The following is a 57,336-nucleotide window of genomic DNA, read 5'->3' as shown; positions in this document are numbered from 1 at the left end:
TTGCTGAGGCAATATTTGATCTCCGCAGAAGTAAATACCGTCTCTAAAAACTGCCGGTCATCGAGTCTACGAGCCAAACGTGCCGTCTCTACGAGATCTGTACCTATGCCTAGGATCATTCGCTGAGAAGTTTGATTTGTTCGATCATGTAGTCTCGGTCTTCGGTGTAGGCGATGTCCTTGGCGAGCCCTTGCTTGTAGTAGTCGATGGCCAATTGGCTTTTGTTTTGTACGGCAAAGTAGTTGCCTAGGAGTCGGTAGGTCTCATAGTATTGAGGATTGCTCGCGACGAACTCTTCCACGAGTTTGGGAGTAAGTGGCAACTCTTGATTGGTGGCATGGATGACTTGTTCTTTGAGCTGCTTGAATCTCTTGAAAGTTTGGAACCCTTCACTGAGGTAGAAGGGGTCCGGTGCGATCTCTAGCGAGTCAATGGTCACCGACACATCGTCCTGTGTCCATCGTTCAAAATGACTCAAGTCATAAGCATCAAAGGTGTTTTCTTGGAAAGGGTAGTTGGAAACCCATACGCGGCGCTGGACATTGTCAAAGATGACGGCATGGTGTGCGAGTAGTTGGTTGATGGCTTTGGGGTTGCCTAGTCCGAGGTCTTTGTCATGGATGCCCGCTTGGTTGCGAAGGAGGGCAGCAAGAGGGACGGGAGCACAGCTTTCCATTCGGGAGGAGAGCTCTTGAGCACGGGTATACCGGTCGACGGATTCCGAAGCATTCATATGTTCGAGGTTGAGAGGGAGGTTCTTGAGTTCGGGGCTTTGGTAGTGATTGGTGACGATGAGGGTGTCACTAGGAGGGACGTATAGCCCTGTACGCTCAGGGGATTTTTCGATGACAGCCATTTGGCGGTCTTGGAGAGAGGAGATCGTGAAGAGTTCTGAAACAAAACTGTCGTAGCGGTCGGCGATGGCTTGTGCCTCAGCGATTGTTTGGGCATATTGAAGGATGTCTCTGGCGATGATGGATACAGGCGTGCCGGATTGGGTAGGGATCTCAGAGATAGCGGAGTTGAGGGTGATACTGAGTCCATGCTCATTCATCCCTGATACCACTCCACAGAAGCCTCCCCACGTGACCGAGAGGTACTTGTACCCCTCGTCAGGGTTGCAGAAGAGTACAATCTTGTTTTTGGCAAACTCATCTCCAAAGTAGAAGTCAAAGTTGCGCCCAGAACGCATGAATTGTGCCGTGTCACTGAAGTGCCACATGCCAACCGAAGTGCAACCGACAAGGTGCATGTTTTGGACGGCATGACCTATGTCATGTGCAGCGTGGTAGTTGATGATGCGGTTGTATTTGGGGCCGATGTAGTCATACTCGTCGGCAAAATACTCCGAAACACCATAAATCTCTTGTCGGTATTCGAGTGGGATGTACTGGTCTAGGTCCCGGTTGAACCATGCGATCCCCATCATGAGAGTCTTGCGGAGAAACCATGAGCTAACGTTATTGTTGATCTCGTCGACGAAGACTTGCTCTTGGTCCTGGATGAGTTGCTGGTGGAGAATACCGATGGTTTTGCCACGGTCATAGGCACTGCCTTCGATGTAGCTCTCCCAGTTGCCGTGTTTGCTTTTTTTGAGCCAACTGTTGCCGAGTCGGTAGTGATTGTCCGAGACGACCTCTAGTTGGTTGGGGGCTACGGAGGAGGGAGGCAGAGGTGGAGCCGCATAGACGACTCGTACGACAAAGCCAATTGCCCCGATCACAAGAATAATCAACAAGATGCCAGAAACTAGGTAACGCTTTTTCAATTCTATTTGATAATTTTGACCTCTAAAATCTAAACCAATAGGCAAGTGCTTCAAGCTGCAATTTTAGTGATTTCGTGTGTAACGCCACACTAGACTATCTAATATGCTTGCCATCAGACAAACTTTTCGACAGAATCATGACAGACGTATTGATAATCGGGGCAGGACCCGCAGGAAGTGTGGCCGCATCGTACTTGGTCAACCAAGGCTATAGTGTGACGGTAGTGGAGAAATCCAAGTTCCCGCGGTTTACGATAGGAGAGAGCTTGCTGCCTGTCAGCATGGGGCACTTCGAGGAGGTAGGGCTACTCAAGGTGTTGGAAGATGCGAAATTTGAAGTGAAATCAGGGGCCTTGTTTATCCGAAAGGATGATGAGATAGATATTTCGTTTGCCGAAAATTTCACACCAGGCTGGACGTGGACTTGGCAAGTGCCAAGAGACGAGTTTGACGATATCTTGGCAAAGGAGGCTGAGAAAAAGGGTGCACGCTTTGATTACGAGTCTGTGATCAAGACGATTGATTTTCAAGATGACAAGGTCGTGGCGCAAATAGCTGGGAAAGAAAAGACTCGTACCGAGGAGTTTCGCTATGTTCTGGATTCTAGTGGCAATGCGGGGGTGCTTTCCAAGATGCTCAACCTAGAGGTACAGTACATGGGGACTGGTCGTCGATCGTTGTTTACGCAAGTCAAAGAAACCAACCGTGAGGCGTTCAAGCGTCCGTTGCGTATTACTTTTGAAGTACTGGAACAGGACTTGTGGTACTGGGTGATTCCTTTTTCAAATGGCAACACCTCGTTGGGTTTTGTAGGGAACAAAAAATGGTTTGATCTGCCTGCCAAAGATCAGAATGATTTGTTTCGGAAAATGATGGCTCAATCTGATCATTTTGTGGAGCGTTTTGAGGGCAAAGAATTCCTCTTTGATGTACGTGGAGCGGATGATTACACGAATTCGGCAGAGACCCTGTACGGACATCGGTTTGCTTTGGCAGGGAATACGACAGGGTTTATCGATCCGGTTTTTTCGTCTGGTGTGGCGATTGCAACCGAATCTGCACTGCTCAGTGCCAAGCTTATCGATCGCGAACTGCAGGGGGATAAACCCGATTGGGACAAAGAATATGTCGATCATATGAAACAAGCCAGCAAGGTCTTTCATGCTGTAGTGGATACATGGTACAATGGGGATTTACAACGTATCTTTTTCAACGGCAACATCCAAATGGAGATCAAAAGGCAGATCACTTCTATACTAGCTGGCTATGTGTGGGATATGAAAAACCCTTTTGTCAAAAGACACAAAAAGCTCATCACAACTGTAGCTCATGTTGTCAAGATGGAGCAAGAAGCTGCTGAAGAGGCAAATAGGTAGTTTCTTTTTTGGGTGAGAGAAGTGATTTTTCTTCCTTATTCGGACCAATATATACATAAGTCAATTTTTTTATTTATTTGGAAGTCAATCGATTGATATTCGGGTCTTTATGCGCTACCTTTAATAGAGAGTCGAAAGGACGCCTAGTCCTTGCTGTATCTTTTGGGTGTTTCTGATTTTTCAGAGGTGTCAAGTGCCAGATCTTCTGGATAATTGTAGAATTGAACTGTAGGGAAGCATGATCCCTAGAAAGACTAAACCCGTATTGAAATGAATAAGCCAAGTGAAATTACCCTGGATGTGTTTGGGAAAATATTGTACGCCTTAGCCATGGCGGATGGTAAAGTACAGGATGCAGAAATCAAAGTCCTCCAACAAATCGTACGAGAAGATGAATGGGCTGACCGTATCAAATTGTCGTTTGATACAGCCATGGATTTGGAAATGGACCCAAAGATGGTTTTTTATAAGAACATTCGTATTCTAAAGACGCTTCGGTCTGTGGAATACATGCCTTATTTCATCCATTTGATGAATCGGGTTGCGCAAGCCCACGGAGGAGTTGTCCCTGCCGAGAAGGAAATGATCCTTGATTTGGCGGAGCAGTTCAAAGGCGAGGAAATTCTCGCCTAAGAAGGCTTATTTGAGTGAGCATTTGAGGATGGTGTGGTAGCTATCCCCTATCAACTCAAATGTTTCGTCCACTTTCATTCCAGCTTTGTCTACCAACTCTTTGAATGTTGACATTTTGTACATTTTGCTGTTTCCGTTGGCGATGCATGTGAAGTACAACGATGTAGCGACGAGTGAGTAAGTGGCAGCATCATAAGGTTGGTTGTCGATGAAGGGTTCCATGATGAATACCGTCGTATTGTCTGAGGCCGCTTGTGCACAGTTGAGGAGGATCGCTAGAATTTCCTCTTCCGAAAAACAATCCAAAAACTGACTCATCCATATCACATCCGCACCCTGTGGTACTTTTTGCGCAGTGTCCAGGAGATTGATTGGGTGAAACTCTATTCGATCTTGAAGTTGGTGATCGGCGATGTTTTGCTTAGCCATTTCGATCTGACCAGGTAGATCCAATATCTTGATGTTCACATCTGGATCGTATCCACAGCATTTGATGGACCATTTGCCTGTATTACCCCCTATGTCAAACAGTTTCTTTGGCTTGTCAGCAAAGACAATTTTGAGTGCCGAATCAAAGGCATCCTGGGAGTAGAAGTGATCAAACTCCAACCACGATTTGCGTACAGGTTTTTCGAGTTTAGACAGCCCCTCATATACAGTGTCCCACTCCCCGAATACCTTGAGTCCAGCAGGTTTGTTGGTTTCGAGAGATTCTTCGAGATACTTCGATCCTTCGTAGCATACGTCATTGACAAAATTCATATTGACACGCGTGAGCTCGTCTCGGAGCAAAAAGAAGCCGATCTTGGAAAGAGAAATCTTGTCTTCCTCAAGAGTAATAATGTCCATCACTTCTGCGGTTTCGAGCATTACTTCGATAGAGTATTTGGAGAGCCCTAGGTCATTGACAAGACCTTGAGTAGTAGCTTTGCCTCTTTTGTTGTAGATGTACTCCATCACACCGAGATTTTTCATGGCCATAATGGCTTGAAACGTGATAGGAGCAAACGCTATTTTTTGTGCTTCGAATTTTGCGTCTATGGCGGATATTTTCATGAGATGTGCTTCTTGTATTATTTTGTCAAATATGTGGATATTTTTAGAAATAGGGAGATATTATTTTTTAATTATACGGTTTCTAATCTCCTTCTAATCTCTAGCATTGGATCGTTTTCAATTGGTTTCTTTGTATTGTGCAACTCAGGTCTTTCGGAGTATGAATAGCATGTTGGAAGACTTTTGGGATTGTGCGTCTACAGTGAGCGAGTAGTGATGCTTACGGGCCCAGTCTTCGATGAACTGTCGACTAAAAAAGTGTAAGTCGCCGTTGGTTTTGTTGAACTTGATGAGTCGAGTAGACCATTTTTCAGATTTCTCCGTCCATTTGTGTTTTTTGTCGTGACCAGCTATTCCGTCACGAATCAAAAGTAGCCCCCCAGCGTTCAGCCCTTGGTCACAATTGGCGAGGACTTTTCGTTGTTTGTCCTCAGAGAGGTAGTGTAGGACATCGGCCAAAATAATAGCGTCTGCTGCGTGGATTTCTACTTGGTCGACTTGTCCCGTAGCGAATTCGATGTGGTTGTTTTTGAGATAGCTGTTTTGTGCTAGGTCGACTTTTTCATCGTCATAGTCTATGCCTATGATCTGTCTGTCCTGATCCCTGAGCCAGAGAAAGTAGCTCAAGTAGCCATAGCCACAGCCCAAGTCATAGATCTTTTGGATCCCTGGACCGATGAGTTGATGGTAATTTTCGTAGTTGTGTTTCTCATACCTCCATTTGACACGAAAGTACCATGGCAAAATAGGACTTTTGTAGTAGTAACTGTACATGAGAGGAGCGAAAGCATGCTCAAGACAGTAATCACTTTCTTGATACTTTTTGAACTCCGACTTGTAGTAGGCGGAGATTTTTTTGGTACGGGAGCGGTAGCCTTCGCCATAGTTAGTATCATCCCATGCGATGCGAGGTAGTACGACGGTATCACACGGGGAGTCTTTGAAGTAGTACTCGTGCTTGGGCATGACATATCCGTGTCCATAGAGGAAGATTGGGGTGATGTCCAGTTGGAGTTCTTCGGCGAGGTAAAATGCCCCTTTGTGAAAACGTCCCATGGTTCCGTCTTCGGAGCGTTTGCCTTCTGGGAATATGGCGATTGAGTATCCGTCCGCTACCAATTCCTTGATTTTGGGGAGTTGATCCTCCATGTTTTTGTAGGCAGGTATATAGTCTGCATAGCGTATCGCTGGTCCGAAGAGCGGAGAATTGTAGACCCACTCATTGACGAGTAGGACGAGTTTTGGGTGTAGCCTCACCAAAGCTAGAATGTCAAAGAAAGACGTGTGGTTGGCGATAAGGATAGAAGGTGTGGAGAAATCCAAGTTATCCATGCCCACGTAGCGCTTTTTGGTTTTCCAAAGTATGTCAAGTTGAAACCCAGAAATTTTTTGCAAGAGGCGGTGAGTTCCTGCTTTTTTTGTTTTTTCCCTCAAGGGCAATGCTCGCAAAAGGAATGAAGCTCCTACACAGAAAAAACTACCTGCAATGAATACACCGTATCCCCACACACTGAATAGGATGTTGGCGATGGAGAAAGGAGGTTTCTTTTGTTCGGTTCTGTTGCTGATCAAGAAGCGGAATAGGACGGGCTGTACAAAGAATGTGATCGGAACGATGATAGCGATACCAAGGACACTCAGCATAGCAATGGATTGTAGTGCAGGGTGTTTGGCAAAAATCAATACCCCGGTCCCGATGATGGTGGTGATGGACGAGAGGATGATGCCTGTTTTGTATTGTCCGATGACTTCTTTTTTGTACTTGTAGCGATGCAGCAGACCGTCTGTGACGAATATACTGAAGTCATCACCAAGGCCAAAGATAAAGGTCGTGAGGATGATGTTGATGAAATTGAACTTGATGTCCAGTAGTGCGGCCATGCCTAGGACCCAAACCCAGCTGAGCAGCATAGGGATAAAGGAGATTAAAGTCAATTCGATATTGCCATAGATGAGCAAAAAAGCTACGAAAACAGCCAGTCCCGCATAGATAAGTAAGAAGTTGAAGTCGGCTTTGACACTCTCGATGATGCGTGCGACGATGCTTGAACTGTCGATTACTAATGTGCCAGGGATTGTGGAGAGCTGAGTTTTGATCTGTTCTACCTGATTTTTGGGGCAGATGAGTGTCGTGATGATTTCTGAGGACTCAGGCTGGGTGATGACTAGGTCGCTGAGGTTTTGGCTTGACGCAATGAAAGAAGAGAAGTTTTGAGGGGCAAATTCATGATTGAGCAGATTGTAGAACGGGGTGAAATACTGAGGCTTCCAATTTTGGGCGAGAGCTTCGGTCTCGAAATTGCCGAGTAGAGTTTCTTTCTTGTCCGCCCAAAAGTCGTTCCATCGATGGATACGTAGGGTTTGCTCTTCCTTTGAAATCAATATCGGAGCGAGTGAAAAGAACTCCTTGACGCCCCCGTCTTGCTGGAGGGTGCTGAGTTTTGCGAATAGCTCTTGGTTGTTCCATGCAGCGGTGTGATCTGCGGTCTGTTGAGACAGTATGGTGATTCGCTTTTCTGTGTCTGGGTTGATATTTTGGATGGCTTCTTCCTGTTGTTGGAGCTCGAGGGGGTAGTAGTTGATTTTGTGTAGGTTGTCTTCGAACTGTACATCTTGTCCGAGATAGAGCATCAGCCCCGAGAGTATGACGAAGATGAGCATGGCCCATTTGCTTGGTTTGCTTTCTCCTATTTTTATTTTGTCAAAGAGTGCATCCAAAGGATTGGCTGCTGGAAATTTGATTTTCTTCTCAAAGGACCTCAAGATCAAGGGGAGGCCCGTCAAAATGAAAAATAGGGTGCCTGCCAAACTGATGGATGTAAATAGTCCGAAATCCTTGAGTGCTTTGGAGTCCGCGAAGAGTAGCGATAGGAAAGCTACGATGGTCGTACCTCCACTGACCAACAAAGGGAACATGATGTCATTTCGCGAACCGATGGCATCTCTTGTGTCTTTGAAGTGGGTGAAAAAGTGGAATGAATAATCCGCCACAATCCCAAAAACGATGGCGCTGGCTGCCAGTGCCAAGCCTGAAATTTGACCATGCAATCCATAGATGATTGCTGCGGCAGACAGTACGCCAAATAGCCCGGGTACCAAGAAGAATACTAAGATGACGGCCTTTCGGTAATAGTAGATCAGTAGGAGTACAATGGATACGAGTGTGATGGTGACTGTCAGTTTGACGTCTTTTTTGATTTGTGTTGCATTGATGTCTGCTACGAGGAAAGTGCCAAAATAACTGAGAGAGTGGTCTGGGTAGGTGAGGTTCCAGGATTGGCTGAGGGAGTCCAGTAGGAGTCTCGCCCTATGATTGTCTTCGCTCTGAGCGATGTCTGTGGTCAAGCGGCCTTTGAGGAGGAGTTGATTTTGGTCTTTGGAGAGGAAGTAGCCACCATTGTTTATGATCTCTTGAGCCATCTGCATCTTGCCAAAACTGTCAAAAGCCAATGTAGAGAAACCCAAAGGGTCAGATAGGATGCGTGATCGCTGCCCGATACCTTCCGGAGACATTAGTGTTTTTTTACTTTGTATCAAGGCAGATTGAATTCGCTTGGGTTGGAGGAGTTTTTCCAATTGGACATAGTCCGATGCTTCGAGATAGATGGGTAGGTTTTCGGTGATCAACGAGACGAAGACATCTGGGTCTATGTCGTTTTTGTATTGGATGTCTTCGACAAGACCAGTAGCGGTCAGGTTTTGCGAAAGCGTCACGGCTAGCTCGTCGATTTCATCTAGGGACAGATGCGGTTCATCCACGTCTAGTGAGAAGACGACCAAATCCTTTTGTTTGTCCATCCATGATTGTACACTAGAGAAATCACGTTGGCCTGGCAAGGTTTCATTGAGGTTTTCGCTGATCTCCAAATGAAACACCCCATAGAGTCCAGAGGATATTACAAATAGTATGAAAGCAAAAAGAAAGAAGTGATTGAAACGCATGGAGTTTAAGTGTCAATTCATTAGTTGATTCGGCAATATTAAAGGATAGTTTTTGAAAAAATTATAATAGCGTAGACTAAACTAGGAGCTGCCAATTAATTAATTAGTTTTGTGAATTGGCGATATATTGATGTCGTTTTGTTAGGAATAAACATATGTTAGTTGGGACGTCTTACAATTGAAAAAATAGAAGAGATATTTGATAGATCAGGAAGCTATCAAATGGACGAAGATCAAAAGGCGAGAGTTGAAAAATCGTACCTTTTTTTAAAGGACTTTTCAAAGGATAAGGTGATCTACGGGATCAATACTGGATTTGGGCCGATGGCACAATACCGCATATCCGATGACAAACTGGAGCAATTGCAGTATAATTTGATTCACAGCCATAGCAATGGCGCAGGTCAATACATCGAGGAAGAGTACGCACGAATCATCATGATTTGTCGACTCAATACGCTGGCACTTGGATTTTCTGGAGTGAGCCTTCAGTATCTAGAGACTTTGGAGCGGTTCATCGAAAACGACATAATCTCTTGCATCCCCGTACACGGTGGGGTGGGAGCCAGTGGTGATTTAGTTCAGTTGGCACACGTAGCTCATACGCTCATCGGTCATGGGCAAGTCTATTTCAAAGGAGAAGTGGTCGATACGGCAGTGGCTCTAGAGTCTACAGGGGTCGAGCCAGCAGCACTTATGCTCAGAGACGGATTGGGAGCTATCAATGGCACTTCTTGTATGTCAGGGATTGCAGCGGTCAATTTGATCAAAGCCAAAAAACTGATTGGGTGGGCGATTCATACATCGTCGATCATGAATGAACTGACCTCATCGTATGATGATTCGTTTTCTTCGGAGCTCAATGCATCCAAACTGCACAAGGGGCAGCAGAAGGTGGCTGGTATCATGCGTGATTTACTCAAGGATGGCAGTGTGTTGAAAGAAAGGAATGCGCACTTGTTCAATGAAGAACACATCAAGGGTCAGGAGTATTTTTCTGAGAAAGTACAAGAGTATTACTCTTTGCGATGCGTGCCACAGATCATAGGTCCGGTCTTGGAGACTTGGGAGAGTTGCAAAAGAATTGTGGAAGATGAGGTGAACTCTGCCAATGATAATCCTATCATTTGTACGGATACTCAAAATGTCTATCATGGAGGGAATTTTCATGGCGACTATATTGCTCTAGAGATGGACAAACTCAAAATCGCCATTACCAAATTGACTATGCTTATGGAGCGTCAGGTCAACTTCTTGATGAATTCTAAGTTGAATCAGATATTTCCTCCTTTCTTGAACATGGAGAAGCTAGGGTTCAATTTTGGGCTACAAGGGATGCAGTTTACGGCGGTATCTACGACAGCTGAAAACCAGACTTTGTCCAACCCTGTCTATGTACATAGTATCCCCAACAATGGAGACAACCAAGATATCGTGAGCATGGGGACAAATGCGGCGGTCATGACACAAAAAGTGATCGACAATTCGTTCGAAGTGTTGACGATTTTGATGATATCGATTGCTCAGGCGTTGGATTTGACCAATAAAATTGATCTAAAGTCTTCTGCGACTAGAAGTTTTTACAATTTTGTACGTGAGGAAGTTCCTACGTTGAAGGAGGATATCTCATTGAAGACTCATCAAGAGGAACTCAAGAAGAAATTATTAAATACAGAAAAGGACTTATTTTGAGAAAGTGCGCATTAGTGACTGGTGCATCCAGAGGTATAGGTAGTGCTGTCGCAGTGACTTTGGCGGCAGACTTGGGGGTACATGTGATTATCAACTACGCCTCAAATGATGCAGCGGCCAACGAAACCAAAAGAAAGATTGAAGAGAATGGCGGGACAGCTGAACTCTTGAAGTTTCAGGTGCAGAACCACGATGAAGTGGAGAAGTGCTTGAGCAAGTGGCTTGCGGACAATAAGGAATCGAAAATCGAAATTTTGGTCAACAATGCTGGGATCACCAGAGATAATCTCATGGTGTTTATGGAAGAGCAGGATTTTGATGACGTAGTACAGACCAGTCTCAAAGGGATGTACAACGTGACAAGACATTTGTTGCAGCACTTCGTGCGAAACAGATCAGGACGTATCATCAATATGGCATCTCTGTCAGGGTTGAAAGGTGTGCCTGGGCAGGTGAACTATTCAGCAGCCAAAGGGGGTATGATTGCCGCAACCAAAGCACTGGCACAAGAGGTCGCCAAGAGAAAAATAACCGTCAATGCAGTAGCGCCAGGATTCATCACTAGCGACATGACTCAAGATCTCAATGAGGACGAGATGAAGCAAATGGTGCCGATGAATCGATTTGGCAAAGCACAAGAAGTGGCCGATTTGGTGTCGTTTTTGGCTTCAGACAAGGCAGCATACATCACAGGTGAAGTAATCAATATAAACGGAGGGATTTATTCATAGAGAGATGAGAGTGGTGATCAGTGGATATGGAATTTATTCTTGTATAGGAAAAAACGTAGCGGAGGTGACCGAATCTCTTAAGGAAGGGAGAAGTGGGATTGGGTTGGATATGGAACGAAAGCCGTTTGGTTATCGGTCTTGCTTGACAGGAATCATAGAGGAGCCTGACCTGAAAAAGGACTTGTCCCGTAGAGCGAGGCTGGGGATGTCCGAAGAAGCTAGATACGCTTATGTTTCTACCAAAGAAGCATTGGAAATGGCAGGCATTACCCAAGACTATTTAGACAACAATCGAGCAGGGATTTTGTTTGGTAATGACTCGACTGCTGGGGCAGTGACAGAGGCTGTGGATACGATTCGTGCCAAGAAAGACACCATGCTTGTGGGGTCTGGATCGATCTTTCAGTCGATGAATAGTACAGTTAATATGAACCTGGCGACTATTTTTAAGTTGAGAGGAGTCAACTTTACCATCAGTGCGGCCTGCGCTTCGGGTTCGCATGCGATTGGCGTGGGGTATCACCTGATCAAGTCGGGTCTTGAGGACATGATTATTTGTGGAGGAGCTCAAGAGGTTAATTTGTACGCTTTTGGGAGTTTTGATGGCTTGGGCGTTTTTTCGATGCGCGAAGATGAACCCGCCAAGTCCTCACGACCATTTGATAAAGACCGTGATGGATTGATCACAAGTGGAGGTGCTGCGACCGTGGTGCTTGAGTCTTTGGAATCAGCACAGCGTAGAGGAGCGACGATTTTGGGAGAGGTGACGGGGTACGGCTTCTCTTCCAACGGGGATCATATCTCCAACCCAAATACGGAGGGACAGGTAGACTCCATATCGCGAGCACTCAAGATGGCCGATATTAGCGCCAAAGAAATCGACTATGTCAATGCACATGCCACCTCGACACCAAAAGGAGATATGTTTGAGGCACAGGCTATTTTTGATGTGTTTGGAGGGAAGACTCCGGTGAGCTCTACCAAATCTATGACAGGACATGAGTGCTGGATGGCAGGAGCTAGTGAGATCGTTTATTGTATGATTATGATGCGCAACGGGTTCATAGCTCCAAATATCAATTTTGAGAATCCCGATGAAGTTTCCCGAAATCTTAATATTATTGCAGAATCAAAAAATGCTAACTTAAACACAATTGCCTCTAATTCCTTTGGTTTTGGAGGGACGAATTCAACCCTTATTATTAAGAAGTATGAGTAGAGAAGAAGTAGTAGAAACTGTAAATGGTTTTTTGGCGGAGGAGTTTGAAGTGGAGGTTGATACTCTTGATCCTAACGGTGTTTTGCACGAAACCCTCGATTTGGATAGCTTAGACTATGTCGATTTGGTCGTGGTGATCGAAAGTCACTTCGGATTCAAAGTGACAGGTGAGGATTTTAAATCTATCAGTACGCTCAACGATTTTTACGACTTTATAGTCAACAAGCACGAGCATGCCTAATGACGAAATGGACTGGACGTACGAAGGGTAGCCTACTGGGTTATCAAATCATTGTATGGACACTTAAATTTTCGAATATTCATGCGGCTTACTTGTTGTTGAAAGTCGTTTCTTATTATTATTTCTTGTTTTCTGCAGGGCCCAAAGAGGCCCTTGTTGATTTCTACGCTAAGACACTGAAGCTTTCGCGAAAAGAGTCCTTGCCAGTCATTCGTAGAAATTTCTCCGAACTTGCCCACTCACTTCTTGACAAAATTGCTTTTGCCGCAGGCAAAAAGAAGCTATTTAGCTATACTCAGCAGGGTGAAGAAGACTTGCTCAGTATGGCCAACGAAGGAAAGGGGCTCATCCTCATTTCGGGGCATTATGGCAATTGGGATATCGCTGGCCAATTGCTCAATTCATTTGATCGTAAGATCAACATACTTATGTATGACAATGAGCACGAAAAAATCAAAGAGTTTTTGTCTAGACAAGGAGCGCAGAGTTATGAGGTGATTGTGCAAGGAGAAGGGCTTGGCCACTTGATAAAGATTTATGAAGTGTTGAAGCGAGGAGAGATCTTGTGTATGCATGCTGATCGATTCATGACTGGTGCGCCGACTTATGATCTTGATTTTTTTGACCAAAAAGCATTGTTTCCTTCGGGACCTTTTCAGCTTGTCTCCAAATTAAAAGCTCCTTTCGCCTTTGTATTTGCTCACAAACAAAGCAAATTTAATTATCATTTCACTGCACATGTGCCAGAAGTCGACCGAAAGAAACCTGAAGAAATTGCACAGCATTTTGCAGCTGCTTTGGAGCAGAAGGTAAGGGAGATTCCTGACCATTGGTTCAATTATTATAACTTTTTTCATCATTCATGAAAGCACTAATCAACCGAGACCGAATCACTGAATATATCCCTCAGAAAGCTCCTATCGTCATGATCGATGAACTCTTGACGTGTACAGATGTGGAAGTGATCTCTCAGCTAGAGGTGAGGGAGGACAATATGTTTGTGTATGAGGGAGAGATGACTGAATCCGGGTTGATTGAGAATATTGCTCAGACAGTAGCTGCCAAAGCTGGGTATGAGTGTCACCAGCAGCAAATACCAGTTCCTTTGGGATTTATCGGTGCGGTCAGCAAAGTCTCAATAGTACAGCGCCCCAAGGTGGGTAGTAAAATTCGTACTACCGTGACGATCAAAAATGACGTGATGGGGATCATGATCATCTCAGGCAGTAGTGAGGAGGATGGTCAGCCTTTGGCCCACTGTGAAATGAAAATTATGATCCAACAAGGGTGATGGAATATATCGAAGAGAGTATATCGGTGAGAGCAAGGTTTTCGGAAGTGGACGCGATGGGTGTCGTTTGGCACGGCAACTATCTCAAGTATTTTGAAGACGGCCGTGAGAGACTTGGAGAGTGCTGCGGCATGTCCTATATGAATATTGCGTCGCACGGATTTTTTGTGCCGATCGTCAAAGTAGCGATTGACTACAAGTCTCCGATCACTTTTGGGGAGAACATTCGAATCACCTGCCGCTTGATTAAAAGCAGATCCGCCAAACTCATCCATGAGTACGAGGTATGGAACCTGGAAACAGATCGAATTAGTTGCAAAGGGCGTACTGAACAGGTGTTTTTGCATGCGGAAAACAAAGAATTAGAATTGTCCTATCCGGAGTTTTATACCGAGTGGATGAACCAGGTTGATTGGATAGAGGGATGAGTTACATAGGAGCTGCAAATATCATTTCTCCACTTGGAGACACAGTCGCCAAGAATTTTGAGGCGATGCACAAGGGAGAATCTTCTCTGAAGGTTCACAGCGAGGTGAGTTTTGCTCCTTTGAATGTCCCTGTGGGAGTCATGACGGATATCATGCATAGGGATGGGCTTACGAAGTTGGAGTCTTTGGCCGTGCAAACTTGCCAGCAAAGTATGTCTCAAATCAAAGAGATGACTGGGAAATGGCTTTTGATCTTTTGTACGACCAAAGGTGATATCGATCGTTTGGCAACTGGGCTGAGCAAAGAGGTGCGACCACAGCATGTTGCTGAAGTGGTGGCCCAGCATCTGTCAGTACCTCTGGATGTAGAGGTCGTATCCAATGCTTGTATTTCGGGTTTGCTCGGTGTAGTGATGGCACATGATTATGTGGAGACGGAGACTTATGACCATGTGCTGGTGCTAGGAGGCGATGTATTTTCGGAGTTCACCTGCAAAGGTTTTGAATCTTTCATGGCATTGAGTGATGAGGCTTGCAAGCCTTTTGATGCCCATCGAACGGGGCTTTCATTGGGAGAGGCTGTAGTGAGTGCTGTAGTGTCTAGGCAATCGACTCTTTTTGCAGGACAACCAAAAAGAGTTTTGGGTGGAGCGACGGCCAATGATGCCAATCATATATCGGGCCCATCACGAACGGGTGAAGGTTTGTATCGCGCAATCCAAAAGGCATGCAAACAGTCGGGAGTGATGCCAGAAGAAATCGATGCAGTTTCTGCTCATGGAACTGCTACTCGCTACAACGATGACATGGAATCCATCGCTTTCCACAGAAGTGGCTTGGCCAACAAACCTGTACAGAGTATGAAGGGGTACTTTGGACATACACTAGGGGCAGCGGGTCTTCTTGAATTGGTAGTGTCTATGCATGCAATGGATGTGGGGGTGATGCTGAAAAGTTTGGGTTGTGAAGAGCCAGGTACGACAGAAAAAATCAATGTGGTACTAGATCATACGGAAATGGCCATAGATATGCTGCTCAAGACAACTTCGGGATTTGGAGGGTGCAATGCTGCAGCGATCATTCAAAAAATGTGATGGGAGTACAGAAAATATACATCAGTTGGACCAAGGACGATTGGCAAATCGACGGTCAATCACAGCCTGAACCTGCACATGACGGTACCCTGAAGGGACGGCTATCGGCGATGTACAAATGGCTGAAATTAGATTATCCTAAATTTCACAAAATGGACAACCTGTCCAAAATGGGTGTGTTAGGAGTAGAGATGGTTCGCTCTAAAATGGATTTGTCCCGCTTTGGCGAAGACGACTTGGCATTGCATTTTCAAAATGCATCTGCGAGCCTTGATACTGACTGGGCACATCAGCAAAATATCAATGAAGGAAAAGCCGCTAGCCCCGCCAATTTTGTATATACATTGCCTAATATTGTGTTGGGCGAAATAGCCATTCGCAACAAATGGTACGGGGAAAACCTGTTTTTGTTGAAGGATTGTTTTGACCTAGAGCAGTGGATGAAAACCAATCAAGTGTGGTTTGCCCAAAACAAAGCCAAGGCTGTAATCGGTGGCTGGGTGGAAGTCCTGCAGGAGGAGTTTGAGTTACAATTGTACCTTGTAGAAAAGGAATAATATTTTAGCATATGGATTTAAAATTAGAACTGAAAGAAAAGTTAATAGAGCAGTTGAATCTGGAAGAGGTGACTCCTGAGGAGATCAAAGACGATGCCCCTTTGTTTGGAGAAGGGTTAGGGTTGGATTCGATTGATGCTCTCGAAATCATTGTGATTCTGGACAATAGTTATAATCTCAAAGTAGGCAACCCAGAGGAAGCCAAGGAGATTTTTCATTCTATCAATAGCCTAGCCAAATACATCGAAGAGAATCAAGCCTGATGAATGTATACGTGACAGGGATCGGTGTAGTGTCAGCCTTGGGCATAGGTGTGGAGGCAAACCTCCGTGCCCTGCAGACAGGTACTACAGGTATCGAGAGTTGTGAGACCCGCAAGGGGTCTGCGCTCAAAGGCCGTCTCAAAAAGTCAGATGTAGAACTTAAGAATATTTTGGGGCTTGAGCTGGAGTCTCAAGTGCCTCGTACGGCATTGCTGGCCATGCTAGCGAGTCGCGAAGCTTGGGGAGACTCAGTGGTCGATTCTATGTTGAAAACAGGGCTCATCAACGGCACTACGACAGGAGGAATGGATCTGAGTGAGCGATATTTTGCTTCGCTATATTTGGAAGACGATGCGTCACAAATTCAGCAGTTGATGACCCATGACTTGGGGACTGTCACACACCTAGTCAACAGTCAGTTTGGTATCAAAGAATACGTCAATACTATCTCTACGGCATGCTCTTCGGCAGCCAATGCCATCATGCTAGGTGCACGGATGATTCAGGCTGGCATACTAGATCGTGTGCTGGTAGGTGGTACAGATGCACTGACGGATTTTACTGTGGATGGATTTGGCTCATTGATGATTTATGACAAGGAGCACTGTCGTCCATTTGACGAAGGTCGCGTCGGATTGAATCTCGGTGAAGGAGCAGGGTTTCTGCTGTTGGAAAACGAAAAAAGTATAAAAGTATCCGGGCATAAGAAATTGGGATTATGCCAAGGTTGGGCCAATACCAATGATGCCTACCACCAGACAGGGACTTCTCCTGCTGGGGATGGAGCTGCATTGGCGATGCTGGAAGCACTCGAATTGGCAGATTTGCGCCCCCAGGATATCGACTATCTCAATGCTCATGGCACAGCGACACGCAACAACGACGATTCGGAATTGAGTGCTATTGATCGTGTGTTCGAAGGGGTAGAGTTGGATTTTAGTTCGACCAAAGCTCATACAGGGCATACCCTAGCAGCGGCTGGTGGGATCGAAGCGGTCTATTCGATATTGAGCCTCATGCACGGCTGTGTGTTCCCAACGCTCAATTGGAAGAACAAGATGGTCGCGAGTGAGCGAACTCCAGTTGTTGCATACCGCAAAAAGGAGATACAGACGGTCATGTCTAATTCTTTTGGGTTTGGAGGCAACAGTACCTCATTGATATTTTCTAAAGTATGAAAAAAGTATTTGTCAAGTCAGCAGTGTCGATTTCTTGCTTGGATGGATTTTTGGGTGAAAACCTAAACGATCAACTCTCAGAAGGGGTCATTGAAAGATCGCTGATCGAGCCGAGCTACCGAGAATACATCACTCCTGCGATGATACGCCGGGCATCCAAATTGATGAAAATGTCTTTGGCGAGTAGTCAAGCTGCCATGACCAAAGCCAATCTGGAAAAGACGAGTTCGATCATCGTAGGGTCAGGACTAGGTTGTCTAGCAGATACAGAAAAATTCCTCAAAACTTCGATCCTCGCAGAAGAAGATAGTTTGATTCCTCCAACGGCATTTATCCAGTCCGGACACAATGCAGTCTCAGGTCAAATAGCCTTGCTTCATAAAAATCAGAGCTATAACATGACGCACATCCAAAAGGGCTTGTCGTTTGAGTATGCATTGATGGACGCCAAGCTGCGTCTGCACGAGGGAGATACATCGGTACTACTCGGAGCTGTCGACGAGAAAATAGATACCGTAGAAGAACTGGCAGATCGGATGCTGTGGCCCAAAGAAATTAAGTCTCAATTGTCCGAGGGATGTTCATTCTTTGTGTTGACTGAGGAGAAAACGGATGTTGAAATCGTGAGTGTCCGTATGGTAGACACAGGTGAGTTGGAATCTCAGTATCGTGCCGTCCTCGAGGAATATGGGCTTCATGAATCTGTGGCAATAGAAAGATACGTAGGCTACAATGAAACTTTGAATCAGGAATTGTCATGGTCGCATGTCGTATATACCGATGTGGTGGGTAGGTATTTTAGTAGTTCTGCATTGGGTTTTCATTTGGCGTATGATGCCCTACGGGCACAAGCGTCGGTTGGGGATTATGCTGCAGTGATCAACGTGAGCGATAGGGAATTTAGCAGTATCATGATCTTGAGGCGTGTCTAAGTTTGGGCTCACATTGTTGGTGTTTGTATGTGTAGAGATCAGTCTGCCTTTTTGGTTGAGTACTGAGTATGTCTTGCTTGCGATGTGTGTGTTGTTGGGAATGTTTATGTCCTTGATGTTTGGGATGTCGATGATGATTCGAGCCGATTTTTTCGTGTCTGCCATACATCGCTTGCCGAATGATGCAGTCATGCTGACTTTTGATGATGGCCCACATCCTGCCAATACCCCCCTTGTACTAGACGTACTGCAAGAAAAAGGAGTGAAGGCGATGTTCTTTCTAATAGGGAAAAACATCCAGGCATATCCCGAAATCACACAGCGCATCATCGATGAAGGGCATGCGATAGGCGGGCACACGTATGCACACAACCATGGTTTTGGCTTTAAACTAGGGAAAAATCTGTCTCGTGATATTATGAAAGCACAGCGCTATTTGTCGGACCTGACAGGGGAAGAGGAGTTGTATTTTAGACCTCCATTTGGAGTGACCAATCCCAGTATAGCACAAGTAATCAACGAAAATAAATTGAAAACGGTCGGTTGGTCTGTGCGAACCTATGATACGGCGGTGGCTTTGAATGACGACAGGGTCAAACAGCTTGTAGGCCGTATCGATAACGGTGCGATTGTACTGCTGCATGAGCGAGTAGATGCTACGTGTGAGGCTTTGCCACTGTTGATTGATGGGGTGCGCGAAAAGGGTATGAAATTTGGACTGTTGCCCAAAAATAAAAAGGAATAGAATGTATAGATTGATGATAGTATGGGCCTGTCTGTGGAGCACCGCAGTAGTAGGGCAGGAGGAGAGTGTCGAGCAGTTTTTGCAACGGTTGGAGGAGTTCAATGCGGAGACTACTTCCATAGTGAGCTCTTTTGATCAGGTGCAGGTACTTTCCTTTCTCGATGAAGAAATGAAGGCCAGTGGTAGTTTTTATTTCATGAAACCTAGTGCCATGAAATGGGAGCAGGTAGTTCCTGAGGCCTATTCTTTTGTGATTACAGAGGATGAAGCTTACAAGTCCGATGTACATGGGACGAAAAAAATACCGAGCAACAGCCCTCAGATCATTGGGTTTAAGAAGTTTTTACTCGAAACAATGGATGGTTCTATTTTGAAGAGTGATGATTTTGAGAATGAAATTGAACTTGTCGATGGAGATGCTAAGATTACGCTGCTTCCCAAGCAGAAGGCAATGAAACGAATGTTCAGAGAGGTACGTTTGGTTTTTGATGTCCAATCGTTGCTTTTGAAGGAATTGGTGTTTCAAGAAACACCAGAAGATTACCGTTCTATTTATTTTAGCAATCACAAACTCAATACACTGACCGATAGGACTCAGTTTACCCGATAGCCTATGAATAATTTCCATGACCTTATCACCTTTGGGGACCTTCGACGTGAGGAGGACGAATATGTAGTGCCATTGACGATCGATGCGACGCATGATGTGTTCGATGGGCATTTTCCTCAGCATCCTGTGTTGCCTGGTGTAGTGACGATGGAGGTGTTGAGGAGGGCATTGGAATTGGCCACCCAACAGAAATTGCGCTTGAGCACTGCAGCTAATATTAAGTTTTTGGGGATGATCGACCCACGGGCTACTCCCGAGATGGTGATGCGTTTCAGTGTGACGGACTCAGATGATGGGTTGAAAGTAAAGGCCAGTTTGCGAGCAGCAGGGGACGATTCCATTGTGTTCAAACAACAAGCGACGTTTCATGTCTATTGAGAAATCTCAGCTCCACTATTGCGTATTGATACCTACGTACAACAATGGAGCGAAAATACGTGCGGTTTTAGAAAAAGTAGCTAGATATACGACGAACGTCATCGTCATCAATGACGGTGCAACGGATGATACCGTTTCTGTACTCAAGGATTTTCCAAACTATGAAGTCTATACTCATGTCGTCAATCAGGGCAAAGGGGTAGCACTGCGGCATGGCTTTGAGCGAGCCATCGAGCTAGGCTATGAGTATGCGATCACGATAGATTCAGACGGACAGCATGATGCAGATGATATCCCTGCGCTACTAGAGGCTATCGAAGCAAACCCTGGGGCGGTAGTCATGGGGTCTCGCAATATGGAGCAAGAGGGAGTGCCTGGCAAAAGTAGCTTTGGCAACAAATTCTCCAATTTTTGGTTTTGGGCTGAGACGGGTATATCCTTGCCTGATACTCAGACAGGATTCCGAGCATATCCGCTCGGACCAATTAGTCGAAAGCGCTGGATTACTTCTAAGTTTGAATTTGAAATAGAAGTCATCGTCCGACTGGCCTGGTCCAATGTGCCCTTTGTATCTGTGCCGATTCATGTGACTTATGATGAAGACCGGATTACACATTTTAGAATGGTGAGAGATTTTGCGCGCATCAGTGTATTGAATACCTTCTTGGTGACGTTGGCCTTGTTGTTTTTTCTTCCGAGGCTTATAGTGATGCGTTTCTCTTTCAAAAAATCATGGGAAAAAATCAAGCAGGAGTTTAGAAAGAATAAGGATAATCCGGGTAAGATGGCTTTTTCGGTGGGCTTGGGGCTGTTTTTTGGGATTTTTCCTGTGTGGGGTTTTCAGATGCTGATTGCTTTTGGGATTGCGAGTCTTTTCAAACTCAACCGCCTTGTGGTATTGTTTTTTTCCAATATCAGCATTCCGCCATTTTTACCTTTTCTGATTTTTATCAGTTTTCTCTGTGGAGCGCCTTTTGTATCTGATCCTGTACAGTTTTCGGATTTTACCCGCTTGACATTGGATTCAGTGTACGATCAGTTGCAGCAGTATGTGATCGGTTCGGTATTGTTTTCGGTAGGAGCAGGGGCTATTGGTACTTTGATCGCTTATGTCATTTTATTGATGATTCGGAGATCGTCTTGATCTTAGTAGTTTAAGTCATGTGTTATTTAATGTTATCAAATAACACATGACGAAGGGTTTTGTTTAATACGGGCGTCAGGGTATTAATACAAAAATAATTGTAGGAAAACCACCTAGTAATATCCATGCAGCACTTTTGTAAAAAACAAGCATGGAATCATACCGTTCAGATCGCCCCATCCGAGATAGACATACTTATTCTAAGAGAAGCAGGTTTATCCATATTATTCGAGCCATTCAGCAAGTTTTGTTTTCATTGGTCGCACAGTTTATCGGACCACTCCGTTCGCCTCTAAAGTCCAACTAGATGAAAAAGGGGGATAAAAGGAGTGTCGATATATTGGTCTTGTCAGACATTCATTTAGGGACCTATGGGTGTCGAGCGAAAGAACTCCTTGCTTATCTGAAAAGTGTAGCACCCAAAGAGGTGATTCTCAATGGGGATATTATCGATATATGGCAGTTTAGCAAACGGTATTGGCCAAAGAGCCATATGAAGGTCGTGAGTCAGATATTCAAGTGGATCACCAAGGGGATCAAGGTGACCTATATCACAGGCAATCACGACGAGATGTTGCGCAAGTTTGAGGGGTTTTCGGTAGGGACTTTTGAGCTGCAAAATAAGATGGTTTTAGAATTGGAGGGGCAGAAAGCGTGGGTCTTTCATGGGGATGTGTTTGATGTGACCATGCAGCATTCGCGATGGGTGGCACAACTCGGTGCGATTGGGTACGATTCACTCATTATGATCAATCAAGTATTTAATTTCTTCAGCGAACTGGTCGGTAGAGGTCGAATCTCTCTGTCCAAGAAGGTTAAAAATAGTGTCAAGAGTGCTGTGAAGTATATCAATCAATTTGAGCAGACCGCTACTGAGATCGCTGCAGACAATGGATACAAGTATGTGGTATGTGGACACATCCATCATCCAGAGATGAAAGAATATGTATCCGCTCATGGGTCTGTGACCTACCTCAACTCGGGAGATTGGATTGAAAACCTGACCGCACTAGAATACAACAACAAGGAGTGGTCGATTTTTCACTTCAAGGACGAGGATTTTCCGGATCTGAAAAGCAAAGACAAAGGAGAGGTAGAAGAGGATGACGAGCATACTGACTTGTCAGGGCGTACTCCGAAAGAACTCTACGGCAAAATGCTCCAAGAAATGTTGAAAAATTAAGCAGAACGATACCTAGGATGAAAATATTGTACGCCATACAAGGAACAGGAAACGGACACCTCAGTAGAGCAATGGATGTGATCCCTGCATTGAGCAAACGGGTGACCGTAGATGTACTGATCAGCGGAATACAGGCTGATTTGAAGTTGCCTTTCCCTGTCAAGTACAGATACGATGGTTTGAGTTTCATCTTTGGTGAAAAGGGTGGAGTGGACATCATCGAGACATTCAAAAAAGCCAGTGTGCGTCGATTGATGAAGGACATTAAGTCTTGTCCGGTACAGGATTATGATCTGGTGATCAATGATTTTGAGCCTGTGTCGGCATGGGCCTGTCGGGTCAAAGGTGTGAAATGCATTGCGCTCAGCCATCAAAGTGCCTTGAGATCTAAACTTGTCCCTAAACCTGATCATGCAGATTGGTTTGGCTCTCAGATATTGAAAAACTATGCGCCGGCGGACGATTATTACAGTTTTCATTTTAGAAAGTACGACAACAAGATTTTTACCCCCATCATTCGAAACGACATCAGGAATCAGGAGATCACAGACAGTGGACATTATACAGTGTATTTGCCAGCTTATGGAGACAAGAAGCTGATCAAGGTGCTGTCGAAAGTCAAGAATGTTCAGTGGGAGGTATTTTCGAAGCACACGATATCGAGCTATACCAAGGACAATGTGAGTATTCAACCCATCGATGGGATCAAGTTCGTACAGAGCATGGCAGCCAGTGCAGGTGTACTGTGTGGAGCAGGGTTCGAAACTCCAGCAGAGGCTTTGTACTTGACCAAAAAGCTACTGGTCGTCCCTATGCGTAGACAGTATGAGCAGCATTTCAATGCAGAAAGTCTCAAAGAGCTGGGAGTGCCTGTGCTCAAAAAATTGAGCAAAAAGAAAATCAAACTCGTACAAGAATGGGTAGACTATGGCAAAGAAGTGCCGGTGTATTTTCCAGAGCAGACGCAGTTTATCATAGACAAGGTGCTCCAAGAGCATATTTCAGCTCCAGAAGTTGAGTTGAAGAAGAAGACTTTCATTTCCTTTCCAAGATTAAAATTCCTTTCATAAATGATTTTTACTAAAGACGATTTTGGCCCTGATTTTCATTGGGGAGTGAGCACTGCGGCCTATCAAATCGAGGGAGCACACGATGTAGATGGCAAGGGCCCGTCAGTATGGGATCATTTTGTGTCGCAAAAGGGAAAGATACAAGATCACACGACCGGGAACCATGCTTGCAATCACTACCACAACTATAGTGAAGATGTGGGGTTGATACAGTCGCTGAATATTCCCAATTATCGATTTTCGATCGCTTGGTCGCGGATCATGCCAGATGGAATTGGGTATATCAATCAAGACGGAGTGGACTACTACAATCGTCTCATTGACGAATGTCTGGACAAGGAGATCACACCTTGGGTGACCTTGTATCATTGGGATTTGCCGTTGGCCTTGCAAAAGAAAGGTGGCTGGGTCAACCGCGAGGTGTTGGGGTGGTTTGAAGACTATGTTTCGACTTGTGTCAAATTGTTTGGGGATCGGGTCAAAAACTGGATGGTACTCAACGAACCGATGGTATTTACGGGTGCGGGATACTTTTTGGGCTATCATGCTCCAGGGATCAAGGGGATTAAGAATTTTGTACCAGCCATGCACCACGCTACATTGTGTCAGAGTCTTGGGGGGCGTATTATTCGTGATTTGCAGCCTGAGGCCAATATTGGGACGACTTTCTCTTGCTCGCATATCGATCCAGCGAGTCCTGAGCCTAAGGATGTCAAGGCTGCCAAGCGCTTTGATGCATTGCTCAACCGTCTATTCATAGAGCCAGCGCTGGGCTTAGGCTATCCGGTCGAGGATTTGCCGATTGCACGCCGTGTAGAGGATTACCTCAAAGCAGACGATGAACAGAATATGGTCTTTGATTTTGATTTTGTGGGGTTACAAAATTATACCCGAGAGGTCGTACGGCACAATTGGTACATGCCGTATCTACAAGGGCAGATTGTCAAAGCCGAAGAGCGCGATGTGGAATTGACGACTATGGGGTGGGAAGTTTACCCAAAGGGAATATACAAAATGCTCAAAAAGTTCAATGCCTATGACAAGGTCAAGTCCATCCTTGTGACTGAAAATGGGGTGGCGTTTGATGATCAACTAGAAAATGGACATGTCAAAGATCCTAAGCGAGTCAAATTCCTTCAGTCCTACATCTGCGAAGTGCTCAAGGCCAAAAGAAGTGGGGTGAAAGTTGATGGCTATTTTATTTGGTCATTGATGGACAACTTCGAGTGGGCCGAAGGCTATGAGCCGCGGTTTGGTATCGTGTACAATGATTTTGAGACCCAAAAACGTATTGTCAAGGATTCTGGGTATTGGTATTCCCGCTTTCTCAAATCTTCTAAGGTCATGCTCAATGACGAGCTTCTCAAATCATCGGGTTGATCTAGTGGTGATGGCCCTGGTGTCGGATAGGATGTCGTGATGTCCACTTTGGTCATAAATAAAGGAAAGGCACTCTATGGGGACCGTCCGGATGATAGTGCGCCTGAGCAATTGACTGGTACTAGGCCGACTGCCATCAGTGGTTACTACACGTGTGCCGGTGCAGTATTTTCCGATGGTTCGGTACGTGGTGGATTCCATGACGAAGTAGTAAAGGAAGTGAACCACAAAAGGGGACAACTGGAACAGTACTTCGTAGGAGATGAAGGAAGGGAGAATCCCAACGAAACATCCCATAGCATCAGGCCGAGAAGTAGAAGGAATGATACCACGATACACAATGCGCTATCAATGACAAGGTTTGCCAGCCTCCTCCATTTACTTGCACATACCATGTGATTCAGCTTTTTTGACTTTTCAATATTTTCTTGATGGCCTTGGAGGGCTTGATGTGGTTTTCTTCTTTTGCGCAATATTGTACGGTGTACTCTTTGGCTTTGGCTTGTACCTGCTCGTTGGTGAGAGGGCTGGAACTATCGAGTACGGCCTTGGTCATGGCTGACAAATAGACGGTTAGCAATTCGGTTTTGCCATCGGTCAGTTGCATGGCTTCCGATTCGATCGAAAAGGTATAATCTGGAGTTCCTTCCATCCATTTGAGAATGTATTGAAAAGAATTCAGCCTTTTCAGTTCGTCTAGATCTGCGGGTGTGTCCAAGATGAAATTGGCCGTTTCCAAAACAGTGGGTTCAGCTGTTTTGTAATCTTCAATGCTTTTGAAATCAGCTGGGGCTTGGGCCAAGGCTAAGAAGGCCAATAGCTGGAAAGTGAGGAAGGATACAAGATGTTTCATGTTATGTCAGTTAGTCTTGATGTGCATATTATTTGTTGTACAAGATAGGGAATCTTCTGTGGGAAAGGGTGTGTTGAGGCTCAATACATCAATTCGTAAGCACTACGGTAGGCTTCTATTTCGTGGATGTAGTCGAGGAACTTCTCATAGAAACTGTGCTGTCCGATGGTGGCACTGTCTCCGATGACGACTAGTTTTTTTCGTGCACGAGTGAGTGCTACGTTCATGCGGCGGGTGTCCTTGAGAAAACCAATTTCGCCTTTGTCATTGGAGCGAACAAGGCTGATGTAGATTACGTCTCTTTCTTGTCCTTGGAACGAATCTACTGTGTTGATTTGTATTTTTTTCATGGTGTGTTCTTCTAGCCCATTTTCAAGAAGCTTTTCGGAGAGCAGCGCGGTTTGTGCTTTGTAGGGTGAGATCACACCGACGCTTTGGAGGTCATCTTGGCGTTCCATGGTATCTAGATTTGCGAGGTACTCGATCAGATGCTTCATGAGGATATCTGCTTCTTCGGCATTGTACGAACTACGGGTTTCTTTGTCGACTGCTTCGTAGAAGGCACAGCCTGCGGTATCGATGAACTCCACCACGGTATCTTCTGCGAAGACTTTCCAACGCTTCACCATCGGATCTGCTTCGAGATTGTTTTTGTAAAACATCCGGCTGCTGAAATTCATGATTTGTTCGTTCATCCGGTATTGGATAGAGAGCATCACATCGGCTTGGTTGCGTTGGATGGCCTTTTCGAAAAGAGTGACTTCCAGGCCTTTTTTGGCTGCCTTGTAGGACTTGATGGTGGGAGGTAGCTGGCAGTGGTCACCGGCGAAGATCACGCGTTGTGCGCGGAGGATAGGGATCCAAGTGGCCGCTTCCATGGCTTGGGCTGCCTCATCGATGAAGACTGTCCCGAAGTTCATGCCTTTGATGTAAGTATTGGTCGAGCCTACAAGGGTACAGGCGATGACTTGTGTCTTGGCGACTATGTCATTGATGATGTAATACTCGAGGTTGTTGGCGTCATCTTTTAGTTTGAGAGCCTCTGATTTGATGGCGCGACGTTGTACTTTTTCAGCATGCCCAAAATTACGTTTGTATTTGCTGGCGAGTTTAAAGTATTCTTCTGCCTGTTTGCGGAGGTCTTTGAGGCTTTTGAAATCTGGATGATTGGCGATTTTTGCATCCATGGTTTTGCTGAGGATATCTTCGTGTACGCGTGCGGGGTGTCCGACACGGAGCACTTGGATATTTTGCTGACCTAGTCGTTCGGCGAGTAGGTCTACTGCGGCATTGCTTGGGGCACAGACGAGTACTTGTCTTTCTTTTTTGAGTGTCTCGACGATGGTATGTACCAAGGTAGTGGTTTTGCCCGTGCCAGGCGGGCCATGGATGATGGCTACATCTTGTGCATTGTGCACGAGGTGCATCGCGGCATTTTGGCTGTCATTGAGACCGATGTCTCGGATTACATCTTGATTGTCAAACGAGGCAGCTCTTGTTCCTAGGATCACATCTTTGAGTACGTCTATTCGGCCATTTTTGGATTTGATTACTTTCAACAGTGCTTTTTCCATTTCGCGATAAGCATTCTCATCAAAGAGCAGTTGAATGCCAAGTTGACCGTGATGTACCCATTGCGGTACTTCGTCGACATTGAGCGTGATGTGCATGTCCATCTTGGTGACAGAGTTGACTACACCAGATACAGCATCTTCGTGATGGCTATCTCCAGAGGTATTAGAAAACAGACTGATGAGTTTGCCAGACTGAAAGAGGTGAGCTTCTGTATGCTCGGGTTGGCGAGATACCTTGACAATGAGTCGTTCGCCTGCATCAAAACGGGTTTTGTTGAGGTCAACAGGGTACCAGCATACGCCTGATTTTCTACGCTCTTTCAGGGATGTGCTGGCCATTTTGATACGGTATTGACGGAGGTCTTCTTCCTTTTCTTGGTGGAGTAGTTGGACCTGCAATTTCAATTCTTCCTGTATATTTTTGGACATGGTAGGGCTATAAGTATTGTGATAGTTCGCTGATTTGGGACAGTTGGATCAGTTGGGGATGTTCGATTTTTCGGTCTACCTTTTCGTGTTCCCAAGTGATATGGTAGGGGATATGGAAGGCATGCCCTCCGAGGTTCAAGACGGGTAGAATGTCTGATTTGAGCGAATTGCCAATCATCGCAAATTCGGTTGGGTTGAGGTCCAAATGCCCCATTACACGCTGATAATCTTCTTCTTTTTTCTCTGACACGATTTCTATGTGATGAAAGTACTTCTCAAGACCAGATTGTTGGAGTTTGCGCTGTTGGTCTAGTAGGTCTCCTTTGGTCACCAATACGAGCCGATATTTCTCATGAAGAGAAGAGAGTACAGGCTCTACATTGTCGAGGAGTACGACAGGTTTTTGCAAGAGTTCTTTACCGATCCGTAGGATTTGTTCGATATCAGTGACATTGACTGTGCGTGCAGAGATCTCGATGGCACTCTCGATCATTGACAGCATGAATCCTTTGATCCCATAGCCGTAGAGGCTCATGTTTTGGAGTTCGATGCGATAGAGTTCTTTGACACTGCTGTGTTGGGGCATGTAGTCTTCCAGCAGTTGACAAAATTCGCTCTCCGCCTCACGAAATAGGCCTTCGTTGTGCCAGAGGGTATCGTCGGCATCAAAAGCGATGGTTTTTAGGGGCATATAATTTAGGGTGAATGATGAAGTTCAAATTTAGCGCTTCAACATGGGAAATGGATGCATGGGATGACGGAATGCATGGCGTAATATTTTTTTTGCAATGAGTTTCTGAAAACCTAAAAATGGGAAGGATTCTTTGAGGTGTTGGTATCGAGAGATGGGTAAGCCGTGGCGGGTCACCCCAAAGGTCAAATCCATAAAGTCCGCTTGTCGAAAGGCTTCTGTCAAATCCGAATGATCCCCTTGGTATGGAGAAATCTTGTGGTGATGGATAATGAGTTGACGACAGAGATCAGAGAGGTGAGTACGTCCAGTTTCTTCTAGATGCCTCACGGCAGATTCTGCACTCGGGGATAGATAATCCATGCTGTGATGCGTCCAAATCCCCAAATCGTGAAAGACCGCTGCGATAGCAAGTGCTTCTTCTTGGGCTTTGTTGAGTTCCGAGGGACAGAGCAGTAGAGTCAAGTGGTAGATGCGGTAGACGTGATTGCGGTAGGCGTTGTAGTCGTGCCCCAAGGCTTGGGTGTAGTAGAGGAGTACACGTTCTATTTGAGGTATGGATTTGTTGGCCATGTGGATAGTGGACTAGTGGTGGCTCAAAGCTACAAGAATTTCTATTGCAACCCATGTTGGAATACGTAGCTCGTGGCTTGGAGTAGTTTGCTAGAGTCGATGCGTTTGTAGTCTGTAGGCTTGTCAGTGAATAGGGGGGCTGGTAGATCAAGTTCCCTGCAGGCTTGTGTGTAAAACGTTTCTTTGGTAGGGTGTTGGGGGGAGCAGGCGTTGAAGCGTTCGTTCCAGAGTTGGCAGTCGATGATGCTTTGGATTACACCTATACAGTCGTCGAGGTGGATCATATTGACGGGGTTGTTTTTGCCGTGTACAGTTTTGCCCGAGAGGAATCTTCCCGGATGTCTCCCAGGGCCATATAGCCCCCCGAAACGCAAGATGGTCGTGTTGTTGTTTTGTGCGATGAGGTCTTCGATTTCGAGGAGTTTGACTCCTCCACGACTCCTGCTAGACGAGACTGCATCGGACTCGGAGACGTCTCTGTTTAGGCTAGGGTAGACGGCTGTAGAGCTGGTGTAGATGGTTTTGGTGTGGTTGGGTTGTATTTGAGACACGATGGAGCTTATGAATCTGTGATGGGAGCTTGGGTCTTCGGAGGTGTTGCGGGGAGGGGTATTGAGGATGAGGAGGTCTGTATCAAAGAAATCACCAAGGTTCGCTTCTACACTTTCTCTTGCGAGCAAATAGGGAAGGATTCCTAGGTCGGATAGTACATTCATTTTCGTTGGCGTTGTAGTACTGCCTTTGACCTGATATCCTTTTTTGATAAAATGGCGAGCAAGAGGTAGTCCCAGCCATCCGCACCCCAATATGCTGATGTTTTTCATACTACAAGAATAACAAATCCCCCACGCTTGAACCCCAAAGAGACCAAGTACGGGGGATTAAAATTCGAGGATGTCGCAGACTATTGGATCAAGTCTTCCATTTCTTTCAGAGAGATTTTCTTGAAAAACATACGTGGAAATCTCCCTGATACGAGTGTTGTACCTAAGACAAGCAAGTTGTTTTCTTCGTCTACTTTGATAGAAGACAGTGTGTATGGGTTGATGTTGCCTATCCTAAGGACACCCACAGATTCTGAACTATTCGTGTCGAATACATTGAGGGCAATTTGGCGGGATTGTGTTTCCGCAGCAATAATCGAGTAGGTGATGTCCTCTAGCTCATATGGGATGATGCACGCAGGAGTTCTGGACTTGTACTCGGAAAAGGGAACCTTCATGAAGTCAATACTAGATGTGATTTCCTGCGTGGGAATCGCTTGGTTAGCCTGAATGAAGTTGTCGTTGTACTGGTAACCAAAGATGGAGAAGTTTCCATTGCTTAGCGGCATGAGAGCTGTGAGCCCACCGTTAGTGCCTTGCCCTTGAGATACACCCGTTGGGTCCGAACCGAATGCTGTAAATACAAGGGAAAGAGTATGGTCATAGATGCCGTTGAAATAGTACGTGTTGTCATCTATTTGCCCACAAAAGAAGGGTAGACTGTAGCGTTCTGGGTCAGAGAAATGATTGAAAATAACGGCTGCAATATCCAGGTTGGTCCCAATCGAATAGGCCGCATTTTGGGCCGCAGTACCATCTGGATTGACAAGACTGATGATAGTATTATCTGAACCGTCAAAGCTCAGCAGGATGAGCTGGTCGTTGGAGTTGAGAGAGAGGGCGAGAGGCCATGTCAGTCCATTGGATAGTGGAGTGATGTTGAGTGAGCCTAGACTGTTTTCTATACTCACAAGTTGTGCTCGCTGGTTGTTGTCCATCATGACAAAGTAGTGAGTCGTACCGATGGTGATGAAACCATCTATAGGAGAGTTGTATTCGTCCACATTGAATGATAGCTCGTCCAAAAATGCTCCCGTCTCATCGAGTTCGACTATCTGTACGCCAGAGTAATCGCGAATGTCAGTAGAATTGTTTAAGGATTGACGAGTCAACACCAGAAAGCCCGTTTCGGTTTCGACCAGATCTATTGGGTAATAGCTTTGGTCACTTCTGAAGCTGTCGTAGATTTTGGTGAAGGATGTAGAAGGATCAATGTCGTCGTCTTTGCACCCGGTAAGTATGAGTACTAGACTCAGTATATAGATTAAGTTTTTCATGTGTTTATCGAGAAGAGAAGGTGTTGTCAATGTATCTCAATGGGAATATGACACTCAATGAAGCGTTGATACCGTTGATTTTGGTTTCGTCGTTGATTTCTCCGAGTGTGACCAGTTCATTGTCGTTGTAGCGTTGGTTGGTGTCTGTGATCGAACTGAGCCCATAAGAGTAGGCGACTTCTAGGACAGTACGAATATTACCTACATCCCAACCAAAGCCAATACCCCCTAAAGCACCGTAGTAGTTTTGAAAGTCGTCTTTTGTGTCGATGGATACTGTGCCACCGTCATAGGATTGTGCTGTCCCTGTGATGTAGTCCGTGTGTGTGATTTGTGTCTCTTTTTGTGCACCAATCGCAAATGAATATTGAATCCCAGCCATAATGTAAGGTCTTAGTTTTCCTTGTTTGAGGAGTTCGTAGCGCAGCGAAAGCGGGATTTCGATGAAGCTTGCGATCTGATTGACTTTGTAGGTTGTAAGGAAAGTTTCCTCTGCTGTATCGCCAGTCCATTCTAAGTCACTCTGATAGTCATAGCCTATTTGTTTGAAGACTGGAGTCAAGGCCACAGAAAACCCCTTGTGATAGAAGGATAAATCTAGTCCGATCATCACGCCTGGTTGACTGAGGCTTTCATAGGTTTTTTCCAACAGATCTGCGTCGTAGTTGATGGGTACGATTGAGGAGTAGCGTGATTGAGGGTTGGGTTGGGTATAGTTCATGCCTGCTTTGAGACCAAGCCACCATTGGGTTTTGAGGAAGTTTTGGTATTCAGATCCAGGGAGTCTTGGCTTCATATTTCTCTGCGCGATCAGTGATTGACAGGAGAGTAGTAGTACGGTGATGAGACTGATTTTACTTGCGAACAAGAAGGCGTTTCGTATCATTGAGTTTTGGTGATTTGGCTTTGATAAAATAGAATCCAGGTAGCATGTCTTTCAATTGGAAAGATACAGTGTGTTTGCCTGGCGCAATATCGCGTCGGGTAGCACTCACTACACGACCTGTCGAGTCGATGAGTTCAAAAGTGACTACTTGATGATCATTGACCATGACACTTGCTTGCACGTAGTTGGTGGCAGGGTTTGGATAGATGGACTCGATTTGGAATTTACTTTTGACATAACTGTCGGTGCTGGTGATTACCTCTTTGATCAAGTCAAGCGGTTCGTAGTTGCCGCCAGCATGACTTGGGCCACTGATGAAATCACCATAGAAAATATCGTTTTGAATGACTGACTGGTCTACTCCCATCCATTCATGGAGTAAGTTGGCGTACAACTGACGGTAATCGAATTGCATGTCAACGTTGTTTTTACTCAGGTCGGGGTTGGTTCCGTAGATGCCTGCATTGACTCCTGCACCAAACATCATGACAGGGCCTCCAGTGCCATGGTCTGTGCCATAAGACCCATTGGATGCAATGCGTCGGCCAAACTCCGACATGGTTACAGTCAGTACTCGCTCGGACAAGCCGCGGCTTCTCAAGTCGGCATCAAAAGCACTCATGGCCGAACTGATGTGATAGAGCAAGGCGGAGTGCAGCCCAAGTGTCGGGTCGTAGGAGGTTGTTTGTTCGGCATGTGTGTCGAATCCACCGATTTTGACCAGGAATACTTTGGTTTTGATGCCGCCGCTGAGCAACCGTGCGATGAGTCTAAGTTGATCACTTAGTCTGTTTTTTGAATCACCAAAGGGGTATTTTTCGGGGTAGCTGACTGAGCTTTCTTTGGTTGGTTGGTAGATTTCTGCGAGACGTTTGATGTAGGTCTCCGATTTGTCTTCTAGGCTGAGCAACCAGTCCATCTCTTTGCCGTAGCGACTCGGGTTCAAAAATTCTGGTGGGGTTCCTCTCGGGTCCAGCCCCTCATCGGTGTACCCTTCTAGGTTTTCGACTAGATCGGCGAATCCCTGTGGATTGCCTGGTAAGGAAATCGAGGTAGGGATGTTTCCCTCCTGATGAAAGAGTAGGGAGACGTCATTGCCAATTTCAAGAGCCAAAGGATCGGGCATTTCTCCATTTGGAAATTCTTCTGGGTACGAGGCGGGTGCATATTCATGGTTGAGATAGCGTCCGATCCACCCTGAGGAGAAATAATCGTCAGAGCCTCCTCCCATGAGTTGAATGTCACGACCTCTGAAGTGTGACCCATTGTTGTTTTCATAAGAAACTCCTTGAAAAACGGCTGCTTTTCCTTTGTCATAGAGGTCCTTGAAGTGTTCCATGTCAGGGTGTAGCCCTACTTGATCTGCAGATGGTACTGTACTGTCCAGTGGAATGAGAGTTCGATTGCCAGATTTGTAAGGAATGGCGATGTTGGGACGGCGGCTGTAATATTGGCTGTAATTCTCGATGGGGATGACTGTATTTAGACCGTCATTTCCACCGTGCATTTGTAACATGATGAGCACATTGTCATTGGAACTTTGAGCAGCGAGTTTTTGAAATCGCTGCTGTCCTGCTAGAACTTGAATCGGAATGCCTTGAAAGGCAATCGGTGCCCCTGCTGCAAACCCTAAATTCTTTAAAAACTTTCTTCTTTTCATTGTTTTGGGGTTTACATCAGTTGATATTCTGGTGTTTGAAGTATGGCATTCAATAGGTTGCCCAATTGGTTGTCAATTTTTTCAAGGTCACTGGCATTGTCCCAGTTGGTCGTCCACGCTGCTTCTGGGTCTGCATCCATAGACCCCACGAGTGCATCGAGGAAATACGCCATCCTTTCGGCGGTCATCTCGCTCTCTCCTGAGCCGTCAAAAGTGATGTATGCACTCATCGGTAAGAAATACTCAATCAATGCAACGATCAGGTCTTTGGCTATCCGAGCCGTATCATTAGAGATGTTGTCTTGGATGAATGTGATTGGTTTGATGTCTCCAATGTCTTGTAGGTCACCTGGTACGACTCTGTTGCGAATAAAGTTGTATCGGTTGGTTAGGTAGTTTGGACTGATCCAGGATCGGTTGTACAGAGGAAACTGATGATAGGCAGAGTAGCCCGCTACCTCAAATGGCTCGTAATAGTCCATTCCTTGTCCAGACATCTCGCTCAATAGCGAAAATGTCAGCTCATAAAAGCTGTCTGTTTCAGTCTGGGAGTTTGGGACGTTGATGCCAAAGTTTTTGGTAAATCCCAGTGTAACGTCCAGAGGTGATTTGATGATGCTGCCATACATGTCATCGGAGATATCTGTTGCCCCATCGTAGAACTCTTGACTGGTGAACAATTTCTCTAACACTGGGATGAGTTTGTAGTCGCTAGCAATGAACTCGTCAGCCATGGCTTGGATCATATCTGCTTGTACCTCTGGAGTCACCTCGTGATAGACATAAAATCGGTAGAGTCTGCGGCAGATGTTGCGTGGAGTTTCATCTTGGCTGTAGATGAGATCTATCAACTGACTGATTTCGTCGAGTACACTTTCTTCGGTGGGGCTGCTGCCAGTGAGCAAATCTGGGTCTGCCTGCACCGTGGCATTGTTCATGCGAGCGCTGAATGTCTTGATGCTTTGATCATGTTGGGTGGCGATATTGCTTCCTCGAATCACACCACGGGGAAGCCCAGTTTCTATATCGATATTTGTGAATGGAGCACTGTCTTCCTTGGTGTCTGTGTCAAATCCAGAGAGTACTTTAGCTGCAGCCTGTACATCCTCTTCTGTATAGTAGATGTAGTCCCCTTGTGTGTCGGTTTCTGGAATGTTGCCTTCTAGTCCTCTCCCGATTGTGTATAGTTCTAGTAGCTCTCTTGCATAGTTTTCATTTGGGCGGCCTTTTACGTTTAGATTGCCGTCTAGGAATTTCAGCATCGCATTGTCCACACTCATTTTTTTTGTGAGGTGCTTGAAATTGACAGGATAGACAGTAGGTGGGAGGATCTCAGTAGAGTCTGGGTCAGGGTTTGGAGTAGGGACTTCTATGTCGTTGGTGTCAAATGCATAATGCCTGAATAATGCGTTTTGGTAATATATCGATCGAGTGTTATTGACTTTTTCTCGTTTCGTAGTGAAGAGTGTATGCATAAAAAACACGATGCGTTCCCGAAAAGAGTATGATAGCTTTTGCGCATCGTCTACATCACTGGCGAGCATTTGTCCAATCATCCAAGCATTGAGTAGAGTGGATAGGTTGTCTCCATTATTGTCTGTCGGGCCTGTTGTGATCCATTCTGTTCCAGTTTTTGGGTCAATAGGAGGAAGGGGCGTAGGTAAGTCTTCTTGAACCAGTCGTTGGAATGCTTCGGTAGCCGTCAGTCCTGAGAATTCATCAATTTGTGCTATGCTAGCACCTGTACAGGCTCTTCTTAGCAAGTGCGCTGCTCTTTTTTTTCCCAGTGTACCAGTGAGGACTGTTAATGGCATAATGCTTCGTTTGTGGTGATCGTGCAATAATAACAACTTAGGGGATGTATTGTTATATTATTTCTTGTAATAATTACATGTAAGTGTAGGCGTTTTTGCTTGAACTGAAGGTACGAAAAAAAAAAGGACATAAAAAAACCTCAGCCACGACTGAGGTTTTGATTTTTTTGAATGTGTACGATCGATCAAGTCGCACAAAATTCTTTCAATCTTTGATTTTTGTTTGGTTCTCTTAGTTTTTGAAGAGCCTTTTCTCTGATTTGTCTGACTCGTTCTCTAGTCAACCCCATGATGTCACCGATTTCTTCGAGTGTAAATGGATTGTCAGATCCAATGCCGAAGCTCATTTTGACTACTTCTCTTTCTCTAGCTGTCAGAGTAGATAGTGCACGTATTGTTTCTACTTTCAACGAATCGTTGAATACCATTTGACCATCTGTAGGTCCAGTGGTTTTGTTTTCAAGTACATCGAGCAACGATCCAGATTCGTCTTCTCCGAAAGGAGCATCCATAGACATTTGCTTCACTTCAGCGCCAAGTGTGTTTCTAACTTCACTAGGCTTCATTTCCAAAATGTCTGCTAACTCTTCTTCGGTAGGTTCTCTCTCGTATTTTTGTTCGAGTTCTGCGTAGGCTCTTCTGATTTGATTGATCGCTCCAGATTTGTTCATGGGTAGTCTGACGATTCTTGATTGCTCAGCTAGGGCTTGCATGATCGACTGACGAATCCACCATACGGCGTATGAAATGAACTTAAAACCTTTGGTTTCGTCAAATTTCTTGGCAGCCTTGATGAGTCCAAGGTTTCCTTCGTTGATCAAGTCATTGAGTGGCAAGCTTCTGTTTTGGTACTGCTTGGCGACAGATACTACAAACCTCAAGTTAGCTTTTACCAATTTTTCTAACGCTAGATCATCTCCCTGTTTGATACGTTGTGCTAACTCTACTTCCTCATCAGGAGTAATCATTGGCACACTACTAACCTCCGTAAAGTACTTTTCGAGTGTGTGACTCTCACGTCTGTTAGTGATGGATTGTGTGATCTTAAGCTGTCTCATATGATTTGTTTTTCCTTTTTAATTGGAGCCCGTATTTAATACCAATTCACCAAAATGGGAATAAGAGCCCGCAAATTTACTCTTTTATACGATTTGAATCAAACCGAAGCTGAGATTTATCTTTGTTTTCCTTAAGTAGTCTCTTGTTTTGTTGTATCTGAGACATTGTATCAGGCTTCGGTTTGGTTCAAGCTTCTTAAAGTACGAAAGTTTTTTTTAGAATCCTACGGTTGGCAGGTTTTTGGTCTTATGTCTTGATTTTCAAGTCTAAATGAGTTAATATCATAGGTACTTTCAATAAGTATAACCACTAAATCCTATAACTATGGTAATGAATTACAAAGGGGCAACAGTAGAACCTGTCAATGGAGTCAAGTATGAAACGATCGCAGACTACATGGCGAAAGATCTCATTACATTTTCTCCAGAGATGGAAATCGCTGAAGCGATCGATATCATGTTGAAAAAGCGTATTTCGGGCGGTCCTGTGCTCAATGAAAAACGAGAGCTCGTCGGTATGCTATCCGAGAAGGACTGTCTCAAAGTACTTGTGCAATCCTCATATCACAACATCCCTAGTGGCAAAGGAAAAGTGGAGAATTATATGTCTGAGAATGTCAAAACATTAGAAATGGATATGGATGTAGTCTCTTGCGCCAATGAATTTTTGACAACCTATTTTAGACGCTTTCCAGTCACTCATAATGGTATCTTGAAAGGGCAAATTTCTCGTAGAGACATCATGCGTGCTGCCCAAAAAATAAAATCCACAACGTGGTAGTTATTTGACTCGGTTTGGGTTGTCCGACAAAAATGCTTTCCAGCTTTTGCTGCTGGATTGCACTTTGCCTCCTTGATAGTGATGTGTCAGTGCTACGCCGAGAGCATCCGTCGCATCCAGTAGTTTAGGGTCTACTTCAAATTTGAGTATGGATTTGAGCATAGCAGCGACCTGTTCTTTGGAGGCATTTCCGTTACCCGTGACAGATTGCTTTATTTTCTTGGGGGCATACTCAGTGATGGGGATGTTTCTATTGAGTGCAGCGGCCATAGCTACACCTTGAGCTCGCCCGAGCTTGAGCATGGATTGCACATTTTTCCCATAAAAGGGTGCTTCTAAAGCCACATGATCTGGACTAAACTCCTCTATGATCGAGGAGACTCGTTCATAGATTTTCTTAAGTTTCAGCTCGTGAGTTTTGTATTTGGTGAGGTGGATGACACCAAACTGGAGGATTTTGAGTTTAGGGCCTATGACCAATAGTACACCGTACCCCATGACTGTGGTGCCTGGGTCAATGCCTAATATGATTTTTTCCTTATATTTCTCCATGGATGTGAATAGCATTGCAAGATAGAAATGATCCTGCGATTTGAGGCAGATGTGTTTTACTTTATGGACTTAATCAATTCAGAACGGATAGAGAATAAACCTAGACAGATACTCCGATCACTGTGGGGCTGGGGAGTGCCAAGCTTGGTATTGATAGTTTTGGTGTATCAACTCTACGGTCATGCCGATCTATCAGTGACGGTATGGACAAGTATGCAGAGCAAGTGGTTAGGACTTGCCTTGTTGCTTCTACCCCTCAATATATATATGGAATCCTACAAGTGGCAGTATATCATGCGGAGATATGCATCACGTAGCATTTGGGAGGTATGCAAACTCATCTTGTCTGGACGAAGTCTCAATGTGTTTACCCCTTTTGGGGTTGGAGATGCATTTGCAAGATTGGCAGATGTGGATCTCAAAGTACGAGACAGGGCTATTGCAGCTTTGCTCGGAGCTCGCATTACTCAGATGGTCCCTACTTTGATGTTGGGTAGTGTGTCGGTTCTTTGGATGTTTGCAGCGGGCTTGGATTTATCTTCTTTGCTACACTATATCTATGTGTTGGGGGGAGTTGTTGCCGTTTTATCGGTATTGTTTTGGTTTTGTGCTACGCATATTCATCGAGTGAGACAGCAGTATAGACTGTCTTTTTCTTCATTGTCGAGTCGACAATGGGGTGTTATGCTTTTACTTTCGTTGGGCCGCTATATGGTTTTCACTCTTCAGTTTTGTTTGGTGTTTTATGCCGTGGGATTGCGTCTTCCTTTGTATCAATTGATACTTGGGGTGTTTTGGATATTTTTCTTTAAAACGGTCGTGCCCAACCTAACCATACTTGGGGATTTGATGAAAAGAGAGCTGTCTGCCGTGCTGTTCTTTTCGTTGCTGACAGATGAGTGGGTTGCTGTGTCTTTAGCCAGTGCTTGGGTGTGGGTGATCAATATTGTACTGCCTGCTGTAGGAGGAGTGTTTTTTGTGTCCAAAACTGCTGATCGACTGGTATGATCGTATGGCTTTGCATAGTGGTATTGGTTTATGTTTTCGGGATAGGTGTGTTTTATTGGGGATTACTTTGCGTCAAAGAGCCAGGCGAGGTGAATCATACAGTGAAAGTGAGTGTATTGGTGCCGGTAAGAAATGAGGCTCAGGTTGTGGTACAAACTGTAGAGGCTATCTTGTCCAATGATTACTCGGACTTTGAGGTTTTATTGATTGATGACCATTCGACCGATGACACCTTGGATAGAGTAGCGTCGATTGCTGATGACAGGTTGCGGATACTTCAGCTACAAGGGGGGCATGAGGGGAAAAAGGCGGCCATTACTGAGGGTGTAGCTCGAGCTCGTGGGGAATGGATTGTCTGTACGGATGGTGATACACAGGTTTCTAAGGGGTGGATTTCAGCACACCTGATAGCGAAAGGTACTCGTGCTGCTTTGGTATTTGGTCCAGTTCGTTACTTTGAAGAAAATAAGTTTTCATCGTGGCTCAATCTCGAGTTGTCTGCTCTGGTAGGAGTGGGAGCAGCGACTTCAGCATTGGGAAAGCCAAGTATGATCAATGGCTGCAATTATTCGTTTGCCAAGGAAATCTTTGAACAGGTAGAAGGGTTCGCTGGTAATATGGAGGTTGCTTCTGGAGATGACGAATTTCTGTTGCGCAAAGTCAGTACTCGGTATCCAGGTCAGGTTGTCTTTGTGACGGATGAGAAGGCAATCGTGGTGACAGAGGCTCCTCAGAGTTGGGAGGCGTTTTATCATCAGCGCAAACGTTGGGCGTCCAAATGGAAGCATCATCGAGACCCAATATCTTTGGTCTTGCCGATCGTGGTGTTTGTGTTGTATATAGGGTGGGTAGTTGGGAGTATTTTCTTGATTCCCGATCATTTGTATTGGGTGATAGGGGTGTGGGGAGTAAAATGCTTGGCAGATGCGTTGTTTTTGTTTCGATGTGTTGCCCTGACGAGAAGTGGATTTTCAGTGATACCCTTTTTTTTGCTCCAAATTATTTACCCATTTTATGTGGTATTCTTTGGTATAGCCTCTAATTTTGGGCAGTTTCGATGGAGAAACCGAACGTATAACATCTAACATTTTTGCAATGAGTGACTATGAATATGATGTTCTGGATGAATTGTATTTTTTAATTTCATTTCAAGAACTCAAAAGCAATGTAGGGATGGAGGATGAAGAAATCAGACCTGTCTTGACTAAACTACATCAGAAAGGGTGGATCAAATGTTTTGAAGCGCCAGATGAGGAAGTCAAAGAGGAGGAAGTAGATTTGGAAATCGATTTTCGTAAGTATAGCTACCTTGCAACCAAAGCAGGTCTCAAAGCACACACGGGTACTGCATGAGTCAGGACAATCAAATAGCTGCTAATTTGAAGGAGTTGGAGTTGAATTCGCTGTTGGAAGTGACTGAAGCGATCAACAACAATTTGCCCGAATCATCATTGTACAAGATTTATCATTTTACTCTTTTGGCTAATTTGAAGGTGAAGAAACTGGCGCTATTTGTCATGGAGGAGTCTTGGGAGAGTAAGGTCTCATTTGGGGTCAAGCCTGAAGTATGTGAACAGATGGAGTTGAGCGCATTTGAGTCACTCAAGCAAACCTCTGCTATCGATCGCAATAGTGAAGTGAGTGAGGATTTTGAGTATGTGATCCCCGTCTTGCATAAGAATCGCCTTTTGGCCCTGGTGTTCATTGCCGATGTTTCCAGTTCTAATCACGGAGGGTCGAGTAAATCACCGACGACATTTCTAGAAGCGATTACCAATATCCTGATTGTAGCGATAGAGAATAAAAAGTTGGCTAGAAAACAGCTCGAACAAGAAGCTCTCACACGGGAACTAGAGATTGCTAAGCAGGTTCAGCTCAACTTGTTCCCTAAGTCGCTACCCAACACGGAGTTGCTTGAAGTTGCGGCAGTCTACCAACCACACCACAACGTAGGAGGGGACTACTACGACTATGTGTCGATCAACCCTCACGAGTTTATGGTCTGCATAGCGGATGTGTCTGGCAAGGGAGTGCCAGCGGCATTGATGATGTCCAATTTTCAAGCTTCTTTGCGTACATTGGTACGTCAGACTACCGATCTGGATAGGATAGTTCAAGAACTCAACTACCAATTGGTTCATTCTGGCAATTCGGATATATTCATTACGTTCTTTGTGGCCTTTTATAACCGAAAGAGTGGTGTGTTGAACTATGCCAATTGTGGTCACAATCCTCCGATTTTGGTTGATGATGAAGGGAGATTGAGCTTGTTGGAGAAGGGGACTACCGTTTTGGGGATGTTTGATCCTTTGCCGTTTATTGAGACAGCGCAAGTTCAAATATTGAGCGACTTTCAACTGTTTGCATATACTGATGGGTTGACTGAGGCTGAAAATTTAGCAGAAGAGGAGTTTGGAGAGACTCGTGTTCAAGAGAGAGTTGGGGCACACGGCAAGGGATCTGCGGCCTCCCTCAATCGTCAAATGCTAGCCAGTGTGGAGCAATTTCGGGAAGGTAAGCCTTATAGAGATGATATCACATTGCTGTCCGTTTATCTAAAGCACGATCGTTGAGCGCGTTTTATTTCAAGAAAGTCCCCAAATTTATTCAGTGCCTATTTTCTTCGGCGCTTTGGAGTGAAATTCCTACACAAAAGACTCTTTATTTGACATTTGATGATGGGCCACATGAAGAAAGCACCTTGCGTTTGCTGGCTCTATTGGATCGATTTGATGTCAAGGCTACTTTTTTTTGCCAAGGAAAACAGCTTCATCGAATGTCGGAGTTGGCGGCTGAAATCGTTTCGAATGGCCATCGTTTGGCTAACCACGGTTATACACATCAGTCTTCTCGTCAGATTCCTAATGATAGGTGGTTGGCTGAATTGGAAGAGACAGAGAAGTGGATCGACAAATTAACAAGGAGTGCTCAATTGTACCGTCCACCCTATGGGCGTTTGACTTGGTGTCAATATGCGCTGTTGCGTAAAAGAGAAACCAAATTAGTGATGTGGTCTCTGATGCCCGGTGATTTTGATATGCAGCAGAGTGACCGAGAGTGTTTGGAGGTATTGCTGTCTCAAACGACTGCAGGAGATGTAATTGTTTTGCATGACCATGCCAAAACAATTCAGAGACTGGAGTTTATTCTGCCTGCATATTTTATGTTTTGTCAATCCAAGGGGTATAGATTTGAATTGCTATCATGATATTTCTATATATAGGGTGTGGCTTGATTGTAGGTGTAGGTGTGATGGTGCTGTTGTTGGTCAGCCTGTCAGGACTAGAGGAGGAGAAGGCTGCAGAAGAAGTGGGTGAGTTGCCATTTGTTTCTGTTTTGGTTTCTATGCGAAATGAGTCGGCAAATGTTGCGCGTCTGTGTCGTGCGCTGTTGTCCTTGGATTACCCCGTGACAAAGCTGGAGATACTCATTGGTGATGACGATTCTGTGGACGATACACTTGCACTGTTGCAAGAGTATGCTTCAGGTCAGTTGCGCGTGATCCATTTTGATGGACATTCAACTGGACTATATGGTAAACATAGGGTGTTGAAACAATTGCTACAGCAATCGATAGGGGAGTTGGTGCTATTTACGGATGCTGACATGTTGGTTCACCCTGGCTGGGTACGATCGATGTTGATTCCTAGGCAGTCTATCCCCGTACTGAAAGTGGGGATGACCTTAGTTGACGGGAAGACGAGGTGGAGCCAATGGCAAAATATAGATTGGGTGTTGAATCAATTTTTGCTGCATGAGTTGGCGCAGAGAGGAGTGTATGTGACCGCTTGGGGCAACAACATGGCTATTCGGAGAGAAGACTTAGATCGGGTGTGCTACATGGATATGGAGGAGAGTGTAGTGGAAGATGTGGCTTTGCTGCAGGGAGTGATGCGTGCGGGAGGACGGCTAGAGATTAGTGTAGCAGCGGGGAGTATTTTGCAGACCCAGGCAGAGCCGACCTGGAGTAGGTTGCTTGCTCAGCGTGTTCGTTGGGCTAGCGGCATCAGAGGAGTGGCTGTTTGGGTCAAGGTTCTTTTGGGGTTGAAGTTACTTTTTGTGCCTGCCGTACTGGTGTTGTTGATTTGGTCTCCTTGGATGTTTCTGTTGTTTGGTGTACGACCTCTATTGAGTGCATTGCTTCTGTCTCGGTTTCGCCGAGAGTCAGGGAGAACGTTTTCATGGGGGTGGATATGTTTGTACGAATGGTATGAATTGGCACTATATTTTTCTTCTTTTGTGGCTTACCTGCTGCCTGTACGTTATCGATGGAAGGGGAGAGAATATTGAAGATATGATAGAAACACATGCACATATATATTCGGACAAGTTTGCCGAGGACATAGAAGAGGTGATAGATCGAGCCAAAGTGGACGGAGTAGAGAGAATCTATATGCCTAATATAGATAGTGAATCGATCGACGCAATGTTGGAGATGGAATACCGCTATCCGGGATATTGTATTCCGATGATGGGATTGCACCCCTGTTCGGTAGGCAAGGACTTTGAGAAGGAATTGTATATCGTTGAAGATTGGTTGTCAAAGCGGTCATTTGCGGCCGTAGGTGAGATGGGGACAGATTTGTATTGGGATAAATCAATGTTCGAAGAGCAAAAGGAAGCGTTTCGAATACAGTGTAGTCTGGCTCTAAAGCATCAATTACCAATTGTGATTCATTGTCGTGAGTCAATGGACGAAACGATCGAGTTACTCGAAGGGTATCAAGAGTCTGGTTTGTTTGGGGTTGTACATTGTTTTTCGGGGACAATAGCGCAAGCGCGTCGCATAGTTGAGTTGGGATTCAAACTTGGGCTGGGCGGTGTGGCAACATTTAAGAATGGAGGATTAGAACCAGTCATGCAAGGTGTCGATTTGCAGCACTTTGTCCTCGAAACAGATAGTCCCTATCTCGCTCCTGCACCGCATCGCGGCAAACGCAATGAACCGGCCTTCATCAAACAAGTCGCACTGAAGATTGCTGACGAAAGAAAAATTGATATTAGTGAAGTAGTTGAGGTGACTAGTACTACGGCTATGCTTATCTTTGAGAACAACAACAATCCAAATTGAATACAAGTTATAAAGTCGTAAATATTGCCACCACGTCTGAGGCACCCAAATCTTCTGTCATGTTGATATATACAGGAGGGACCTTTGGTATGGTGTATGACGAAGATGGGTCTTTGGCCCCCTTTAATTTTTCGTTGGTCATCGAGAAGATTCCTGAGTTGCAAAGCTTGGACTTGAAGCTTACGGTGATTTCATTTCCAGACCCTGTTGATTCGTCCAATGTGGATATAGAACATTGGCAAGCAATGGCCTACATCATCAAAGATCATTACGAGCAATATGACGCTTTCGTGATTTTGCATGGGACCGACACGATGGCCTACACCGCGTCGGCACTGAGTTTTATGTTTAGAGGGATCAACAAGCCCATTATTTTGACAGGAGCACAGATACCGATAGGAGCGACACGCTCTGATGCTCGTGAAAACCTCATAACGGCTTTGGAAATCGCTTCGACCAAAAACGGTAAAGTACCCATGCTCAATGAGATCGCGGTGTACTTTAATTACTATTTGCTTAAAGGAAATCGCTCCCAGAAGATTCGAAGTAGCAACTTTGCAGCTTTTGAGTCGGAGAATTTCCCCTATCTGGCAGAATCGGGAGTGAAGATCGTTTTTAACGAGTCTTTTATGAATACACACGACCCCCAACAGAAGCTTGAATTCTATCCAAAGATGGACCCAAATGTGGTCGTTTTGAAGATATTTCCAGGGATCACCGAAGAAGTTGTAAAAAGTATTTTGAATATAAAAGGACTCAAGGGAGTAGTGATCGAGTCCTATGGCTCTGGCAATATCATGAGTTGGAGATGGATGGAGGAATTGTTGCGTGACGCAGTCTCAAGGGGTATTTTTTTGTACAATGTCTCCCAGTGTATGGGGGGGAGTGTCGTACAAGGGCGCTACGAAACGAGCAAGATGCTCTCCGATATCGGAGTAATAAGTGGACATGATATTACTACCGAGGCGGCGTTAGCCAAATTAATGCATTTACTAGGTACGGAGCGGAATGTTGATATCATAAAACAGAAGCTAAATGTATCGATAAGAGGGGAGTTAACAGTAGTTTAGTGAGCGAACCAAAATTGTATGCAGTTATTTGCATATAGCGTATTTTTATAATTTATTTGTCGCTTTGAGAAAGCTAAACAGTATTGGAGAGGTGGCCGAGCGGCTTAAGGTGCTCGCTTGGAAAGCGAGTGTGCCCCACAAGGGTACCGGGGGTTCGAATCCCTTCCTCTCCGCGCTATTTTAGCATTGAGAAAGCAATAATTAGAGAACTTTTAAAACCTTTATTTGAAGATTTATTAAAATTTTGACTATGAAAAGAGTAGTAATTTTATTGATGATGACGGGTGTATTCACTTTGGGACACCTTCAGTCAATGGCACAAAACGAAGTAGTAGCATCTGACTCTACAGAGATGGCGGATGGTGATAGTACTGCCGTAGTAGAAGAAGTGGCTGTTGAAGAAGAGCCTGTAGAAGAAGTAGCCGTAGTAGAAGAAGTGTACGTAGAGGATGAGCCTGGTTTCCATCAAATCGTGAAAGAGCAATTTATTGCTGGTGGATGGGAATTTATGGGTATCGTATTGTTGTGTTTGATCCTCGGATTGGCAGTGGCAATCGAAAGAATTATTACTCTGAACTTAGCAACTACTAACACAAAGAAATTGTTGTCTCAAGTAGAGGACGCATTGTCTGCAGGTGGAGTAGAAGCAGCGAAGGACGTTTGTAGAAATACACAAGGACCTGTAGCATCTATTTTTGTACAAGGCTTGATGAGAATGTCAGAAGGTATCGAAATGGTAGAGAAATCAATCATTTCTTACGGTTCTGTAGAGATGGGTAAACTAGAAAAAGGTATGACTTGGATTTCCTTGTTTATCTCTTTGGCTCCTATGCTCGGTTTCATGGGTACTGTAATCGGTATGATTGGGGCATTTGATGCGATCGCAGAGGCGGGTGATGTATCTCCAGCGTTGGTTGCAGGTGGTATCAAAGTGGCACTTTTGACTACAGTTGGTGGTTTGATCGTTGCGGTTATCCTACAGTTGTTCTACAACTACCTTGTATCTAAAATTGATTCTTTAGTAAACTCTATGGAGGACGCTTCTATTTCTTTAATAGATATCTTGGTTAAGCATTCTGCTTCTAAATAAGATTTTCACATTAAACGAAAAAGAAGATGGACTTAATAGATGTAGCACTATACGTTTCTTATACATTAACAATATTGGCAGGCTTAGCAGCTATCGTCTTCCCAATCATCAATTCTGTAAGTGATCCTAAATCAATGGTGAAAGCAGGAGCGGGGTTATTAGCTCTTGTAGTAATCTTCTTGATATCATGGGCAATTTCAGGCAATGAGGTGAGAGCTTCTTACGAGGAGTTCGAAATCGGCGCTACTTTGTCTAAATTTATTGGGGGACTGCTGACGATGACTTATGCATTGACTGTCATTGCACTCGGTGGAATTGTATACACTGAAGTATCTAAAGCAATAAAATAAGACTATGGCGAAAGGGAAAAATAGACCGGCCGCTGAGGTGAACTCGGGATCTATGGCAGACATTGCCTTTCTCTTGTTGATTTTCTTCTTGGTGACTACCACGATAGCAAACGACAAGGGTATAGCGATGCTTTTGCCACCGAAACCAGATCCAAATGAGCCGCCTCCGGAGGTGACTAAAAACGATAGAAATATCTTTAAAATTCAGGCTAATTCCTTGGATAAGCTCCTTGTAGAGGACGAACCATTGACTGATGTGACTGAATTGAGAGGTATGATTAAGGATTTTATTCTGAATTTCAGAAAGCCTTCATTGGAGGGCAAAGAGTTGTATAACTCTTTGCCAGCGACGTTGAGAAGTCATGTGCAGTCAAACGGAAAACGAGATAATTCTTCGGACGAACCAGGTGAAGCCGTGGTGTCGTTCAAAGCAGATCGTGGAACGAGTTACGAACTGTACATTGCTGTACTTGATGAAATCAATGCTGCTTACAATGAAATTTATGGACAGAGAGTAGGTTTGACTGCCGAGGAGTTCTTGCAGTTGGATAAAAAAGATCCTGAGCAGAAGGAGTTGTATCAAAGAGCCCGTCAAGGGATTCCGAGAGCGATTTCAATTGCTGAACCAAATAAAATTGGAGGTTGATTATGGCAAAGTTTAAGAAGAGTTCTAATACGAGTCAAGAGATACCTACAGCGGCACTGCCGGATATTATCTTTATGTTGTTGTTTTTCTTTATGGTGACAACTGTATTGAGAGAGACATCTATCATGGTAGCGCAGACATTGCCTAAATCGACGCAGTTGAGTAAGCTGGAGAGAAAGTCATTGGTAAGTTATATATACATAGGAAAGCCAACGAAAGTGGAGCTATACGGCGAGCAGCCAAAGATCCAGGTCAATGATGTATTTATAGAGCCAGAAGACGTGGTAAGGTTTGTCAATCAGGAGAAGGATAAACTGTCTGAGGTAGAGAGAGATCAGATTACTATTTCAATGAAGGTGGATGTAGAGGCCAAAATGGGAATCGTAACTGACGTACAACAGGAATTAAGAGAAGCAAACGCGAGAAAAGTTCTGTACAGTTCTTTGAAGCGATTGGATTGATATTAAATCTCATATAAAGTTTAAGGCCTCCTCATTTGAGGGGGCCTTTTTTATAATGAAAAACTTACAAAGAATAAAGCGAGCTTGGTGCATGTATGATTGGGCCAATTCGACCTACCTTCTGGTTATTACTTCGACGATTTTTCCGATTTACTTCAATGGGGTTACGCGTAGTTTTTTTGGAGGAGAAACCGTGTTGTTTTTTGGTAGTGAAATGACCAATACAGTATTGTATTCTTATTCGGTCTCAGCTGCGTTTTTGATAGTTGCTTTGATTTCGCCTTTTTTGTCAGGTGTGGCTGATTCTGGAGGGATGCGATTGTTTTTTCTCAAGTGTTTTACATTCTTGGGGTCAGCAGCTACTTTTTCGTTGTTCTGGTTTCGCGGGAATAATGTCGAGTATGGGATCATTATGTCCGTATTGGCAGGTATAGGGTATTCGGGTAGTTTGGTATTCTATAATGCCTTTTTGCCTGAGATCACGAGTAAGGATCAATATGACCAACTCAGTGCTAAGGGGTATGCGTATGGGTATGTAGGCAGTGTGATTCTGCTACTCATTAGTTTTTTGATCATTGAGTTTTATGAAGGTTTTGGTTTTGAAGAGAAATCAGCGGCCGTGCGCCTGTCTTTTTTGATGGTAGGAGTTTGGTGGTTTTCGTTTGCTCAGTACAGCTTCTACCACTTGCCAAAAGATCGCCCAGTGTCAATAAATGGTACGGGCTGGTTGAGGCGTGGCAATATTGAGGTTGTAAAGGTTTTTCGTTGGGTAAGGGGAGTTTCTGTTATGAAAATGTACTTGTTTGCTTTCTTTTTTTACAGTACGGGAGTTCAGGCAGTTATGCATTTGGCGGCCTCTTTTGGAGAGAAAGAGTTGGGGCTTGAGGCAGGTAAACTTATCATTACAATTACCATCATACAGTTGGTTGCCATCGTTGGAGCATTTTTGTTTGCTGCTATTTCCAAACGCTACAACAATGGAATATCCATACTCATGATGTTGGTTATATGGGTTGGGGTCTGCTTGTTTGCTTATCAAATGCAGGAAGCCAAGGAGTTTTATGCTTTGGCGGTAGTGGTAGGGTTAGTGATGGGAGGGATTCAAAGTATGTCTCGATCTACTTTTAGTAAGTTGATCCCAGAGAACTCCATTGACAATACGTCTTTCTTTAGCTTTTATGATGTAGTGGAGAAGCTCTCCATTGTGTTTGGGACCTTCTCCTTTGGGTTTATTGAATCTATGACTGGCTCAATGCGAGACAGTACCTTGGTGTTGGCCTGTTATTTTGTAATAGGCATTCTATTGCTTTGGTTTTCGGGAATGCTGCGAAACCAGATCTACCATAGGCATGCCCAAGATTAATCAAAGCGCATGTGTTTGACTGAATCTCCAGAGTTTGCCAGTTCCAAGAGCGAGTCTATACCGATTTGAAGATGTCTTTCTACAAATGAACCAGTGACTTTTTTGTCGGAAGATTCGGTTTTGACTCCTTCTGGTGTCATCGGGTTGTCTGAGACCAACAACAAGGCACCACGAGGGATTTCATTGATGAAGCCCACAGTGAAGATGGTGGCTGTTTCCATGTCTATGCCCATCGCACGGATTTGCCTCAAGTATTTTTTAAACTTTCTGTCATGCTCCCATACTCGACGGTTGGTGGTGTATACAGTGCCTGTCCAGTAGTCTAGCTCATGCTTTTTGATCATAGAGGATACGGCCCGTTGCAAGCGGAATGAGGGTAGTGCGGGAATCTCAATGGGCATGTAGTCATTAGAGGTTCCTTCGCCTCGAATAGCAGCGATAGGGAGTATAAGGTCTCCGAGTTGGGTTTTCTTTTTGAGTCCCCCACATTTTCCGAGGAATAGGACTGCTTTAGGTTTGATCGCAGACAGTAAGTCCATGATCGTAGCTGCCACTGCACTACCCATGCCAAAGTTAATAATGGTAATGCCTTCGGCGGTGGCTGTTTGCATGGCGCGACCTTCTCCTGTGATCTCAGCGCCGTATTTGTCTGCGAATAGTTCGACGTAATTGATAAAGTTCGTTAGTAGGATGTAATCGGCAAATTCATCCAGCTCAAGACCAGTGTATCGTGGGAGCCAATTTTCGGTGATTTCTTGTTTTGTTTTCATTTGAAGGTTCTTATTGCGTCTGTAATTGATAAAAGTTGTAACATTGAATTTGAATTGTGCCACTATGTAGTAGGTACTGGATTGGATAGCAATTGCTGATGGAGAAACTCAACTTACCGTCTTTCGATTTTAATATACGAGAATCTTCGGAGGGAAGAGAAATATGGGATGAATTTCGTAAAAAATATATTCAACTCACCCCTGAAGAGTGGGTACGGCAGAATTTCTTGCGTTTCTTGGTTGAGGAGTTGTCATATCCTAAATCGCTCCTTAAAGTCGAGGCAAGTCTAAAATACAATCGAATGAGTAAGCGTCCGGATATTATTGCTTATAATGGCGAAGGCAATGCTGAAATGCTTGTTGAATGTAAGGCATCCTATGTGAAGATTACTGAAGAAACGTTCAAACAAGCCTCGGTGTACAATACGGTAGTCAAGGCAAGATATCTTGTAGTGACCAATGGAATGCAGCATTTTTGCTGTGAACAAAATTTTGAAACAGGGATCTCTTCCTTTTTGAAACAGATCCCTGAGTATCCGGGTTAGAGGTGGTTTTCTACGTTAATATAGGGTAGATCAAATGCTTCCGCTACGGCTTTGTATACCACTTCACCTCTAATGATATTGAGACCGGGCTTGAGCTCGGCATTTTCTTTGCAGGCTGCTTTCCATCCTTTGTTGGCCAGTTGGATCGCATACGGCAAGGTCGCATTGGTCAGCGCGAGGGTAGAAGTGTATGGTACAGCACCTGGCATGTTGGCGACACTGTAGTGTACCACATCATCAATGATGAAGATGGGGTCTTGGTGCGTCGTGGGTTTGGTCGTCTCCATACAGCCTCCTTGATCTATAGCTACATCGACCAATACCGTACCTGCTCTCATGTCTTTGAGCATGTCTTTGGTGATCAGTTTTGGAGCTTTGGCACCAGGGACAAGCACTGCGCCGATGATGAGATCATGATCTTTGATGAGTTCACGAATATTGTATTCGCTAGACATCAGCGTTTTGACATTGGCAGGCATTACATCGTCTAGGTATCTAAGTCTCTCGAGACTGAGATCTAGGATTGTAACATCTGCACCAAGCCCTGCGGCCATTTTGGCGGCCTCTGTGCCTACCACACCACCTCCTAAAATCATGACTTTGGCTGGGCGGACGCCTGGTACTCCTCCTAGTAGTATGCCTCGGCCTTTGAGTGGCTTTTCTAAAAACTTGGCTCCTTGTTGGATAGACATCCTACCAGCTACTTCTGACATGGGTACGAGTAGAGGAAGGGTCCTGTTCTTTTCTACCGTCTCATAGGCCAAGCAAATAGATTTGCTTTTGATCATCGCATTGGTCAAGGGTTCATGTGATGCAAAGTGGAAGTATGTGAACAATAGTTGATCTTCACGAATCAATTGGTACTCGGCCTCTATAGGCTCCTTTACCTTGATGATCATCTCAGCTGTTTCGTAGACTGCTTCGATAGTAGGGAGGATTTGTGCTCCTACTTGTGTGTATTCTTCATCTGCAAAACCACTGCCGTCTCCTGCAGTTGCTTGAATGAATACTTGGTGTCCATGCTTGAGAAGCTCCTTGGCTCCTGAAGGCGTAAGTGCGACACGATTCTCATTGTTTTTGATTTCTTTGGGTACCCCGATTATCATTTTCGTGATTGTTTAATGCTAATGATACAATTTTTGGTCTTTTTATTGCTTGAGTAATTCAGAATTTTATTTCAACCTTTATAAAAATAGTCTCGTTTACAGGTTTTATTTTTTAATGTGATTGATCAAAAATAATGAATAGGGTAATTATGCAAAATTATATTCTGTTTTGCTTGTTTTGTTGTTGATAAATATAATATTATTTTGTTTCAAATTAAAATCAATTTGAAAGCTGACCTTGATTTTGTAATTTTGCATTCCTTAGTCAAAACCGTTTACTTGGATCAAACCCTTGAAAGTGAAAGTAGCTGAAAAAACCACACGCCTCATTCCTACCAAACAGGAGATTTTAGAAGATTATAGACTGGCTTCAGAGAGTCGGGAGATTAGTTATATCGGCCGAAAGGAAGTGTTCATGGGGAAGGCCAAGTTTGGTATTTTCGGGGATGGAAAGGAGTTGGCACAGATCGCGATGGCCAAGGTGTTTCGCGATGGTGATTTTCGCTCGGGTTACTATAGGGACCAGACTTTTATGATGGCGATCGGTCAGTTGACTTCTCAGCAATTCTTTGCACAGCTTTACGCTCATACGGATGTAGATGCCGAGCCCGCTTCCGCTGGACGTATGATGAACGGACACTTTGGTACGCGGACGATATTGCCAGATGGCGAATGGAAGGACTTGACTAAAATGAAGAACTCAGGTTCGGATGTGTCTTGTACCGCAGCACAGGTTCCACGCCTGTTGGGTTTTGCGTATGCTTCTAAATTGTATCGTGAAAATCCAGCTTTGCACAAAAGTGAGAAATTTTCAATCAATGGGAATGAAGTGGCATACGGTACGATTGGTAATGCGTCGACTTCCGAGGGACACTTTTTCGAAACCATGAATGGTGCAGGAGTACTACAAGTGCCATTGGTAATGGCTGTGTGGGACGATGAGTACGGCATCTCTGTACCCAATAAGTACCAAACCACGAAAAGCAGTATTTCTAAGGCAATGGCTGGTTTTCAACGGGATGCCAAAGATAAGGGGATTGAAATCATGACCGTCAACGGTTGGGATTACATGGCTCTGAGAGAGACTTTTGAGAAGGCTGAGCAAATTGCCCGAAATGAACATGTACCTGTTTTGGTACATGTAGTGGAGATTACTCAGCCACAGGGGCATTCGACTTCTGGATCACATGAGCGATACAAGTCCAAAGAGCGTTTGGATTGGGAGCATGCCTATGACTGCAACAAGAAGATGCGAGAGTGGATCTTAGCGGAGAATGTAGCGACAGATCAGGAGCTTGATGCCATAGAGGATGAATGCCGAGAGATAGCCAAAAATGCAAGAAACAATGCCTGGAATGAATACAGAGAGTCTCTACAAAAGGATATTGATACGGCAGTCAGTGTGATCGAATCGATCGCACAACGTAGCAGAGCCAAGAATAAATTACTGTCTATCGCTAAGGGACTCAAGGAAGGGCTCAATGTCAATAAGTTGGACGTCACTAGATCATCTAAAAAAGCCCTTCGACTCGTCAGGGAGGAGCCTTCTAAAAGTAGAGATATGTTGATCTTTTGGCTCAAAGAGATAGAAAAGAAGCGACACGAAGAGTACAGTTCTGAGCTGTACAGTGAGACAAAATATTCGGCGCTAAGGGTGGAGCCAATAGCACCTGTGTATAGCGAGAAATCCAAAGTAGTAGACGGTCGTGAGGTAATGCAGGCGTGTTTTGACGAAGCGCTCACCAATGACCCAAGAGTGTTTGCTATTGGGGAAGATGTTGGTAAGATAGGTGATGTGAACCAAGGTTTTGCAGGTCTACAAGACAAGCATGGAGAGATTCGTGTCACAGATACTGGGATACGAGAGACATCTATTATTGGACAGGGGATCGGTGCAGCACTGAGAGGTTTGAGGCCGATTGTCGAGATTCAGTATTTGGATTATTTGTTGTACACTATACAGACTTTATCCGATGATTTGGCCTCACTGAGTTACCGTACCAAAGGAGGACAACGGGCACCTTTGATCATTCGGACAAGAGGGCATCGTCTTGAGGGGATATGGCATTCAGGATCTCCAATGGGGATGATTATCAATGCTATTCGAGGGGTGTACGTCTTGGTGCCTCGAAACATGACACAAGCGGCTGGGATGTACAATACTATGTTGCGCTCCGATGATGCTGCGTTGATCATCGAGAGTCTCAATGGCTATCGACTCAAAGAGAGACTGCCTGACAATGTTGGCCGATATTGTGTGGCTATTGGTCAACCCGAACGCTTGCGTGAAGGTAGAGATATAACGGTCGTGACCTATGGGTCAATGTGCCGTATAGTGCTAGAGGCTGCCAGTCAACTGGCAGAGTACGGGGTAGAACTCGAAGTGATCGATGCACAGACTTTGTTGCCGTTTGATGTCAATCATATGATCGTAGAGTCGGTCAAGAAGACCAACCGCCTGATCGTGGCAGATGAAGATGTGCCTGGTGGTGCCTCGGCGTATATATTGCAGAAAGTATTGGAAGAGCAAAAAGCATATCAATACCTCGACAATCAACCGGGAACAATTACAGCCAAAGAGCATAGACCAGCCTACGGGTCTGATGGGGATTATTTTTCGAAACCCAATGCGGAGGAAATATTTGATAGGGCTTATGAAATCATGAACGAGGTAGACCCAGTCAATTATCCTGCGATTTATTAATCTCCCCCTTGGAGAAGTTCATCTAGTGTAAATATGGGCGTTTCGGCTATGTTGCTAGGATTGAGAGCTCTGTCGTAGATGTAGAATTGAAGTTTCATGGGGTAGTTTCTGAAAACAACACGAAACGATGCTGATTGAATTTTGTACTTGATAGTGCCTTGGAGTGAAGTGCCGATATTGTCTTTGTCTAATATAGGGAATCGCCCATCAAACGAAAGCCCACACTCGAAGGCATTGGCATCTTTGTAGTTGTACTCCTCAAACCCATTGCCACGGTCTCTAAAGAATTTGACGTATATATTGTTTCGAAAGTCGTTTTTGACAATGTACAGGGTGTCCAACTCATCAATCTCATAGTCTTCACAACTAAAGCTAGGGCGATCATCTGTGTCCGAATGAAAGACGTAGCTGCCCCCAAATTCAGTCAATGCAATTTTGTAAAAAGGAGGGTAGACATTGGGGTCATTGTACTCTACAAAGCGAAAGTCGCGCATTACCTCGTTTTGGATGATGGCAGAGTCTACGATGTAGAAGAGGTCATTGTAGGGGTAGTAGATCTCTTCGGAGCTCAGCCCAAGGTCTCCATCCCCATCTTCAAAATTGAAGGATAGCGTCAAGGTGTCTGTCGCTACGTCCGTTTCGTAGTATGTGATATCCTCAAAAGAGATATTGGGCGTGTCAGGGAAGGGGTCAGGTTCGGTACAGGAGTCAAGGCACAATGAAAGTATACAGATGACACATAGCCACCCTGTTTGTTTAATCTTTCCGCTGTAACTCCCTATGATCATTATTCTTTTACTTTTGCTAAAATTAGTAACGAGTGCTTACATTTTAGTCTATACCGATATTTTTTTAAACCTATGAAGCTGATAAATAGTTTCAAGCAAAGACTTACTTCTCTGAAATCAGATCAATTTGATCAAATGGCGATGGATTTGTTTCGTTTTCAAGCAGCATGCAATCCATGTTATCAACAGTATTTGAGTCATTTGGGCGTGGATGCTACATCTGTGCAAAAGATAGAGGACGTGCCATTTATGCCCATCGAATTTTTCAAGCACCATTTGGTGCAGTCTGGTGAATGGGCTGTCGATAAGGAGTTTTTAAGTAGCGGTACGACAGGGATGGCGCGAAGTAGTCACTTGGTCGAGGATTTGACTTTTTATGAAGACAATGCTCGACGGATTTTTGAGTCTTTTTATGGGGACGTGACAGAACTAGTTTTTTTTGCTTTGCTGCCGTCGTATCAAGAACAAGGTAATTCTTCGTTGATCGCCATGGTGGATAGTTTCATGCATCTATCGAACAATCAGCAAGGGGGATACTATCTCGATGATATGGATCAGTTGGTAGAAGATGTTCTAGAGGCCCTAGGGCAATCTAAAAAAGTGTTTTTGTTTGGGGTTGGTTATGCTTTGCTTGATTTGTGCGAGAGTGCTCAAAAAGAAATGAATGGGCTGACAATAATAGAAACTGGGGGAATGAAAGGGAGGAGAGAGGAAATGACCAAAGATCAGTTTTATGGTTTGATGCGTGAGAGACTTGGAGCTGTATCGATCCATTCGGAGTATGGTATGACAGAATTGCTGTCACAGGCTTACTCGCTGGAAGACAAGCGTTTTGAAGTGCCTCGTACGATGAGAGTGTTGGTAAGAGATATTAATGATCCATTTTCGCAAGTGTCAAATGAACGATCGGGAGGTCTCAATATCATTGATTTGGCGAATATTCATTCGTGTGCCTTTATAGAGACCAAAGATTTGGGCCGTGTCCATGCCGATGGGAGTTTCGAAGTGTTGGGTAGAATTGACAACTCGGACATTAGGGGGTGCAATTTGTTGGTGGAATAGGCGTTGGTATAACCAAGTAATGGAGGGAATTGAAAACAGCCTTTTGAGGATAATGTAATTTTTTATATATATTTAAGCTTTAAATGTAGCAGGTAATTGATAACGAATAAAATATGAAGATCAAAGCACTAATACTGGCCTTAGCAATCTTTGCGATGAGTGCGTGTACGCAGAGAACATGTCCTACGTACGCTAAAGTGGATACAGAAACATCTGAGTTGTCAAAATAAACAATTCGGGGAAAGAAGATATGATGCGGATGTACAGTTACTGTATATCCGCATATTTTTTTACATGCTCTTCTGTGATGGTTTGATCACTCATGATCACCAGTCGCTCTACTACATTACGCAATTCGCGTATGTTTCCAGTCCATTCTCCTTTTTGTAGCAATTGAATGGCTTTGCTGTCTATTGCCTTGACAGTGGTTCCGTGATTGTCCGCAATGTCTTGTAAGAATTTATCGACAAGCAACGGGATGTCATCTGTCCGCTCTTTGAGTGAAGGGACTTTGATGACAATTACACTGAGTCTATGATAGAGATCTTCGCGAAATCTATTCTCTGCAATTTCTTTCTTGAGATCTTTGTTGGTAGCAGCTAGTATCCTAACGTTAACTTTGATCTCTTTTTCTCCTCCCACTCGTGTGATTTTGTTCTCTTGTAAAGCGCGAAGTACTTTGGCTTGAGCAGAGAGAGACATGTCACCGATCTCATCAAGGAATAGTGTCCCTTTGTCGGCTTGTTCGAATTTCCCTATACGTTGTTTTACTGCGGATGTAAAGGAGCCTTTTTCATGTCCAAATAGCTCACTTTCGATGAGCTCCGAAGGAATAGCGGCACAGTTGACCTCTATAAGTGGGTTTTTGCTCCTGCCACTGTATTTGTGAAGGGCATTTGCTACCAATTCTTTTCCCGTTCCGTTGGCACCAGTGATGAGTACTCTTGCTTCTGTCGGTGCTACTTTCTCTATGGTTTCTCGGATTTCACTGAGAGCAAGGGACTCTCCTACGATTTGCATCGATCCGGATACTTTTTTACGCAGGGTTTTGGTCTCTTGGATGAGATTGGATTTGTCAAGCGCATTTTTGATCGTGAGCAATAGCCTATTGAGATCTGGTGGCTTTTGGATGAAGTCGTAGGCTCCTTTTTTTGTCGCTTCTACGGCAGTTTCTATGGTTCCGTGAGCAGAGATCATAATAAACTGAGGCACATGGTCTAGCTCTTTTGCTTTTTCGAGCAGTTCTATGCCATCCATTTCAGGCATTTTGATATCACAAAGTGCCGCGTCATATTCTGATTCGGTGAGAATCTTCAATGCCTGTAGTCCGTTTTCTGCTTCGTCTACTTCGTAGTTCTCGTATTCTAAAATTTCTTTGAGAGTGTGACGAATGCTTTTTTCATCGTCAATGATCAAAAT

58 protein-coding genes and 1 tRNA gene (2 of these 59 cut by a window edge) are annotated in these 57,336 nt (G+C 44.6%); 39 read left to right on the top strand and 20 right to left on the bottom strand.

The genetic code is table 11. The features are described 5' to 3' along the window. A protein-coding gene (gene acpS, locus BFP72_RS12740) for a holo-ACP synthase (protein WP_099599502.1) crosses the window boundary here: on the bottom strand, positions 1–119 show its 5' portion. Its footprint begins 253 nt before the window's first position; 119 of the gene's 372 nt are visible here — the first part of the coding sequence; its start codon is at positions 117–119; its stop codon lies beyond the left edge, outside the window. Then, positions 116–1,768 (bottom strand): C45 family peptidase, encoded by a 1,653-nt coding sequence (locus tag BFP72_RS12735; RefSeq protein ID WP_143520062.1) that lies wholly within the window; start codon positions 1,766–1,768, stop codon positions 116–118. Before BFP72_RS12735 ends, acpS begins: the two co-directional genes overlap by 4 nt. A 137-nt stretch (positions 1,769–1,905) precedes the next feature. Between BFP72_RS12735 and BFP72_RS12730 the strand changes: the two genes are divergently transcribed. Both BFP72_RS12730 and BFP72_RS12725 read left to right on the top strand, forming a co-directional pair. Beyond that, complete coding sequence (locus tag BFP72_RS12730; protein ID WP_143520061.1) at positions 1,906–3,144, top strand: NAD(P)/FAD-dependent oxidoreductase; 1,239 nt, start codon at positions 1,906–1,908, stop codon at positions 3,142–3,144. A gap of 270 nt (positions 3,145–3,414) precedes the next feature. After that, positions 3,415–3,777: a TerB family tellurite resistance protein gene (locus BFP72_RS12725; RefSeq protein ID WP_099599499.1), complete on the top strand. Its 363-nt coding sequence runs from the start codon at positions 3,415–3,417 to the stop codon at positions 3,775–3,777. A gap of 6 nt (positions 3,778–3,783) precedes the next feature. Here the strand turns inward: BFP72_RS12725 and BFP72_RS12720 are convergent, their stop codons facing one another. Further along, positions 3,784–4,833: a methyltransferase gene (locus BFP72_RS12720; protein WP_099599498.1), complete on the bottom strand. Its 1,050-nt coding sequence runs from the start codon at positions 4,831–4,833 to the stop codon at positions 3,784–3,786. Between the two features lie 144 nt (positions 4,834–4,977). Next, complete coding sequence (locus BFP72_RS12715; protein ID WP_099599497.1) at positions 4,978–8,775, bottom strand: 1-acyl-sn-glycerol-3-phosphate acyltransferase; 3,798 nt, start codon at positions 8,773–8,775, stop codon at positions 4,978–4,980. Between the two features lie 162 nt (positions 8,776–8,937). Between BFP72_RS12715 and hutH the strand changes: the two genes are divergently transcribed. The 19 genes from hutH (at position 8,938) to BFP72_RS12620 (ending at position 24,911) form a co-directional block, all read left to right on the top strand. Next, positions 8,938–10,467 (top strand): histidine ammonia-lyase, encoded by a 1,530-nt coding sequence (gene hutH, locus BFP72_RS12710; RefSeq protein ID WP_099599496.1) that lies wholly within the window; start codon positions 8,938–8,940, stop codon positions 10,465–10,467. After that, positions 10,464–11,198, top strand: a complete 735-nt coding sequence (fabG, locus tag BFP72_RS12705) for a 3-oxoacyl-ACP reductase FabG (protein WP_099599495.1) — start codon at positions 10,464–10,466, stop codon at positions 11,196–11,198. Before hutH ends, fabG begins: the two co-directional genes overlap by 4 nt. A gap of 4 nt (positions 11,199–11,202) precedes the next feature. Next, a complete protein-coding gene (locus BFP72_RS12700) occupies positions 11,203–12,417 on the top strand; it encodes a beta-ketoacyl synthase (RefSeq protein ID WP_099599494.1) in 1,215 nt (404 codons plus the stop codon). Then, positions 12,410–12,658 carry a phosphopantetheine-binding protein gene (locus tag BFP72_RS12695; RefSeq protein ID WP_099599493.1) on the top strand — a complete coding sequence of 83 codons (249 nt, stop codon included), beginning with the start codon at positions 12,410–12,412 and terminating at the stop codon, positions 12,656–12,658. Before BFP72_RS12700 ends, BFP72_RS12695 begins: the two co-directional genes overlap by 8 nt. After that, positions 12,658–13,524 (top strand): lysophospholipid acyltransferase family protein, encoded by an 867-nt coding sequence (locus BFP72_RS12690; RefSeq protein WP_099599492.1) that lies wholly within the window; start codon positions 12,658–12,660, stop codon positions 13,522–13,524. Before BFP72_RS12695 ends, BFP72_RS12690 begins: the two co-directional genes overlap by 1 nt. After that, positions 13,521–13,949 (top strand): 3-hydroxyacyl-ACP dehydratase, encoded by a 429-nt coding sequence (locus BFP72_RS12685; protein WP_099599491.1) that lies wholly within the window; start codon positions 13,521–13,523, stop codon positions 13,947–13,949. Before BFP72_RS12690 ends, BFP72_RS12685 begins: the two co-directional genes overlap by 4 nt. Next, a complete protein-coding gene (locus tag BFP72_RS12680) occupies positions 13,949–14,377 on the top strand; it encodes a thioesterase family protein (protein ID WP_099600779.1) in 429 nt (142 codons plus the stop codon). The genes BFP72_RS12685 and BFP72_RS12680 overlap by 1 nt, the downstream gene beginning before the upstream one ends. Further along, complete coding sequence (locus BFP72_RS12675; protein WP_099599490.1) at positions 14,374–15,471, top strand: beta-ketoacyl synthase N-terminal-like domain-containing protein; 1,098 nt, start codon at positions 14,374–14,376, stop codon at positions 15,469–15,471. The genes BFP72_RS12680 and BFP72_RS12675 overlap by 4 nt, the downstream gene beginning before the upstream one ends. Then, entirely contained in the window at positions 15,471–16,028 is a 558-nt protein-coding gene (locus BFP72_RS12670; protein ID WP_143520060.1) for a 3-oxoacyl-ACP synthase, read from the top strand. The genes BFP72_RS12675 and BFP72_RS12670 overlap by 1 nt, the downstream gene beginning before the upstream one ends. A gap of 11 nt (positions 16,029–16,039) precedes the next feature. Beyond that, on the top strand, positions 16,040–16,291 hold the full coding sequence (locus BFP72_RS12665; protein WP_099599488.1) for a phosphopantetheine-binding protein: 252 nt from the start codon (positions 16,040–16,042) through the stop codon (positions 16,289–16,291). Next, a complete protein-coding gene (locus tag BFP72_RS12660) occupies positions 16,291–17,469 on the top strand; it encodes a beta-ketoacyl synthase (RefSeq protein ID WP_099599487.1) in 1,179 nt (392 codons plus the stop codon). The genes BFP72_RS12665 and BFP72_RS12660 overlap by 1 nt, the downstream gene beginning before the upstream one ends. Further along, positions 17,466–18,401 (top strand): beta-ketoacyl synthase chain length factor, encoded by a 936-nt coding sequence (locus tag BFP72_RS12655; RefSeq protein ID WP_099599486.1) that lies wholly within the window; start codon positions 17,466–17,468, stop codon positions 18,399–18,401. Before BFP72_RS12660 ends, BFP72_RS12655 begins: the two co-directional genes overlap by 4 nt. Further along, positions 18,394–19,146 (top strand): polysaccharide deacetylase family protein, encoded by a 753-nt coding sequence (locus BFP72_RS12650; protein WP_099599485.1) that lies wholly within the window; start codon positions 18,394–18,396, stop codon positions 19,144–19,146. The genes BFP72_RS12655 and BFP72_RS12650 overlap by 8 nt, the downstream gene beginning before the upstream one ends. A gap of 1 nt (position 19,147) precedes the next feature. Beyond that, on the top strand, positions 19,148–19,756 hold the full coding sequence (locus tag BFP72_RS12645) for an outer membrane lipoprotein carrier protein LolA (RefSeq protein WP_099599484.1): 609 nt from the start codon (positions 19,148–19,150) through the stop codon (positions 19,754–19,756). A gap of 3 nt (positions 19,757–19,759) precedes the next feature. Then, positions 19,760–20,134 carry a hypothetical protein gene (locus BFP72_RS12640; RefSeq protein ID WP_099599483.1) on the top strand — a complete coding sequence of 125 codons (375 nt, stop codon included), beginning with the start codon at positions 19,760–19,762 and terminating at the stop codon, positions 20,132–20,134. Beyond that, on the top strand, positions 20,124–21,278 hold the full coding sequence (locus tag BFP72_RS12635; RefSeq protein WP_099599482.1) for a DUF2062 domain-containing protein: 1,155 nt from the start codon (positions 20,124–20,126) through the stop codon (positions 21,276–21,278). Before BFP72_RS12640 ends, BFP72_RS12635 begins: the two co-directional genes overlap by 11 nt. Before the next feature lie 307 nt (positions 21,279–21,585). After that, positions 21,586–22,461 carry a UDP-2,3-diacylglucosamine diphosphatase gene (locus tag BFP72_RS12630; protein WP_099599481.1) on the top strand — a complete coding sequence of 292 codons (876 nt, stop codon included), beginning with the start codon at positions 21,586–21,588 and terminating at the stop codon, positions 22,459–22,461. 17 nt (positions 22,462–22,478) lie between these two features. After that, the gene (locus BFP72_RS12625) at positions 22,479–23,531 is read left to right on the top strand and encodes a glycosyltransferase family protein (protein WP_099599480.1); all 1,053 of its coding nucleotides are present in this window, start codon (positions 22,479–22,481) and stop codon (positions 23,529–23,531) included. Then, entirely contained in the window at positions 23,532–24,911 is a 1,380-nt protein-coding gene (locus BFP72_RS12620; RefSeq protein WP_099599479.1) for a GH1 family beta-glucosidase, read from the top strand. It begins immediately after the preceding gene. Here the strand turns inward: BFP72_RS12620 and BFP72_RS19455 are convergent. The 11 genes from BFP72_RS19455 to BFP72_RS12565 form a co-directional block, all read right to left on the bottom strand. Then, entirely contained in the window at positions 24,900–25,208 is a 309-nt protein-coding gene (locus BFP72_RS19455) for an RDD family protein (RefSeq protein ID WP_143520059.1), read from the bottom strand. The two genes, BFP72_RS12620 and BFP72_RS19455, sit on opposite strands and share 12 nt — an antisense overlap. Positions 25,209–25,311: 103 nt before the next feature. Beyond that, positions 25,312–25,764 (bottom strand): hypothetical protein, encoded by a 453-nt coding sequence (locus BFP72_RS12610; protein ID WP_143520058.1) that lies wholly within the window; start codon positions 25,762–25,764, stop codon positions 25,312–25,314. An 80-nt stretch (positions 25,765–25,844) separates the two neighbouring features. Continuing rightward, positions 25,845–27,767, bottom strand: a complete 1,923-nt coding sequence (locus BFP72_RS12605; RefSeq protein WP_099599476.1) for an AAA domain-containing protein — start codon at positions 27,765–27,767, stop codon at positions 25,845–25,847. 7 nt (positions 27,768–27,774) lie between these two features. Next, on the bottom strand, positions 27,775–28,458 hold the full coding sequence (locus tag BFP72_RS12600) for an HAD family hydrolase (protein ID WP_099599475.1): 684 nt from the start codon (positions 28,456–28,458) through the stop codon (positions 27,775–27,777). A 30-nt stretch (positions 28,459–28,488) separates the two neighbouring features. Then, positions 28,489–29,031, bottom strand: coding sequence for a hypothetical protein (locus BFP72_RS12595; protein WP_099599474.1), 543 nt, complete (start codon positions 29,029–29,031; stop codon positions 28,489–28,491). Positions 29,032–29,072: 41 nt separating this feature from the next. Continuing rightward, positions 29,073–29,855: an SDR family oxidoreductase gene (locus tag BFP72_RS12590; RefSeq protein ID WP_099599473.1), complete on the bottom strand. Its 783-nt coding sequence runs from the start codon at positions 29,853–29,855 to the stop codon at positions 29,073–29,075. A gap of 80 nt (positions 29,856–29,935) precedes the next feature. Beyond that, a complete protein-coding gene (locus tag BFP72_RS12585; protein ID WP_099599472.1) occupies positions 29,936–31,132 on the bottom strand; it encodes a hypothetical protein in 1,197 nt (398 codons plus the stop codon). A 4-nt stretch (positions 31,133–31,136) separates the two neighbouring features. Then, positions 31,137–32,018: a porin family protein gene (locus tag BFP72_RS12580; RefSeq protein WP_099599471.1), complete on the bottom strand. Its 882-nt coding sequence runs from the start codon at positions 32,016–32,018 to the stop codon at positions 31,137–31,139. Then, a complete protein-coding gene (locus tag BFP72_RS12575; protein ID WP_099599470.1) occupies positions 31,987–33,678 on the bottom strand; it encodes a DUF1501 domain-containing protein in 1,692 nt (563 codons plus the stop codon). Before BFP72_RS12575 ends, BFP72_RS12580 begins: the two co-directional genes overlap by 32 nt. Before the next feature lie 11 nt (positions 33,679–33,689). Continuing rightward, on the bottom strand, positions 33,690–35,492 hold the full coding sequence (locus BFP72_RS12570) for a DUF1800 family protein (protein ID WP_099599469.1): 1,803 nt from the start codon (positions 35,490–35,492) through the stop codon (positions 33,690–33,692). A 185-nt stretch (positions 35,493–35,677) separates the two neighbouring features. Further along, positions 35,678–36,550, bottom strand: coding sequence for an RNA polymerase sigma factor RpoD/SigA (locus BFP72_RS12565; protein WP_099599468.1), 873 nt, complete (start codon positions 36,548–36,550; stop codon positions 35,678–35,680). A 325-nt stretch (positions 36,551–36,875) separates the two neighbouring features. Here BFP72_RS12565 and BFP72_RS12560 point away from each other — a divergent pair, with 325 nt between their 5' ends. Next, complete coding sequence (locus BFP72_RS12560) at positions 36,876–37,331, top strand: CBS domain-containing protein (protein WP_099599467.1); 456 nt, start codon at positions 36,876–36,878, stop codon at positions 37,329–37,331. On the opposite strand, the gene ruvC is transcribed toward BFP72_RS12560, so the two are convergent. After that, positions 37,332–37,883, bottom strand: coding sequence for a crossover junction endodeoxyribonuclease RuvC (gene ruvC / locus BFP72_RS12555; RefSeq protein WP_099599466.1), 552 nt, complete (start codon positions 37,881–37,883; stop codon positions 37,332–37,334). A 27-nt stretch (positions 37,884–37,910) separates the two neighbouring features. On the opposite strand from ruvC, the gene BFP72_RS12550 reads away from it, so the two are divergent. The 14 genes from BFP72_RS12550 (at position 37,911) to BFP72_RS12485 (ending at position 48,942) form a co-directional block, all read left to right on the top strand. Beyond that, positions 37,911–38,891 (top strand): lysylphosphatidylglycerol synthase domain-containing protein, encoded by a 981-nt coding sequence (locus BFP72_RS12550; protein ID WP_099599465.1) that lies wholly within the window; start codon positions 37,911–37,913, stop codon positions 38,889–38,891. Beyond that, positions 38,888–39,976 carry a glycosyltransferase gene (locus BFP72_RS12545; RefSeq protein ID WP_099599464.1) on the top strand — a complete coding sequence of 363 codons (1,089 nt, stop codon included), beginning with the start codon at positions 38,888–38,890 and terminating at the stop codon, positions 39,974–39,976. Before BFP72_RS12550 ends, BFP72_RS12545 begins: the two co-directional genes overlap by 4 nt. A gap of 10 nt (positions 39,977–39,986) precedes the next feature. Beyond that, complete coding sequence (locus tag BFP72_RS12540) at positions 39,987–40,244, top strand: hypothetical protein (protein ID WP_099599463.1); 258 nt, start codon at positions 39,987–39,989, stop codon at positions 40,242–40,244. Next, entirely contained in the window at positions 40,241–41,464 is a 1,224-nt protein-coding gene (locus BFP72_RS12535) for a PP2C family protein-serine/threonine phosphatase (protein WP_099599462.1), read from the top strand. Before BFP72_RS12540 ends, BFP72_RS12535 begins: the two co-directional genes overlap by 4 nt. After that, positions 41,461–42,099: a polysaccharide deacetylase family protein gene (locus BFP72_RS12530; RefSeq protein WP_255397210.1), complete on the top strand. Its 639-nt coding sequence runs from the start codon at positions 41,461–41,463 to the stop codon at positions 42,097–42,099. Before BFP72_RS12535 ends, BFP72_RS12530 begins: the two co-directional genes overlap by 4 nt. Then, positions 42,096–43,181, top strand: a complete 1,086-nt coding sequence (locus BFP72_RS12525) for a glycosyltransferase (RefSeq protein ID WP_099599460.1) — start codon at positions 42,096–42,098, stop codon at positions 43,179–43,181. The genes BFP72_RS12530 and BFP72_RS12525 overlap by 4 nt, the downstream gene beginning before the upstream one ends. Before the next feature lie 4 nt (positions 43,182–43,185). Next, complete coding sequence (locus BFP72_RS12520) at positions 43,186–43,962, top strand: TatD family hydrolase (RefSeq protein ID WP_099599459.1); 777 nt, start codon at positions 43,186–43,188, stop codon at positions 43,960–43,962. Between the two features lie 59 nt (positions 43,963–44,021). After that, positions 44,022–45,032, top strand: coding sequence for an asparaginase (locus tag BFP72_RS12515; RefSeq protein ID WP_099599458.1), 1,011 nt, complete (start codon positions 44,022–44,024; stop codon positions 45,030–45,032). A gap of 85 nt (positions 45,033–45,117) precedes the next feature. Next, positions 45,118–45,205 (top strand) — tRNA-Ser (locus BFP72_RS12510). A 77-nt stretch (positions 45,206–45,282) separates the two neighbouring features. Then, entirely contained in the window at positions 45,283–46,122 is an 840-nt protein-coding gene (locus BFP72_RS12505; protein ID WP_099599457.1) for a MotA/TolQ/ExbB proton channel family protein, read from the top strand. Between the two features lie 26 nt (positions 46,123–46,148). Next, positions 46,149–46,472 (top strand): hypothetical protein, encoded by a 324-nt coding sequence (locus BFP72_RS12500; protein WP_099599456.1) that lies wholly within the window; start codon positions 46,149–46,151, stop codon positions 46,470–46,472. 4 nt (positions 46,473–46,476) lie between these two features. After that, a complete protein-coding gene (locus tag BFP72_RS12495; RefSeq protein WP_099599455.1) occupies positions 46,477–47,118 on the top strand; it encodes a biopolymer transporter ExbD in 642 nt (213 codons plus the stop codon). Positions 47,119–47,120: 2 nt separating this feature from the next. After that, positions 47,121–47,579: a biopolymer transporter ExbD gene (locus tag BFP72_RS12490; protein WP_099599454.1), complete on the top strand. Its 459-nt coding sequence runs from the start codon at positions 47,121–47,123 to the stop codon at positions 47,577–47,579. A gap of 55 nt (positions 47,580–47,634) precedes the next feature. Then, positions 47,635–48,942 carry an MFS transporter gene (locus BFP72_RS12485; RefSeq protein WP_255397209.1) on the top strand — a complete coding sequence of 436 codons (1,308 nt, stop codon included), beginning with the start codon at positions 47,635–47,637 and terminating at the stop codon, positions 48,940–48,942. Here BFP72_RS12485 and BFP72_RS12480 read toward each other — a convergent pair. After that, the gene (locus BFP72_RS12480; RefSeq protein ID WP_099599452.1) at positions 48,939–49,712 is read right to left on the bottom strand and encodes an AMP nucleosidase; all 774 of its coding nucleotides are present in this window, start codon (positions 49,710–49,712) and stop codon (positions 48,939–48,941) included. The genes BFP72_RS12485 and BFP72_RS12480 overlap by 4 nt on opposite strands. Before the next feature lie 98 nt (positions 49,713–49,810). Here BFP72_RS12480 and BFP72_RS12475 point away from each other — a divergent pair, with 98 nt between their 5' ends. After that, the gene (locus tag BFP72_RS12475) at positions 49,811–50,257 is read left to right on the top strand and encodes a type I restriction enzyme HsdR N-terminal domain-containing protein (RefSeq protein ID WP_099599451.1); all 447 of its coding nucleotides are present in this window, start codon (positions 49,811–49,813) and stop codon (positions 50,255–50,257) included. On the opposite strand, the gene ald is transcribed toward BFP72_RS12475, so the two are convergent. Further along, positions 50,254–51,363, bottom strand: a complete 1,110-nt coding sequence (gene ald / locus BFP72_RS12470) for an alanine dehydrogenase (protein ID WP_099599450.1) — start codon at positions 51,361–51,363, stop codon at positions 50,254–50,256. The two genes, BFP72_RS12475 and ald, sit on opposite strands and share 4 nt — an antisense overlap. A gap of 298 nt (positions 51,364–51,661) precedes the next feature. On the opposite strand from ald, the gene BFP72_RS12465 reads away from it, so the two are divergent. Beyond that, the gene (locus BFP72_RS12465) at positions 51,662–54,067 is read left to right on the top strand and encodes a thiamine pyrophosphate-dependent enzyme (RefSeq protein WP_255397208.1); all 2,406 of its coding nucleotides are present in this window, start codon (positions 51,662–51,664) and stop codon (positions 54,065–54,067) included. Here BFP72_RS12465 and BFP72_RS12460 read toward each other — a convergent pair. Then, positions 54,064–54,855 carry a hypothetical protein gene (locus tag BFP72_RS12460; protein WP_099599449.1) on the bottom strand — a complete coding sequence of 264 codons (792 nt, stop codon included), beginning with the start codon at positions 54,853–54,855 and terminating at the stop codon, positions 54,064–54,066. The two genes, BFP72_RS12465 and BFP72_RS12460, sit on opposite strands and share 4 nt — an antisense overlap. A 72-nt stretch (positions 54,856–54,927) precedes the next feature. Between BFP72_RS12460 and BFP72_RS12455 the strand changes: the two genes are divergently transcribed. After that, positions 54,928–55,917: an acyl transferase gene (locus tag BFP72_RS12455; protein ID WP_099599448.1), complete on the top strand. Its 990-nt coding sequence runs from the start codon at positions 54,928–54,930 to the stop codon at positions 55,915–55,917. A gap of 267 nt (positions 55,918–56,184) precedes the next feature. Here the strand turns inward: BFP72_RS12455 and BFP72_RS12450 are convergent, their stop codons facing one another. Then, positions 56,185–57,336: the 3' portion of a sigma-54 dependent transcriptional regulator gene (locus tag BFP72_RS12450; protein ID WP_099600777.1), read on the bottom strand. The gene runs 12 nt beyond the window's last position; the window shows 1,152 of its 1,164 coding nt (coding positions 13–1,164); the start codon falls outside the window, past its right edge; it ends in the stop codon at positions 56,185–56,187.

It is taken from the genome of Reichenbachiella sp. 5M10 (assembly GCF_002742335.1).
GTDB lineage: Bacteria > Bacteroidota > Bacteroidia > Cytophagales > Cyclobacteriaceae > Reichenbachiella.
The sequence above is the reverse complement of the archived record's forward strand: the minus strand, read 5'-3'. Positions and strand labels throughout refer to the sequence as shown.

Excerpts from the sequence above, each read along its gene's own strand:
- BFP72_RS12730 (WP_143520061.1), top strand. The coding sequence starts at position 1,906 with ATGACAGACGTATTGATAATCGGGGCAGGACCCGCAGGAAGTGTGGCC.
- BFP72_RS12725 (WP_099599499.1), top strand. The coding sequence starts at position 3,415 with ATGAATAAGCCAAGTGAAATTACCCTGGATGTGTTTGGGAAAATATTG.
- BFP72_RS12720 (WP_099599498.1), bottom strand. The coding sequence starts at position 4,833 with ATGAAAATATCCGCCATAGACGCAAAATTCGAAGCACAAAAAATAGCG.
- BFP72_RS12715 (WP_099599497.1), bottom strand. The coding sequence starts at position 8,775 with ATGCGTTTCAATCACTTCTTTCTTTTTGCTTTCATACTATTTGTAATA.
- BFP72_RS12700 (WP_099599494.1), top strand. The coding sequence starts at position 11,203 with ATGAGAGTGGTGATCAGTGGATATGGAATTTATTCTTGTATAGGAAAA.
- BFP72_RS12695 (WP_099599493.1), top strand. The coding sequence starts at position 12,410 with ATGAGTAGAGAAGAAGTAGTAGAAACTGTAAATGGTTTTTTGGCGGAG.
- BFP72_RS12690 (WP_099599492.1), top strand. The coding sequence starts at position 12,658 with ATGACGAAATGGACTGGACGTACGAAGGGTAGCCTACTGGGTTATCAA.
- BFP72_RS12685 (WP_099599491.1), top strand. The coding sequence starts at position 13,521 with ATGAAAGCACTAATCAACCGAGACCGAATCACTGAATATATCCCTCAG.
- BFP72_RS12680 (WP_099600779.1), top strand. The coding sequence starts at position 13,949 with ATGGAATATATCGAAGAGAGTATATCGGTGAGAGCAAGGTTTTCGGAA.
- BFP72_RS12675 (WP_099599490.1), top strand. The coding sequence starts at position 14,374 with ATGAGTTACATAGGAGCTGCAAATATCATTTCTCCACTTGGAGACACA.
- BFP72_RS12670 (WP_143520060.1), top strand. The coding sequence starts at position 15,471 with ATGGGAGTACAGAAAATATACATCAGTTGGACCAAGGACGATTGGCAA.
- BFP72_RS12665 (WP_099599488.1), top strand. The coding sequence starts at position 16,040 with ATGGATTTAAAATTAGAACTGAAAGAAAAGTTAATAGAGCAGTTGAAT.
- BFP72_RS12660 (WP_099599487.1), top strand. The coding sequence starts at position 16,291 with ATGAATGTATACGTGACAGGGATCGGTGTAGTGTCAGCCTTGGGCATA.
- BFP72_RS12655 (WP_099599486.1), top strand. The coding sequence starts at position 17,466 with ATGAAAAAAGTATTTGTCAAGTCAGCAGTGTCGATTTCTTGCTTGGAT.
- BFP72_RS12645 (WP_099599484.1), top strand. The coding sequence starts at position 19,148 with ATGTATAGATTGATGATAGTATGGGCCTGTCTGTGGAGCACCGCAGTA.
- BFP72_RS12640 (WP_099599483.1), top strand. The coding sequence starts at position 19,760 with ATGAATAATTTCCATGACCTTATCACCTTTGGGGACCTTCGACGTGAG.
- BFP72_RS12635 (WP_099599482.1), top strand. The coding sequence starts at position 20,124 with ATGTCTATTGAGAAATCTCAGCTCCACTATTGCGTATTGATACCTACG.
- BFP72_RS12630 (WP_099599481.1), top strand. The coding sequence starts at position 21,586 with ATGAAAAAGGGGGATAAAAGGAGTGTCGATATATTGGTCTTGTCAGAC.
- BFP72_RS12625 (WP_099599480.1), top strand. The coding sequence starts at position 22,479 with ATGAAAATATTGTACGCCATACAAGGAACAGGAAACGGACACCTCAGT.
- BFP72_RS12620 (WP_099599479.1), top strand. The coding sequence starts at position 23,532 with ATGATTTTTACTAAAGACGATTTTGGCCCTGATTTTCATTGGGGAGTG.
- BFP72_RS19455 (WP_143520059.1), bottom strand. The coding sequence starts at position 25,208 with ATGGGATGTTTCGTTGGGATTCTCCCTTCCTTCATCTCCTACGAAGTA.
- BFP72_RS12610 (WP_143520058.1), bottom strand. The coding sequence starts at position 25,764 with ATGAAACATCTTGTATCCTTCCTCACTTTCCAGCTATTGGCCTTCTTA.
- BFP72_RS12605 (WP_099599476.1), bottom strand. The coding sequence starts at position 27,767 with ATGTCCAAAAATATACAGGAAGAATTGAAATTGCAGGTCCAACTACTC.
- BFP72_RS12600 (WP_099599475.1), bottom strand. The coding sequence starts at position 28,458 with ATGCCCCTAAAAACCATCGCTTTTGATGCCGACGATACCCTCTGGCAC.
- BFP72_RS12595 (WP_099599474.1), bottom strand. The coding sequence starts at position 29,031 with ATGGCCAACAAATCCATACCTCAAATAGAACGTGTACTCCTCTACTAC.
- BFP72_RS12590 (WP_099599473.1), bottom strand. The coding sequence starts at position 29,855 with ATGAAAAACATCAGCATATTGGGGTGCGGATGGCTGGGACTACCTCTT.
- BFP72_RS12585 (WP_099599472.1), bottom strand. The coding sequence starts at position 31,132 with ATGAAAAACTTAATCTATATACTGAGTCTAGTACTCATACTTACCGGG.
- BFP72_RS12580 (WP_099599471.1), bottom strand. The coding sequence starts at position 32,018 with ATGATACGAAACGCCTTCTTGTTCGCAAGTAAAATCAGTCTCATCACC.
- BFP72_RS12575 (WP_099599470.1), bottom strand. The coding sequence starts at position 33,678 with ATGAAAAGAAGAAAGTTTTTAAAGAATTTAGGGTTTGCAGCAGGGGCA.
- BFP72_RS12570 (WP_099599469.1), bottom strand. The coding sequence starts at position 35,492 with ATGCCATTAACAGTCCTCACTGGTACACTGGGAAAAAAAAGAGCAGCG.
- BFP72_RS12565 (WP_099599468.1), bottom strand. The coding sequence starts at position 36,550 with ATGAGACAGCTTAAGATCACACAATCCATCACTAACAGACGTGAGAGT.
- BFP72_RS12560 (WP_099599467.1), top strand. The coding sequence starts at position 36,876 with ATGGTAATGAATTACAAAGGGGCAACAGTAGAACCTGTCAATGGAGTC.
- ruvC (WP_099599466.1), bottom strand. The coding sequence starts at position 37,883 with ATGGAGAAATATAAGGAAAAAATCATATTAGGCATTGACCCAGGCACC.
- BFP72_RS12550 (WP_099599465.1), top strand. The coding sequence starts at position 37,911 with ATGATCCTGCGATTTGAGGCAGATGTGTTTTACTTTATGGACTTAATC.
- BFP72_RS12545 (WP_099599464.1), top strand. The coding sequence starts at position 38,888 with ATGATCGTATGGCTTTGCATAGTGGTATTGGTTTATGTTTTCGGGATA.
- BFP72_RS12540 (WP_099599463.1), top strand. The coding sequence starts at position 39,987 with ATGAGTGACTATGAATATGATGTTCTGGATGAATTGTATTTTTTAATT.
- BFP72_RS12535 (WP_099599462.1), top strand. The coding sequence starts at position 40,241 with ATGAGTCAGGACAATCAAATAGCTGCTAATTTGAAGGAGTTGGAGTTG.
- BFP72_RS12525 (WP_099599460.1), top strand. The coding sequence starts at position 42,096 with ATGATATTTCTATATATAGGGTGTGGCTTGATTGTAGGTGTAGGTGTG.
- BFP72_RS12520 (WP_099599459.1), top strand. The coding sequence starts at position 43,186 with ATGATAGAAACACATGCACATATATATTCGGACAAGTTTGCCGAGGAC.
- BFP72_RS12515 (WP_099599458.1), top strand. The coding sequence starts at position 44,022 with ATGTTGATATATACAGGAGGGACCTTTGGTATGGTGTATGACGAAGAT.
- BFP72_RS12505 (WP_099599457.1), top strand. The coding sequence starts at position 45,283 with ATGAAAAGAGTAGTAATTTTATTGATGATGACGGGTGTATTCACTTTG.
- BFP72_RS12500 (WP_099599456.1), top strand. The coding sequence starts at position 46,149 with ATGGACTTAATAGATGTAGCACTATACGTTTCTTATACATTAACAATA.
- BFP72_RS12495 (WP_099599455.1), top strand. The coding sequence starts at position 46,477 with ATGGCGAAAGGGAAAAATAGACCGGCCGCTGAGGTGAACTCGGGATCT.
- BFP72_RS12490 (WP_099599454.1), top strand. The coding sequence starts at position 47,121 with ATGGCAAAGTTTAAGAAGAGTTCTAATACGAGTCAAGAGATACCTACA.
- BFP72_RS12485 (WP_255397209.1), top strand. The coding sequence starts at position 47,635 with ATGAAAAACTTACAAAGAATAAAGCGAGCTTGGTGCATGTATGATTGG.
- BFP72_RS12480 (WP_099599452.1), bottom strand. The coding sequence starts at position 49,712 with ATGAAAACAAAACAAGAAATCACCGAAAATTGGCTCCCACGATACACT.
- BFP72_RS12475 (WP_099599451.1), top strand. The coding sequence starts at position 49,811 with ATGGAGAAACTCAACTTACCGTCTTTCGATTTTAATATACGAGAATCT.
- ald (WP_099599450.1), bottom strand. The coding sequence starts at position 51,363 with ATGATAATCGGGGTACCCAAAGAAATCAAAAACAATGAGAATCGTGTC.
- BFP72_RS12460 (WP_099599449.1), bottom strand. The coding sequence starts at position 54,855 with ATGATCATAGGGAGTTACAGCGGAAAGATTAAACAAACAGGGTGGCTA.
- BFP72_RS12455 (WP_099599448.1), top strand. The coding sequence starts at position 54,928 with ATGAAGCTGATAAATAGTTTCAAGCAAAGACTTACTTCTCTGAAATCA.